At 27.4% G+C, this 52,014-nt stretch carries 50 protein-coding genes, 3 tRNA genes and 1 pseudogene; 14 read left to right on the forward strand and 40 right to left on the reverse strand.

Translation table 11 applies throughout. The annotated features are described in order from the left end of the window. From CP960_RS03460 to CP960_RS03470, 3 genes and pseudogenes are all read right to left on the reverse strand, one after another. Positions 1-481 (reverse strand): annotated as a pseudogene (locus tag CP960_RS03460) (sensor histidine kinase); the annotation flags it as partial. A gap of 28 nt (positions 482-509) precedes the next feature. After that, on the reverse strand, positions 510-1,289 hold the full coding sequence (locus CP960_RS03465) for an NAD(P)-binding domain-containing protein (RefSeq protein WP_162919091.1): 780 nt from the start codon (positions 1,287-1,289) through the stop codon (positions 510-512). Between the two features lie 2 nt (positions 1,290-1,291). Then, positions 1,292-2,533, reverse strand: coding sequence for a uracil-xanthine permease family protein (locus CP960_RS03470; RefSeq protein ID WP_101183840.1), 1,242 nt, complete (start codon positions 2,531-2,533; stop codon positions 1,292-1,294). A 120-nt stretch (positions 2,534-2,653) separates the two neighbouring features. On the opposite strand from CP960_RS03470, the gene upp reads away from it, so the two are divergent. Then, positions 2,654-3,277, forward strand: a complete 624-nt coding sequence (upp, locus tag CP960_RS03475) for a uracil phosphoribosyltransferase (RefSeq protein WP_101183841.1) — start codon at positions 2,654-2,656, stop codon at positions 3,275-3,277. A 5-nt stretch (positions 3,278-3,282) separates the two neighbouring features. On the opposite strand, the gene CP960_RS03480 is transcribed toward upp, so the two are convergent. The 5 genes from CP960_RS03480 to CP960_RS03500 all read right to left on the reverse strand — a co-directional run bounded on the left by CP960_RS03480 (position 3,283) and on the right by CP960_RS03500 (position 6,730). Further along, positions 3,283-4,077, reverse strand: coding sequence for an ion transporter (locus tag CP960_RS03480; protein ID WP_101183842.1), 795 nt, complete (start codon positions 4,075-4,077; stop codon positions 3,283-3,285). Between the two features lie 10 nt (positions 4,078-4,087). Next, positions 4,088-4,474 carry a DUF423 domain-containing protein gene (locus CP960_RS03485; protein ID WP_101183843.1) on the reverse strand — a complete coding sequence of 129 codons (387 nt, stop codon included), beginning with the start codon at positions 4,472-4,474 and terminating at the stop codon, positions 4,088-4,090. A gap of 77 nt (positions 4,475-4,551) precedes the next feature. Further along, positions 4,552-4,830, reverse strand: a complete 279-nt coding sequence (locus CP960_RS03490) for a hypothetical protein (RefSeq protein ID WP_101183844.1) — start codon at positions 4,828-4,830, stop codon at positions 4,552-4,554. 151 nt (positions 4,831-4,981) lie between these two features. Further along, entirely contained in the window at positions 4,982-5,428 is a 447-nt protein-coding gene (locus CP960_RS03495) for a phosphoribosyltransferase (protein WP_101183845.1), read from the reverse strand. 3 nt (positions 5,429-5,431) lie between these two features. After that, on the reverse strand, positions 5,432-6,730 hold the full coding sequence (locus CP960_RS03500) for an NCS2 family permease (protein WP_101183846.1): 1,299 nt from the start codon (positions 6,728-6,730) through the stop codon (positions 5,432-5,434). Positions 6,731-6,877: 147 nt separating this feature from the next. On the opposite strand from CP960_RS03500, the gene CP960_RS03505 reads away from it, so the two are divergent. Beyond that, positions 6,878-7,735, forward strand: coding sequence for a damage-control phosphatase ARMT1 family protein (locus CP960_RS03505; RefSeq protein ID WP_101183847.1), 858 nt, complete (start codon positions 6,878-6,880; stop codon positions 7,733-7,735). 3 nt (positions 7,736-7,738) lie between these two features. Here CP960_RS03505 and CP960_RS03510 read toward each other — a convergent pair whose 3' ends face one another. After that, entirely contained in the window at positions 7,739-8,833 is a 1,095-nt protein-coding gene (locus CP960_RS03510) for an aminotransferase-like domain-containing protein (RefSeq protein WP_101183848.1), read from the reverse strand. A gap of 113 nt (positions 8,834-8,946) precedes the next feature. Between CP960_RS03510 and CP960_RS03515 the strand changes: the two genes are divergently transcribed. Next, positions 8,947-9,798 carry an AraC family transcriptional regulator gene (locus tag CP960_RS03515; protein WP_101183849.1) on the forward strand — a complete coding sequence of 284 codons (852 nt, stop codon included), beginning with the start codon at positions 8,947-8,949 and terminating at the stop codon, positions 9,796-9,798. Here CP960_RS03515 and CP960_RS03520 read toward each other — a convergent pair. Together CP960_RS03520 and CP960_RS03525 are read right to left on the reverse strand one after the other, a co-directional pair. Beyond that, a complete protein-coding gene (locus tag CP960_RS03520) occupies positions 9,795-11,603 on the reverse strand; it encodes an HD domain-containing phosphohydrolase (protein ID WP_101183850.1) in 1,809 nt (602 codons plus the stop codon). The genes CP960_RS03515 and CP960_RS03520 overlap by 4 nt on opposite strands. A gap of 87 nt (positions 11,604-11,690) precedes the next feature. Then, entirely contained in the window at positions 11,691-12,023 is a 333-nt protein-coding gene (locus tag CP960_RS03525; RefSeq protein ID WP_191321636.1) for a c-type cytochrome, read from the reverse strand. A 122-nt stretch (positions 12,024-12,145) separates the two neighbouring features. Here CP960_RS03525 and CP960_RS03530 point away from each other — a divergent pair, with 122 nt between their 5' ends. The 3 genes from CP960_RS03530 to CP960_RS03540 all read left to right on the forward strand — a co-directional run bounded on the left by CP960_RS03530 (position 12,146) and on the right by CP960_RS03540 (position 16,993). Next, the gene (locus CP960_RS03530; protein WP_101183851.1) at positions 12,146-12,487 is read left to right on the forward strand and encodes an ArsR/SmtB family transcription factor; all 342 of its coding nucleotides are present in this window, start codon (positions 12,146-12,148) and stop codon (positions 12,485-12,487) included. 4 nt (positions 12,488-12,491) lie between these two features. Continuing rightward, the gene (locus tag CP960_RS03535; protein ID WP_101183852.1) at positions 12,492-14,699 is read left to right on the forward strand and encodes a heavy metal translocating P-type ATPase; all 2,208 of its coding nucleotides are present in this window, start codon (positions 12,492-12,494) and stop codon (positions 14,697-14,699) included. Positions 14,700-14,854: 155 nt separating this feature from the next. Further along, complete coding sequence (locus CP960_RS03540; RefSeq protein WP_191321637.1) at positions 14,855-16,993, forward strand: TonB-dependent receptor; 2,139 nt, start codon at positions 14,855-14,857, stop codon at positions 16,991-16,993. Positions 16,994-17,029: 36 nt separating this feature from the next. Here CP960_RS03540 and CP960_RS03545 read toward each other — a convergent pair whose 3' ends face one another. The 6 genes from CP960_RS03545 to CP960_RS03570 form a co-directional block, all read right to left on the reverse strand. Beyond that, positions 17,030-18,709, reverse strand: coding sequence for a HAMP domain-containing sensor histidine kinase (locus CP960_RS03545; RefSeq protein ID WP_165777360.1), 1,680 nt, complete (start codon positions 18,707-18,709; stop codon positions 17,030-17,032). Beyond that, positions 18,693-20,357 carry an ABC transporter substrate-binding protein gene (locus CP960_RS03550; protein ID WP_101183854.1) on the reverse strand — a complete coding sequence of 555 codons (1,665 nt, stop codon included), beginning with the start codon at positions 20,355-20,357 and terminating at the stop codon, positions 18,693-18,695. The genes CP960_RS03545 and CP960_RS03550 overlap by 17 nt, the downstream gene beginning before the upstream one ends. Beyond that, positions 20,350-21,036 carry a response regulator transcription factor gene (locus tag CP960_RS03555; protein WP_101183855.1) on the reverse strand — a complete coding sequence of 229 codons (687 nt, stop codon included), beginning with the start codon at positions 21,034-21,036 and terminating at the stop codon, positions 20,350-20,352. The genes CP960_RS03550 and CP960_RS03555 overlap by 8 nt, the downstream gene beginning before the upstream one ends. Positions 21,037-21,069: 33 nt before the next feature. Continuing rightward, positions 21,070-21,627, reverse strand: a complete 558-nt coding sequence (locus tag CP960_RS03560; protein WP_101183856.1) for a hypothetical protein — start codon at positions 21,625-21,627, stop codon at positions 21,070-21,072. Between the two features lies 1 nt (position 21,628). After that, positions 21,629-24,067 (reverse strand): molybdopterin-dependent oxidoreductase, encoded by a 2,439-nt coding sequence (locus CP960_RS03565; RefSeq protein WP_101183857.1) that lies wholly within the window; start codon positions 24,065-24,067, stop codon positions 21,629-21,631. Positions 24,068-24,301: 234 nt separating this feature from the next. Continuing rightward, on the reverse strand, positions 24,302-25,435 hold the full coding sequence (locus tag CP960_RS03570) for an iron-containing alcohol dehydrogenase (RefSeq protein WP_101183858.1): 1,134 nt from the start codon (positions 25,433-25,435) through the stop codon (positions 24,302-24,304). Positions 25,436-25,637: 202 nt separating this feature from the next. Between CP960_RS03570 and CP960_RS03575 the strand changes: the two genes are divergently transcribed. The 7 genes from CP960_RS03575 (at position 25,638) to CP960_RS03605 (ending at position 32,724) form a co-directional block, all read left to right on the forward strand. Beyond that, on the forward strand, positions 25,638-26,795 hold the full coding sequence (locus CP960_RS03575) for an Opr family porin (protein WP_101183859.1): 1,158 nt from the start codon (positions 25,638-25,640) through the stop codon (positions 26,793-26,795). 271 nt (positions 26,796-27,066) lie between these two features. After that, entirely contained in the window at positions 27,067-28,254 is a 1,188-nt protein-coding gene (locus CP960_RS03580) for an Opr family porin (protein ID WP_101183860.1), read from the forward strand. Between the two features lie 351 nt (positions 28,255-28,605). Further along, a complete protein-coding gene (locus CP960_RS03585) occupies positions 28,606-28,842 on the forward strand; it encodes a FeoA family protein (RefSeq protein ID WP_322866560.1) in 237 nt (78 codons plus the stop codon). After that, complete coding sequence (gene feoB / locus CP960_RS03590) at positions 28,839-31,325, forward strand: ferrous iron transport protein B (protein ID WP_101183861.1); 2,487 nt, start codon at positions 28,839-28,841, stop codon at positions 31,323-31,325. The genes CP960_RS03585 and feoB overlap by 4 nt, the downstream gene beginning before the upstream one ends. 39 nt (positions 31,326-31,364) lie before the next feature. After that, positions 31,365-31,664, forward strand: a complete 300-nt coding sequence (locus tag CP960_RS03595; protein ID WP_101183862.1) for a hypothetical protein — start codon at positions 31,365-31,367, stop codon at positions 31,662-31,664. 84 nt (positions 31,665-31,748) lie between these two features. Continuing rightward, positions 31,749-32,540, forward strand: coding sequence for a DUF4198 domain-containing protein (locus CP960_RS03600; RefSeq protein WP_101183863.1), 792 nt, complete (start codon positions 31,749-31,751; stop codon positions 32,538-32,540). A 40-nt stretch (positions 32,541-32,580) separates the two neighbouring features. Beyond that, positions 32,581-32,724 carry a FeoB-associated Cys-rich membrane protein gene (locus tag CP960_RS03605; protein ID WP_101183864.1) on the forward strand — a complete coding sequence of 48 codons (144 nt, stop codon included), beginning with the start codon at positions 32,581-32,583 and terminating at the stop codon, positions 32,722-32,724. A gap of 48 nt (positions 32,725-32,772) precedes the next feature. Here the strand turns inward: CP960_RS03605 and CP960_RS03610 are convergent, their stop codons facing one another. The 14 genes from CP960_RS03610 to CP960_RS03675 form a co-directional block, all read right to left on the reverse strand. Further along, complete coding sequence (locus tag CP960_RS03610; protein WP_228152005.1) at positions 32,773-33,513, reverse strand: sulfite exporter TauE/SafE family protein; 741 nt, start codon at positions 33,511-33,513, stop codon at positions 32,773-32,775. Positions 33,514-33,609: 96 nt separating this feature from the next. Beyond that, positions 33,610-33,684, reverse strand: a tRNA-Asn gene (locus CP960_RS03615). 26 nt (positions 33,685-33,710) lie between these two features. Beyond that, positions 33,711-33,785: transfer RNA gene (locus tag CP960_RS03620), tRNA-Asn, on the reverse strand. A gap of 31 nt (positions 33,786-33,816) precedes the next feature. Next, positions 33,817-33,891 (reverse strand) — tRNA-Asn (locus tag CP960_RS03625). Positions 33,892-33,961: 70 nt separating this feature from the next. After that, the gene (locus CP960_RS03630; protein WP_101183866.1) at positions 33,962-34,879 is read right to left on the reverse strand and encodes a radical SAM protein; all 918 of its coding nucleotides are present in this window, start codon (positions 34,877-34,879) and stop codon (positions 33,962-33,964) included. Positions 34,880-34,960: 81 nt separating this feature from the next. Beyond that, a complete protein-coding gene (hemE, locus tag CP960_RS03635; RefSeq protein WP_101183867.1) occupies positions 34,961-35,995 on the reverse strand; it encodes a uroporphyrinogen decarboxylase in 1,035 nt (344 codons plus the stop codon). Positions 35,996-36,007: 12 nt separating this feature from the next. Then, positions 36,008-36,523, reverse strand: coding sequence for a YqhA family protein (locus CP960_RS03640; protein ID WP_191321638.1), 516 nt, complete (start codon positions 36,521-36,523; stop codon positions 36,008-36,010). Then, a complete protein-coding gene (locus CP960_RS03645; protein ID WP_101183868.1) occupies positions 36,523-37,560 on the reverse strand; it encodes an aspartate-semialdehyde dehydrogenase in 1,038 nt (345 codons plus the stop codon). Before CP960_RS03645 ends, CP960_RS03640 begins: the two co-directional genes overlap by 1 nt. Beyond that, a complete protein-coding gene (gyrA, locus tag CP960_RS03650; RefSeq protein WP_101183869.1) occupies positions 37,560-40,133 on the reverse strand; it encodes a DNA gyrase subunit A in 2,574 nt (857 codons plus the stop codon). Before gyrA ends, CP960_RS03645 begins: the two co-directional genes overlap by 1 nt. 136 nt (positions 40,134-40,269) lie before the next feature. Continuing rightward, the gene (locus CP960_RS03655) at positions 40,270-40,485 is read right to left on the reverse strand and encodes a YdcH family protein (RefSeq protein WP_101183870.1); all 216 of its coding nucleotides are present in this window, start codon (positions 40,483-40,485) and stop codon (positions 40,270-40,272) included. A 129-nt stretch (positions 40,486-40,614) separates the two neighbouring features. Beyond that, a complete protein-coding gene (gene argJ / locus CP960_RS03660; protein ID WP_101183871.1) occupies positions 40,615-41,796 on the reverse strand; it encodes a bifunctional glutamate N-acetyltransferase/amino-acid acetyltransferase ArgJ in 1,182 nt (393 codons plus the stop codon). Further along, the gene (locus CP960_RS03665) at positions 41,796-42,923 is read right to left on the reverse strand and encodes a potassium channel family protein (protein ID WP_101183872.1); all 1,128 of its coding nucleotides are present in this window, start codon (positions 42,921-42,923) and stop codon (positions 41,796-41,798) included. The genes argJ and CP960_RS03665 overlap by 1 nt, the downstream gene beginning before the upstream one ends. Positions 42,924-42,947: 24 nt before the next feature. After that, on the reverse strand, positions 42,948-43,136 hold the full coding sequence (rpmB, locus tag CP960_RS03670; RefSeq protein ID WP_099341783.1) for a 50S ribosomal protein L28: 189 nt from the start codon (positions 43,134-43,136) through the stop codon (positions 42,948-42,950). An 83-nt stretch (positions 43,137-43,219) separates the two neighbouring features. Then, on the reverse strand, positions 43,220-44,089 hold the full coding sequence (locus CP960_RS03675; RefSeq protein ID WP_101183873.1) for a glycosyltransferase family 4 protein: 870 nt from the start codon (positions 44,087-44,089) through the stop codon (positions 43,220-43,222). 124 nt (positions 44,090-44,213) lie between these two features. Here CP960_RS03675 and gmhA point away from each other — a divergent pair, with 124 nt between their 5' ends. Further along, entirely contained in the window at positions 44,214-44,780 is a 567-nt protein-coding gene (gmhA, locus tag CP960_RS03680) for a D-sedoheptulose 7-phosphate isomerase (protein WP_101183874.1), read from the forward strand. A gap of 4 nt (positions 44,781-44,784) precedes the next feature. On the opposite strand, the gene CP960_RS03685 is transcribed toward gmhA, so the two are convergent. The 9 genes from CP960_RS03685 to CP960_RS03725 form a co-directional block, all read right to left on the reverse strand. Continuing rightward, the gene (locus CP960_RS03685) at positions 44,785-45,723 is read right to left on the reverse strand and encodes a glycosyltransferase family 9 protein (protein ID WP_101183875.1); all 939 of its coding nucleotides are present in this window, start codon (positions 45,721-45,723) and stop codon (positions 44,785-44,787) included. Further along, positions 45,713-46,780, reverse strand: a complete 1,068-nt coding sequence (locus CP960_RS03690) for a hypothetical protein (protein ID WP_101183886.1) — start codon at positions 46,778-46,780, stop codon at positions 45,713-45,715. Before CP960_RS03690 ends, CP960_RS03685 begins: the two co-directional genes overlap by 11 nt. Then, on the reverse strand, positions 46,773-47,366 hold the full coding sequence (locus CP960_RS03695; protein WP_101183876.1) for a YrbL family protein: 594 nt from the start codon (positions 47,364-47,366) through the stop codon (positions 46,773-46,775). The genes CP960_RS03690 and CP960_RS03695 overlap by 8 nt, the downstream gene beginning before the upstream one ends. Further along, positions 47,359-48,279, reverse strand: a complete 921-nt coding sequence (locus CP960_RS03700) for a glycosyltransferase family 9 protein (protein ID WP_101183877.1) — start codon at positions 48,277-48,279, stop codon at positions 47,359-47,361. Before CP960_RS03700 ends, CP960_RS03695 begins: the two co-directional genes overlap by 8 nt. Beyond that, positions 48,279-49,025: a lipopolysaccharide kinase InaA family protein gene (locus tag CP960_RS03705; RefSeq protein ID WP_101183878.1), complete on the reverse strand. Its 747-nt coding sequence runs from the start codon at positions 49,023-49,025 to the stop codon at positions 48,279-48,281. The genes CP960_RS03700 and CP960_RS03705 overlap by 1 nt, the downstream gene beginning before the upstream one ends. Before the next feature lie 6 nt (positions 49,026-49,031). Next, complete coding sequence (locus CP960_RS03710) at positions 49,032-49,628, reverse strand: YrbL family protein (RefSeq protein WP_101183879.1); 597 nt, start codon at positions 49,626-49,628, stop codon at positions 49,032-49,034. Between the two features lie 63 nt (positions 49,629-49,691). Continuing rightward, positions 49,692-50,792 carry a glycosyltransferase family 4 protein gene (locus CP960_RS03715; RefSeq protein WP_101183880.1) on the reverse strand — a complete coding sequence of 367 codons (1,101 nt, stop codon included), beginning with the start codon at positions 50,790-50,792 and terminating at the stop codon, positions 49,692-49,694. Continuing rightward, positions 50,782-51,525: a glycosyltransferase family 2 protein gene (locus CP960_RS03720; protein ID WP_191321639.1), complete on the reverse strand. Its 744-nt coding sequence runs from the start codon at positions 51,523-51,525 to the stop codon at positions 50,782-50,784. Before CP960_RS03720 ends, CP960_RS03715 begins: the two co-directional genes overlap by 11 nt. Further along, on the reverse strand, positions 51,522-52,014 hold a 493-nt coding region (locus CP960_RS03725; protein WP_133121132.1), incomplete at its 5' end, for an O-antigen ligase family protein. The genes CP960_RS03720 and CP960_RS03725, both read right to left, overlap by 4 nt.

Raw genomic sequence — 52,014 nt, forward strand, 5'->3', positions numbered from 1 at the left:
CATTATCTTTTAGTTGGGCTTTTTCTTCTCTTATTTTTTTATTTATTCTCTTTTTATCTCTTTTCCAACTATTTGTTCTTTCATCATAATAGTACTTCTCATGTACTATTATCTCTCTTTGTTTGCTTTTATAAAACTCTTTTAATATTTTTTCATTTAAAGAAATATTAGATAAGAAAAGAAGGTCTTTATCTCTTTCATATAAAAAATCAGCAACTTTATTTGCTATTTCAAAAGTTAATCTTTCAATGGATAACTGAGATTTTTTATCAAGATTTTTTACACTATCACCAATAGATTCATTTGCAGTATTTAAAATAATCTCTTTACTTTGATTAAATAAATATTTAGTACTATTTCTTAAATACTCATCAAGCTTAACAACACCTTCATATGCAATATATGCAATTAATAAAAGGGGTATAACTTTTATTAAGATAAAAATTAGAATTAGTTTTGCTTTGATAGTAATATTTTTCATAGTAAAATTCCAATTGTAAATTGGTTAATTATACTAAAAAGTAAGTAAATGGGTTATCAAATTTATATGAAAAATTTAGCTTATTTGTTATTTTGTTACCAATAATTATACGATTATTATAATTTTCAGTATTCTCAAAGTTTAAGATTTTAATATTTTTATTTTTTGCTTGAAATGAGTATAATTGTTTTTTAGTTGGGTGTTGCTTAGAACAAAGATTAAAAGTATCAAATGTAGAAGTTTTTATTACTTGTTCAATTGCGCAAACTACATCATCTTTGTGTACAAAATTTACTTTTTTATTTGAATCTTTTACTACTTTATTATGAAAATATTTAGCAGCAAATCTATCATATCCCATCAAACCTGCACATCTTAATATAGTAAGTTTTGAAAAATTTTCTTTGCAAAACTCTTCTATTTCATAAACATTTTTTTTACCACAATTTGTTTTATTTATATGATAATCTTCATCAAAATCTTTATTTTCATTTGGATATATAGAAGTTGAACTTATAAGAATTATATGAGTTTTTTTTAAATCTTGATAAATTTTATCTAAAAATTCTAAAAAATTATCTACTCTTGAAGGAATACAAATAAGTAAAATATCACAATTTAAAAAATCTCTTAAATCATTATTTTCTTTTTTTGTATCTATTAAAAAAGAGGTAAAGCCCTCTTTTTTTAATTTTTGTATCTTTTTATTTGTAGTTGTTGAAGCTTGAACATTAAAACCTTTTTTATAAAGAGTTTTTCCAACTTCTAAACCTAACCAACCACAACCTAAAATAGATACTGTTTTCAAAATTAACTCTGTCTTGGTTGAGGCAAGATTAGATTTAAAAAGATTCCAACAATAGCACCAAGACCAATTCCAGAAAAAGCTACTCCTCCAAAATTAAATGTCATACCACCAATAGAAAAAACTAAAATCATAGCAACAATTGCCATATTTCTTGGACAAGATAAATCTGTATTTGCTTTAATTAATGTAGAAATACCAATAGAAGCTATAATACCAAATAATAAAAGCATTATTCCTCCCATAACTGGAACAGGAATAGTAGCTAATAACCCTCCTAATTTACCAACAAATGCTAAAATAATAGCAGCAATTGCAGTCCATGTCATAATAGCTGGATTATAAGCTTTTGTAACTGTAACAGCTCCAGTTACTTCTGAATATGTTGTATTTGGAGGTCCACCAAACAATGATGCAACTGATGTTGCCAAACCATCACCTAAAAGTGTATTTTTAAGTCCTGGCTTTTTTAAATAATCCTCTTTTGTTACTTTTGAAATTGCTAACATATCTCCAATATGTTCAATTGCAGGGGCGATTGCAATAGGTAAAATAAATAAAATTGCTTGCCAATTAAATTCAGGAGCTGTAAATTTTGGAATAGTAAACCAAGCTGCTTCTTGAACTGATTTAAAATCAACTACTCCATAATATAAAGAAACAATATATCCAATAACTATACCTGCTAAAATTGGTATTAATTTAAACATTCCTTTTCCAAGTAAAGATACAAATACTGTTACTAATAAAGCAATCATAGATATAACTAAAGCTTGCTCTTCTGGGATTAGTTGTATAGCACCATCACCAGTTTTCCCCATAGCCATATTAACAGCAGCAGGAGATAAAATTAGACCAATAGACATAACAACAGGCCCAACAACTATTGGAGGTAAAAGTTTATGTAAAAAATTATCACCTTTTAATCTAACTAAAAAACTCAAAATAATATATAAAAGTCCAGCTGCAAAAAGTCCAGACATTGTTGCAGCAATTCCCCAAGTTTTAACTCCATGAGAGATAGGAGCAATAAAAGCAAATGAAGATGCAAGAAAGATTGGAGGAACATTACCTCTTGTAATAAATTGGAAAACTAAAGTTCCAACACCAGCAGTAAAAAATGCAACATTAGGATCAAGTCCTGTTAAAATAGGAACTAAAACTAATGCACCAAATGCAACAAATAAAAATTGCAAACCTAAAAGTGAATCCTTGACTCTAAAATTATAATCAGTAGGTTTATTCATGTAGCCTCTTAATGTGTAAAATTTGAAAATAGTAGCAAAATTTCAATTAATAATTAGTAAATTGTATAAGTTTTTTTTAGATACAATTAAGCTTTTAAATAAAATATTAGGACACAAATTATGTATAAAGAGAGTACTAATGTAGTTGTAAAGCATCTTATAAATAGACTAAGAGATGTAAGAACAGCTTCTAATGAATTTAGACTTACTATTGAAGAGATTTCAAGAATGATAGTTGCAGAAGCTTTAGCAGATTTTCCAACTATTACTACAAATATAAATACTTGGCAAGGCCCACTTGATGTGGAAATGTTAGAGGTTCAAAAAATTGTTTTAGTTCCAATTTTAAGAGCGGGTGAGCCTATGCTTACAGGAATTTTACAAACTTTACCATATGCAAGAAGTGGTTTTTTAGCTATGAAAAGAGATGAGCAGACTTCTTTGAGTAAACTTTTTTATGAAAATATTCCAGATAATTTAGAAGATAAAACTGTTTTATTACTTGACCCAATGGTTGCAACAGGTGGTTCATTAATTGATGGAATTGATTACTTAAAAGGTATAGGTGCAAAAAGAATTATTAGTTTAAATATTTTAGGTTCACCATTTGGTGTACAAAAAGTTCAAGAAGCACATCCAGATGTGGATATTTATATTGCACAAATTGATGAAAGATTAGATGAAAATAACTATATTAGACCTGGTCTTGGAGATGCAGGAGATAGAGCATTTAATACAAAGTAAGGGTTTTACTCCTTACTTCTTATATAAGATAACTCTTCTTTTAAAGACTTAACTTCTTCTAATAAAATATCTAGTTTTTTACTATCTTCATGTATCTCTTCTTTCATATCAGCTTCATGAAGTTTTTGCATCTCTCCAATAATAACTGCAACAAATAGATTGAAAAATACAAATGCAGCAATAATAACAAAAGAGACAAAATATATCCAAGCCCAAGGATATACCTCCATTGCTTCATACATAACATCTGTCCAATCTTCAAAAGTTAAAACTCTAAAAAGAGTTAGCATAGAAACTAAAAAATCACTCCATAAACCAGAAGGAAGTTTTGCAAAGAAAAAGTTTCCTATAATTGCATAAATATAAAAAATTATAAACATTAAAATTACAATATCAATAATTGAAGGTATTGCTTTAATTAGCATATCAATTATTGCTTTTAATTCTGGTCTAGCAGTAAAAAGTCTTAAAACTCTAAAAATTCTAAGAAGTCTTGCAACTGCTGCAAAACCTGAAGACTCTAAAGGTAATAAAGTAATAACTACAATTGTAAAATCAAAAAGATTCCATTTATTTTTAAAGAAGTTAATAAACTTCTTTTCTGCAACCATTTTAATAGCTATTTCAAAAATAAAATAGATAGTTACAAAAGTATCAGCAAATTGCAAAAACAAAGAATACTTTGCTTCAACATCACCAATAGTTTTAAAGCCTAAAACAGAAGCATAGGCAATAATAATAAAAGTTGTTAGATTTGAAAACCATCTAGCATCTCTTACATTTTCAATCTTTTCAATCAATTAAACTCTCCTAATCTTTATATATAGCATAAGCAATCATTAGCCATGCAATTATCATAAGTGTTCCACCAATAGGTGTAATTGCACCTAATACAGGGATATTAAGTATCACTAATAAATATAGTGAAAAACTAAAAATTATAGTTCCTATTAGTATTAGCCAAGATGCTAATACAAGTTTTTTATTGTCTGGTTTTAGATATATCATAAAAGATGTAGCAAATAACCCAAGAGTGTTATAAAAGTGATATTCTACACCTGTGTGGTAGGTAGTAAGCATAGTAGGTTCTACTATGGCTTTTAATCCATGTGCTCCAAAAGCACCTATTGCAATAGCCAATGCCATCATAAAAGAAGCAATAGCTAAAAAAAGTTTTGCATTACCATTTAATTTCATTGTAACTTCCTTGTTTTTTTGGGAAGTTTAGCAAAAAAATGTTAATAATTGTTTAATAAAAAGCCTTAATAGCTTTTTTATTTTTCTTCTTTTTTCTTTTCCTCTTTCTTCTTAGAAAAACCTGCGCCTTTTTTCTCTTTTTTCTTTAAATCTAAATCATTAATTAAAGTTCTATAATCAATTCCTTCTTGATTCATCTTTGCAAAACAAGCTGCAATACTTGCAATTGCGTTTGGCACCTCTTTTTTCTTTTTGTAAGCTTGAATATTTTTTTCGCTTACTTTAATAAGTGCAGTGAACTTTGGAATTGTCAATTCTGCATCAAGTAATAATTTTTTGAATTCTATAAATGTCATTCCTAATTCCTGTTTTAATTTGGAAGTATTATACTAAGAAACAATTAAAAACAAAGTAAAAAAATTAAATTTAATATATATAAAAGTTATAAAATATAGATTTAAGATAGTTTTTTTATATTTTAGAGTAGAGAAACTACTCTAAAATATGCTAAATAACATCAACTTCCCAGAAAAAGTCAATCCACTCTTTAGCTTCTCTTACTGTATAATCAGGTTGTAATACAGCAGATTTTTTATAAAAAATTGTTGCTAATTTAAACTCAACACTAGGAAACTTCTCTTTTAAAACTTTTAAAATTTCTTGCATTGTCTCTCCAGAGTCAACAATATCATCAACAACTAAAACTCTTTTTGCATGAGATACATCAGGAATATTAAAAATATTAAATGTATCTAGTTTTAATTCACCTTCATAATGAATTGAGTTTAATGTATATAAATTTCTCATATCCATTGCTTGTGCCATTAAATGAGATAAAGTTAATCCACCTCTTGCAACTGCTAATAAAATATCTGGTTGATACTCTCTACAACTATTAACTAGCTTTTGAGTATCATTTTTAAATTCTTCGTAACTGTAATAAAATTTTTCCAAAATTTAACCTTGTAATATAAATACTAATAGACTTATTAATGTAATTGTTAAGATTCCTATATTTAAATCACTAAACTCTCTTTTTGTAAGTTTAATAATTGTATATGCTAAAAATCCTGCTGCGATACCATTTGTAATAGAAAAAGTTAAAGGCATTAAAATTACAATAAAAAATGCCCCTGCACTTGTTGCTAAATCAACTTGTTCAAAATTAATCTTACCAAGCTCTGTAAACATTAATACACCAACTACTACTAATACTGGATAAATAGCATTTGATGGAATAGATTTAAAAAGTGGTAACATAAATAGTGTAGTAACAAAAAACATCGCAGTAAATATTGCTGTAAGACCAGTTCTACCACCCTCTTCAACACCACTTGCACTCTCAATGAAAGCAGTTGTAGTAGAAACACCTATCATACTTCCAGCAGTTGTAGAAATAGCATCTGCTTCTAAAGTTTTCTGTAAAGATTTATCCTCTTTATCTCCATTTTGGAACATATTCGCTCTAGCACCAATTCCTGTTAATGTACCTAAAGTATCAAACATATCTGTAATTAAAAATGTAACAATTACAGGTAATAACGATAGCGATAAAGCGCTAACAATATCAAGTTGCATAAATATTGGAGAAATAGAAGCAGGAGCAGATAAAAAACTAGTTGGCATAGGATTAATATTGAAAAACCAAGCAACAGCTGAAGTAATTGCAATAGAGAATACAAAAGCACCTTTTAATCTATATGCATAGAAAATAAATGCTAATACTAAACCAACAACGCCAATTAAAACATTTGGGTCAGAGAAATCACCAAGTTTTACATAAGTAGCTTTATCAGGAACAATCATAGCCATTTGTTTAAGACCAATAAATGCAATAAAAGTACCAATACCAGCAGATATTGCACGTCTTAAATTCATAGGAATTGAAGTCATAATCCAAACTCTAAAGTTTGTAAAAGATAATAATACAAAAAGTACACCTGATAAAAATACAATACCTAATGCAGTTTGCCAAGGTATCTTCATACCTAAAACAAGGCCATAAGAAAAATATGCATTTAATCCCATACCAACACTCATTGCAATTGGAGTATTAGCCCAAAGACCAGAAAAAATAGTAGCTAAAATAGTTATAAGAGCAGTAGCAGTAACAACTGCGTCCATAGGCAATCCTGCATCAGCAAGAATAAAACCATTTACAGGAACAATATACATCATAGTCAAAAAAGTAGTAAATCCAGCAGTAAACTCTGTTTTGACATTTGTGTTATGCTCTTTAAGTTTGAAGAGGTTCATAACCAAATCCTTAAAATTTAAAATGAAGGCGCAATTATACTAAATTTTTCGTAAATAATATATAAACTAAAGTATAAATTAAGCTAATAATAACAAAAAAAATAGTAAAAATCCCTAACATACAACTTTTCAAAGGTTAAAAAAATTATGAATATAACAAATACATGTATTGAATGTATTACAGGCCAAATACAAAAAGCAACTAAACTATTGAAACTTAATAATAATCTAAGTGATGAAATTATGCAAGAGGTTAATAAAAAAGCTACAAATTTTGACTTTTCAAGAACACCTCCTTATGTAGCAAAAGAGGTTTATGAACTTCTTGCTAATAAAACTGGATTAAAAGATCCGTTAGAACAATTAAAGCAAGAATCAATAAAAAATGCAACTTCATACCTTCCAATAATAAAAAAGCAATTACAACAAAGCGATGACAAGTTATATACAGCAATTAAAAGTTCTGTTGCAGGAAATGTTATTGATTTTGCAGTAACAAAAGAGTTTAGTTTAGAAGATGAAATAAAAACAGTTTTTCATACACCTTTTTCAATTAACCACTACAAAATATTTAAAGAAGAATTAAAAAAGCACAACGAACTTCTTATTTTGTCTGATAATGCTGGTGAAAATGTATTTGATAAAGAGTTAATAAAAATATTAAACTTACTATATCCAAAATTACAAATTACATATGCAACAAGAGGTAAACCTATTATAAATGATATTACTACAAAAGAAGCTATTCAAGTAGGTATTCATAAACATTGTAAAGTAATAAGCACAGGTGTTGACACTCCAGGAATGGAGAAATCACAAGCATCAAAAGAGTTTTTACAAATATTTGAAAATGCACCATTGATTTTAGCAAAAGGAATGGGTAATTTTGAGTGTTTAGAAAGTTATAATGATAATAGAATATTCTTTTTATTTAAAGTTAAATGTGAAGTTGTAGCAAACAAAGTTTCAAGAAATTTATCAGAATTAATACTAAAAAGAGGCTAAGACTTACTTTGTAAGCTTAGCTAATATTTTTATACCCTCTTTAGTCTGTTTAAAGTTGCAGTTTGTAAAATTGAATCTTGCTTCATTACTAATTTGTTCATCAAAATAAAAAACTTGTGCTGGAACAAAAGCAACTTTTTTTTCCAAGGCTTTAGTTGCTAATTGCATACTATCTTTAATATTATTGAACTTTCCATAAATAAACATTCCACCTTTTGGCCTTTCAAACTCAAAATTAGGAAGATATTTTTCCATACACTCAGCCATATAATTCATTCTTTTCTTATAATTTTTTGCATTTTTCTTAATATGCTTAAAAAGATCATTATCATCTAAATAACTATCTATAAGCATTTGATTAAATGTTGATGTATGTAAATCTAAAGACTCTTTTACTACAAGTATTTTTTCAATTAATTCTTTATTTGCTCTAATCCAACCAACTCTAAGACCTGGTGCAACTATTTTTGAAAAAGTGCCTAAATGATATGATTTATCTTTATAAAATGAACAGATTGGCTTTTTAATTTTTCCTTTAAAGTTAAGCAGACTATACGCTGCATCTTCAATCAAATAGGCATCTTTTTCTTTTAGTATATTTGCTACTTTTTCTCTTTGTTTTTTTGTATAAGTATATGTTGATGGGTTTTGATAATCACTAATACAATAAAGTATTTCATCTTTTTTTAATATATTATTTAATTGTTCAAAAGTTTTAAACTCTTTTATATCTTTTTTTAAGATTCTAAAAGATGACAATGCTCCAATATAAGAAGGGCTTTCAACTATTAGATTATTTGCATTTAAACTTTTTAGTATTATATCAAAAGCTTGTTGGCTTCCTGTTGTTATCAAAATCTCATCTTTTGTTGTTTCAAGATTATAAACTCTTGTATAAAAGTTGGCTATTTTCTCTCTTAAAGAGTCTATACCTTGAGATTTACTATACTGCAAAGAGCTTCTGTCTTTAAGGACTTTTTTCGATGCTTTACTAATCTGTTTTAGTGGAAATAAATCTTCATTTGGTAATCCCCCCGCAAATGAGATTGTATCCTTGTCTATTGCATCTAAAATTTTCCTAATATAAGACCTTTTCATTTTCTTCCCTCGATTTTTATTACGATGAAATTATATAGAAATTCAAACTTTTTTTCTTTATCTCAAATTGCAAATTTCTTGTCTTGTATTGCTTTTTTTGATATACTTTAATTATGAAAAAAGCAACAAAACAACAAAGAGCTAATATTGTAAATAAAACTCTTTTTTATATTTATAAAAATATAGATACTAATATAACTTTAGATGAACTTGCAGAGTTTAATAATATATCAAAATACCATTTTCATAGAATTTTTAAAGAAGAGACAAATCAAAATCTTTTTGATTTTATCACTTCAACACGCTTACAAAAAGCTGCAAATTTACTTATTACAAACTCTCATTCAACTATTAGTGAAGTTGCAAATACTTGTGGATACTCTTCTCACTCGTCATTTATTAAAGCCTTTAAGCAAAAATTTTGCTACACTCCAACTGCTTGGAGAAAATCAGGACATATTGAATACTCAAAATTTCTTATTAAAGAGGATAAAACTTTTGAAAATATTAATATGAAAATAGAAGTTATTCCCAAAAGATATTGTGCTTATATAAGACATAAAGGTTATAATAGAAAAATTATCAATATTTGGCAAAAATTAAAAGCTCTTGCATATGAGTATAATTTAAAAGAGTACAAACAACTTGCATTACTTCATGATAACCCTACTATAACTCCATTAAGTGAGTGTAATTATGTTGCAGCTATTGAGGTTCCTAAAGAGTTTCGTTCAGAAATATCTACAATGGAAATTCCAAAAACTTTATGTGCTTCATTTCATTTAGAAGGTGTTTATGGAGATGTATTAGCATTTTTACGATATGTTTATCATTTTTGGCTTCCAAAATCTGGGTATGAAGCTACAACACTACCTTCATTTGTACATTATCATAAAAATCATTTTCTAAATGAGGATGAAAAGTTTGATTTAACTTTTTATTTGCCAATTAAAGTTGCTTATTAAAACTCATCTTGATACTCTTCTTGAATTTTCAAAAACTCATCAAGATTGTTTAAAAATATATCTACTAAATTAGGGTCAAACTGTTTTGCTCTCTCTTCTTTAAACAGTTTTACTATTTTTTCTAAAGGCCATGCTTGTTTATAGCATCTTTTACTAGCTAAAGCATCAAAAACATCACAAACTGCAGTAATTCTTCCATAAATATGAATTTGCTCTTTTTCAAGACCTCTTGGATAACCTTTCCCATCCCATCTTTCATGATGCTCATGTGCAATTGTAGCAGCTGCTTTTAGTATCTCTCTTTTTGAATTTCTTAGCATTTCATAACCAATTGTAGCATGCTCTTTCATCTTTAAATACTCTTCATCACTTAATTTTGCAGGTTTTTTTAAAATACTATCTTCAATAGCTATTTTCCCAATATCATGCACAGGAGAAGCAAGTTTTAGTAACTCACACTCTTTTCTTGATAAACCGCATTTCTTTGCCATTAAAAAAGAGTATTCTGCTACTCTTTTTACATGATTTCCTGTCTCATTTGACCTTCCTTCACAAATAGTTCCCATAGTATAAAGAACCTCTTTTTGTGTATCAATAATCTCTTTATTTAAATATATAATTTCGCTAACATTGTGTTTTATACTTATATACTCAATTATTTCATCATTAATATTTACTATTGGAATAATAGTAGTATCCATATAATAAGCTTTATTATGTTTTGTTCTATTTTTAAGTATTCCTCTCCAAATATTTTTTGATTTTAGTTGTTCCCACATTTTTTTATAAGTTAAAGAAGGAACTTCTTTATCTCTTACACAGCTAAAACTATTTCCTAATAACTGTTTTTTACTAAATCCAGATACTTCACAAAACTTATCATTAACATAAGTTATCACACCTTTTGTATCAGTTCTTGTAAAAGAAGTACTAACATCAATAGCTTTTTCAAACTCTTTTATTAAATGTACTTTTTCGCTTAAACCCTTTGAAGTAGTATCAAGCTTATCTTTTAATAACTCTTTATAACTCTCTATTTCCGTAATATCATGTCTAATTCCAAGATACTCAACAACTTCATTATCTTGATTTAAAACAGGAATAATAGTAGCATCAACTATATATACACTTCCATCTTTTGCTCTATTTTTTACTATTCCTTTCCATGTTTTCTTTTTTTCTTTAATAGTTTCCCACATTTGTCTAAAAGTCTCTTTTGGCATATCTTCATGTCTTAAAATATTATGCTGTTTTCCAAGTAGTTCATTTAAGTTGTATTTTGAGATTCTGCAAAACTCTTCATTTGCATAAGTAATTCTTCCTTTTTTATCAGCTTTTGAAAGAATTGTTGAGTTATCAACTGCAAGTTTATAGTGCTGTAAAATTGAATTAACATACTTTATTTCATATCTATTTGAAACTCTTTTTATACATGAGTCAAAAACCTCTTTTAACTCTTTTTTCTTGATTGGATATTGAATATAGTACCTAATACGAAGTTTTATAGCTTTAATTAAATCTTTTTTCTTATTAAATTTTGAAATAAGTATAAAAATTTGGTCTTCATTTATCTCTCTGATTTTTTTAACCATTTTTTTTCCATCTTCATCTGACATCAAAAAATTTGTTAAAACAATATCAAAGTTACTTTGCAAATATAAAGTATATGCCTCTTCTTTTGATTTACAAATAGTAATATCATCAAGATTGTACTCTTGTTTTAATAATTTTAAAGCTTTGGAAATACACTCATCATCAGTACAAACAAAAAGTATTGATAATTTACTATTTTTATTATTTTCCATAAGAGGACTTCTTTTCTAATTTAAATTATAAGTTATTTTTTGTATTCTTAAAAATAATAATTATATTAACTTTAACTTAATCTTTTTTTAAAATTCTGTATCATAAATATAGCTTGCAATATCTTCTAAAGTTTTTTTATCATAATGTAAATGGGGCATTAATTCATACTTTTTAACTTGTTCTAACATGATAGAACCTTCAATATTTGGTTTATAAACCCACTCACTCATATATTTAATAAACTCTTTTTTATTTAAGAATGCTTCTTTATATCTTTTTTTTATTAGATTAATAGAAGGTGCAGATATAGATTTGCCAACTCTATGACAAGTTTCACAATTCCCACTAAAAAGTAATGAAGCATTATCTTGTGCAAAAACAGGTACAAAAATAAGTAGTGTTAATATTAATTTTTTCATATAAAAATTATAGCAAAAAATTAACTCTACAAATTTGATTTAACTCAAGTAAAACTAATCTATTTTTAAGAATCATTATCATATGATTACATATTCATATGTACATATAATAAAGGATGAGAATGTCTCAAGAATGTTGTGACCACTCAAAAGAGGTTGAAAAAGTAAAAAAAGTTTTGATATGTGATGAAACTTTATATGATGTTGCAGAGCTATTTAAAGCTTTTGCTGATACTACTAGAATAAAAATAATTGCTGTTTTAAAAGAAGAAGAGCTGTGTGTTGGAGCAATAAGTGAACTTATAAATGTAAGCCAATCTGCTGTTTCGCACCAATTAAGAGTATTAAAAAACTCAAAAATAGTAAAACCAAGAAGAGTTGGTAAGCAAATGTTCTATTCCCTAGATGACGAACATATTAAAAAAATATACGATATGGGATTAGAACATATTATAAAAGGATAATTTTATGCAAAAAGTAAAATTGCAAAATCTTGATTGTGCAAATTGCGCAGGAAAAATTGAAAAACGTCTAAATGAATTAGATGAACTAAATAATGTTAAACTTAATTTTTCAACTTCTACATTAAGTTTTGAACAAACTGTTGAAGAAAATATACTAGATAAAATAGAAAAAGAGATTCAAAAGATTGAAAGAGAAGTAGTTATTGTAAAAGATAATATCAAACAACAAAGAGGGTTTTGGCAACTTCTTGATAAAAAACTCTTAGTTATTACAATAATATCTTTAGTATTAACTTATATTTCATATAACTACATAAAAAATGAAACACTACAACTTGTTGTATATCTTTTAGCATACTTTTTAGTTGGGTGGGATGTTTTATATAAAGCTATTAGAAACTTAACAAATGGGAAAGTTTTTGATGAACACTTTTTAATGGGTATAGCAACAATAGGTGCTTTTGCATTGGGCGAATATGTTGAAGGTATTGCTGTTATGATATTTTATCAAGTAGGTGAAATGTTCCAAGCAGTTGCAGTTAATAATTCAAGAGATAGTATTAATTCATTACTTGATATAAAACCTGAATTTGCAAATGTAAAAGTAGAAGATTCTATTATTCAAAAAGCTCCTGAAGATGTTAAGATTGGCGATACTATTTTAGTAAAAGCAGGAGAAAAAGTACCAGTAGATGGAGTACTGCTTTCTACTAATAGCTCTTTTGATACAAGTGCTATAACAGGAGAGTTCAAACCTAAAAGTATTAAAAAAGAACAAGAAGTTTTAAGTGGATTTATAAATACTTCAAAAGCTTGTTATATAAAAGTTACTTCATTATATAAAGATTCAACTGTTGCTAAAATTATTGAGTTAATAGAAAATGCTTCTTCAAGAAAAGCAAAAGCAGAAAAATTTATAACAAAATTTGCAACAGTATATACTCCAATTGTTGTAGTATTAGCAGCACTTTTAGCAGTAATTCCTCCACTATTAATTGAAAATGCACAATTTGCAGATTGGGTAGAAAGAGCATTGATTTTCTTAGTTATTTCTTGTCCTTGTGCTTTAGTAGTATCTATACCATTATCTTTTTTTAGTGCCATTGGTGCAGTATCAAAAAGAGGTGTACTTGTAAAAGGTGCTAATTATATAGAAAAATTAACAGAGATTCAAAATATAATTTTTGATAAAACAGGTACGTTAACACATGGAGTGTTTGAAGTTACAAAGATAAATAGTAAAGATATTTCAAAAGAGGAACTTTTAAAATTTGCTGCATATGCAGAGAGTTTTTCTACTCATCCAATAGCAAAATCAATTGTAAAGGCTTTTGATAAAACAATTGATTCAAAACTTATTAGTGAACACGAAGAATTAAGTGGTTTAGGAGTAAAAGCAACAATAGAAAATAAAGAGATTTTAGTAGGAAATAAAAAACTTCTAAATAATTTTAATATTACTTATGATGAAATAAATGAGGATTTAAATGTAGTATTTATTGCAATAGATTCTAAGTTTGCTGGATATATTGTAGTAAGTGATATTATTAAAGTTGAAGCAAAAGAAGTAATTAGTGAGCTTAAAACTTTAAATATTCATAAGACATATATGTTAACAGGTGACAAAAAAGAGGTTGCTTTAAATGTTGCAAATCAATTAGGTATTGATGAAGTAAAGTATGAACTTTTACCTCAAGAAAAATTAACAAATTTTGAAGCAATAAAAAAACAGACAAATAAAGTTACAGCATTTGTTGGAGATGGTATTAATGACGCACCAACACTAGCAAATTCAGATGTAGGATTTGCAATGGGTGGAGTTGGAAGTGATTTAGCAGTTAAATCTGCTGATGTTGTTATTTTAAATGATAATATCAAATCAATTAGTGATGCTATTAAAATTGCTAAAAAAACAAAGGTTATTGTATATCAAAATATTATTTTTATTATGGCCATAAAAATTGCTTTTCTTGCTTTAGGTGCTGGGGCTATGATTAGTATGAAAGAGGCAATCTTTGCTGATGTTGGAGTAGCATTACTTGCAATTTTTAACTCTATGAGAATCTTAAAAACAATAAAAGATAAACCTAAACAATCAATTTGTGAAGATAATAGTTGTAACCTACAAGAAAATCAAGAAATAAAAAATTTTACAACAAAACAACAAAACAACTGCTGCAATGACACTAATTGTTGCTCTACAAAAAACTAAAGAGTTTTACTCTTTAGTTTTTTCTTTAATTTCTCTCAAAAGATAAATAACTTTAAAGTGTATTATATTTTATTAAGCTTTCCTATGTAATAATCCGCGCCCAATAAAATTATTGATAATTAATATCAATATTATTATATACACAAAGGAAATTTATGAAAAAATTAGTTACTTCATCTTTTGTAGTAATGCTAAGTTTAAGTACAGCACAAAGTTTACTTAGTGCAAATTCTGTTGAAAATTCAAAAAATAATAAAGAAGAAAAGCAGAAATTTAATGCAGTCTTACCAACTGTTTATATTGAAGCTATGAAAGAAGATGACATAACAAAAGGTTATGTAAACTATGAAAATGCTTCAGTTACAAGAAATAAGATGAGTATTAAACAAACTCCTATGACTATTGATACTTTAAACATTCAAAAAAATAAAAACTATGGAACAAATGATTTAAGTTCCATATTAGAAGGAAATGCAGGTATTGATACTACATATGATATGAGAAGTGATAACATTTTTATTAGAGGGTTTAGAGCTGATACAAATGATATTTACAGAGATGGGATTAGAGAAAGTGGTCAAGTAAGAAGAAGTACTGCTAATATTGAAAGAGTTGAAATACTAAAAGGACCTGCTTCATTACTTTATGGAAGAAGTAATGGAGGAGGAGTTATTAATATGGTAAGTAAGTATGCAAACTTTGATAGCTCAAATAGTCTTGGTATATTACTAGGTTCATGGGAAAACAAAGGGATAAATTTAGATGTTAATCAAGTAGTAAATGAAAATATTGCTTTTAGATTTGTAAGTGATATAACAAAAGGTGAAACATTTAGAGATAGTATTCAAAAAGATATTGAGAATAAAACTAAAATGTTTTCTCCTAGTATTACAATTACAAATAATGACAACTTAAATTGGACAGCTCAATATACTTATGATTATGCAAAAAGAACACCTGATAGAGGTCCAGACAAAACTCAATATGATTTAATGGGTATCTCTTATGATAAAGCATTTGCTCATGATGGAGATTATGTAGAAGATAGATTACAAATATTAAGATCTAGTTTAGATTATCAAATCAATGATAAATGGAGTCTAAATTGGGCAGCTGCATATAGAGAAGCTGAACAAAATTTTGACCATTACTATTTAGGAAGTTATGACACTACTACTAAACTTTTAAATCAAAGTTATGCATGGCAAGAAACAGAAAATAAGACAATTTCAAATACATTAACACTTAATGGTGAAGTAAAAACAGGTAATATTTTGCATAATTTAACTTTAGGAGTTGATTACAGTAAAGAGAAAAGAACTCCAGAGTTATACTATACAAGAAATCAATTATTTGACCCTTTTGATTCTTCTTCATGGACAAGAACTGAAAAGAAAGATGCACTAATAAAAAATGAGCATGAAGGGGTTTCAAAAGGTATTTTTTTAGAAGATATTATCTCTTTAACTCCTTCTTTAAAACTAGTTTTAGGTGGAAGGTTTGATAAATACTCATTTAGTTCTTCAGATATTTCAAATAATCACAGCTCTTATGATGGTGACTCTTTTAGCCCAAGAGTAGGAGTTGTTTATGATATAAATGAAGATCATACTATTTATACTTCATATAATAAAAGTTTTTCACCTTATGGAGGAAATAGTTATTTAGGTGTAAGTGCTAGTGCTGATTCTAACACTTTTAATGATGAACCTGAATACAATGAACAGTATGAAATAGGAATAAAAAGTAATTGGCTTGATAATAGATTAAGCAGTACTTTCTCTTTATACCAAATTGAACATTACAATATTAGATATAGACCTGATTGGGAAACAGATTTAACAAAATGGTACCAAAGAGGGAAAGAGAGATCAAGAGGAGCAGAATTAAGTATTATAGGACAAGTATATGAAAATATTTACTTAAGAACATCATTAGGTGTAATGCAAGCAAAAGTTATAAAAGACAAATCAAACCCAGATAATGAAGGCAATTACTTAAGTAATACTGCAAATATCAATGGAAATATTTTCGTAAGATATGCACCTTCATCAAAGAGTTTCTACACAGAACTTGGAGTTACACATGTAGGGAAAAGATACTTTTATGATAGAAGTGGAAATGAAAGTACTTTAGATAGTTTTAATAGAGTAGATACTTTATTAGGATGGAAATATAAAGATGTAAATATTACACTTGGTATTTTAAATCTATTTGATAAAGATTATTGGAGATCAAGTACGATGCCAGGAGCATCAAGATCAGCAACATTAAGACTTAATTATAAGTTTTAATAACTTTTAACTTAGTATATTTTCTAATATACTAAGTTATACTAAAGTAGATTTTTCAACTTTTATAGTAAATAATGCACCACTATTTATATTTCTTACATTTATAAATCCATTCATATTTCTTTCAATAATATTTTTTGACATATAAAGACCTATTCCTGTACCTTGGGTTTTATGTCTTGTTGTAAAATATGGATCAAAAATTTTATCTTTTATACTATCTTTAATTCCTCCTGCATTATCTTCTATTTTTACAATTGCATAATTATCTCCACTTTTTATTTCTACATTAATAGCTGGATTTTTAACTCCTCTTTCAAGTAAAATATCTTTTGCATTACTTAAAACATTTAAAATAACTTGAGAATATTCATTTTTATATCCATATACTTTACTATCCTCTTTTACATCAAAACTAAGCTCAATTCCATGATATTTTAAAGAGGATTCAATAATAAAATAGGCTTCTTTACAAGCTTTTTCTACACTAAACTCCTCTTTTTCACCTTGAGGTTTAAAGAAGTTTTGAAAATCACTAATTGTTTGAGACATATATGAAGTTAATTTATTTGCTTCTTTTATCTTACTATTTAAATACTCTTTTGTAAATTTATTAAAATCATATGTAACTTTCATATTCATATGTATTGCAGAGATTTGTGCTAAGGGTTGTCTCCATTGATGGGCTATATTTCCTATCATTTCACCCATTGCAGCTAATTTACTTTGCTGAATTAATATCTGTTCTTGTTCAACTCGCTTATCAATTTCATCTTGAATTTTTATTTCAAGATTATCAATCATATCATTAATCATCTTTTTTAGCTCATTTAAAGCATTACTATTTGTTTCTTGACTAAGTCGAGTTCCTAAATTCCCTAATTTAATATTTTCTAAAACTTTTGTTGCATTTTTAATTAGTGCTTCATTTTGTTCAATATTATTTTGAATATTTGATACATTTTGATTAATAATTGTTGCCATTTGATAAAATTCATCTTTCGTATCAATTTCAATTTTCTTAACACCTCTTTTTTTATGATTTAAATAGTTAAAAAACTCTTTTAATCCATTTTGTACTTTATATATTGATTGTATAATATTATTTGAAACAAGCCAACCAACAACTGTTGCAAAAAGTAAAATAACAATAATTGATGTTAAAATTTCTACTTTAATCTCTTTTGATTTTAGTACTGCTTGGCTATAAGCAACTGTTGCATTATTTAAGTATCTACTTTGTGTATTTAAAAGTTCATTTGTAAGTAAATGAAACTGTTTTCTACTAGAAGTAGTAACATTTACATAAGCACCTTCTTCAAACTCTTCATGCAAATAGCCTTTAATTGTTTCTATTAAATACTTATAATTTATCCACATCTGTTTTATTTTTATTTGAGAATCACTTAATCTTTTAAACTGTATATCTAAGCTCTTTACTAATTCATTAAGATTTTTTTCAATTCCTGCTCTTATTTCTTTATTTGGTGCCATAACTAAAGATTGAGTCACTTCTCTTAATCTATATAAAGGAGTAATTATTCTATTTTGTAAACTAAGTACAGTTTGAGATTTACTATGTACTACTTTTAATGTTTGTTTATTTTGTTCACTAATGTTTATGGATTTATATCCTAAAACAGCTATTGAGGTGCATAAAATAAAAAACAGTATCCCAAGTTTAAATTTAATATTCAAGCTATTTATTAATCTCATCATTTACTCTTTTTGGTTTAATGGCTTTTTTTAGATGACTTTTATACTCTTTATCACCTCTTATAGACCAATGCTCATTTGTAATTTCTATCTCCCACAAAGGAATAATCCCACCCTCATAAGGTTTAAAAATCACCTCTTTATTTACTGCAAAAACTTTATTTAATGACGGTACTCTTAAAGTATATGCCATATCTCTTGCTCTAAAAAGTATCTTTCTTACTATTTGCTCATATTCTAAAGTATCTTTTTTTGTAATAAAAAACTCTTTTATATACTCTTGCATTTTTTCATCTTTATTTATTGTTGACCAAGCACCGTTTGTCTCATAAATAAAAAATACTGTCCAAGGATTTTGATAATACCAATCATCATCACCCCAAATTAACAAATCCCACTGCTTTGTATTTTTATTTTTATTTGTATTTAATAGTTGTTTATATATATCTTTTTCACTTGTAGTAATATCATAAATTAGTTTTACTCCATACCTTTTTAATTGAAACTCTATTCCTTTAAATAAAAACATAAATCTATCTTGTGTAAATACTTTTAACTCTAACCCTTCTAAAAGTCTATGTAGTTTTTCTTCTTTTAATTTAGTATCATTAAGTTTGTACTTTTTTGAGATTTTATTTACAATATCATAATTGATTGAAGCTGTAAAATCAGATACTTTCCCCTCTTTTTTATAAACAAAATTTAATAGATTTTCTTGATTAAGTGCTTGATTTAAAGCTTGTCTTACTTTTTGATTTTTTAGTTTTTTATTTCCATTTATTAAATTAAAAAAAATCACAAAGTTATCAGTAGATTTTGAAACAATTAATTTAGAGTATTTTGAAAGTAATACTTCAAGTTTTTTATTAAAAGGAATAGGCATTAAATCAAGCTTACCCTCTTGTTTTGTAATCATTTTAATTGCATCATCAACATCTAGTTGAGTATAAACAGTAACTCTTTTTACTTTAGGAAAATCTTTATTCCAGTAGTATGGATTTGCTACTAACTCTAATTTTTCAGTTTGTTCATCTCCTATTGCAAACCCTTCTTTTAAAATATATGGTCCCATACCAAAAGCACCAGCTATTTTATTTGCAGTTCCTGTCTCTTTTCCTACTGGATTATATTTTTGTATATACTCTTTTGTATAAAAATAAACTCTTGCTAAATCAGTTAAAAACATCTCATACTTTTGTTTTAAAACAATTTTAAATCTCTTTTCATCAAGTTTTATAATATCAAAATCAATTTTATCAATATTTGTATATAAAAATGGATTTTTCTTAAAAAATTCCAAATTATATAAAATATCATTCATCGTAAAATTTTCTCCATTTTGAAATTTTAGATTATCTCTTAAAGTGAAAATATATGTATAATCATCCACTCTTTTATGTGATTTTGCAAGGTCATAAACCCAACCTCTTTTATTATCATATGAGCGTATAAGACCTGAATTTGTTGATTTTGCAATATAAGAATAAGGAATTGAAGGAAGAAAAATATTTATATGAGACTTAGGATGAAGTTTCATTGCAACTCTATTTTTTGAGTCATCTTCACGAAACTCAAAAGCAGGTACAATATTTGAAGACGCGATTAAACTGTTTAAAAATATTAATATAATTACTATTAATCTAAACAAAACGATACCCTACCCCAGATAGGTTAAAAATAATATCTGTTGGAAGTTTTTTTCTTAGATTTCTAACTAAGGACCTTAATGCACTATCAGTCATTACATCATCGCCCCAAACTTTTTCTTGTAACTCTTCATATGTTACAACACGATTTTGATAAGAGATAAGAACTTCAAAAAAATTCATCTCTTTTTTGTTTAAAATTATAAGTTCATCTTTATATTTTAACTCTTTTCTATCATAATCATAACTATAATTTTCATCAACTTTTAAAAATATCTTTTTATTTACACTAAGAAGTTCAACACACTTTTCTAAAACTTCAAATAAAGCCTCAAGTTCTATTGGCTTTACAATATATTTTTCCATATGAAGTTCAACAGCTTCAAGCAAATACTTTTTATCAGTATGGGCTGTAATCATAACAATAGGAATAGTTCTATTAACTTCTCTTACTTTTTTAACAAAATCTATTCCATTTAAAATAGGCATATGAATATCACTTAGTATAATATCAGGCTTTTTAGTTTCAAAAATTTCAAAAGCTTCTTGACCATTACAAGCCTGATATACTTCTTTTACATAATAACTTAAACTATCTGCAATATTCTCTCTAATTCCTACTTCATCTTCTGCATAAAGAATAGTTAATCCTTGTAATTTTTCTAAAAAATCTTTTTGCATGAAGACCCCTTTTTATATAATTATAACAAAACTTTAGTGTTTTGTTTTAACAAATCCATCTGAAGCATTAGCTTTTAAATATCTAAGAAGATACGATGCTTCTTCCTCATCAAGCTTTGCAAAACCTCTCATTGTTCCAAATATTGCTTCCCATTCCATCATTGTATGATGATTTACTTCTGGACCTGCATGACATTGTGTACACATTTCAAAATAGAACTCTTCATGCTCACCCCATACATCTAGTAAATCAGAAGCAGTTAACTCTTTAGCTAATGTTCCAATTAACTCAACTTCATTTCCATCTTTTTGATTTACATTAAAACCTTTTTCCACTTTTGCAACTAAAAGGTCTTTTGATTTTGTTGAATAAACCTCATCTTTAAACATAAAACCTTTAATTGAAACTTTTACATTTTTCCCTATCTCTTCTTTGATTGTTACTGGAACTCCTACAAAAACTTTCGCAGTTTTTCCATTATCATCTTTTAAAACTGCATCTTGATAGATAAAGTTCTGTGCTGCATTTACTTGGAAGAAGGCTCCAAGTAAAGCTAATAGTATTATTGTATTTTTTATAATTGTTTTCATATTATGCTCCTATAATTTTTGGTGGATTGTAAGCTACATTTGGACTTACAGTTCCTGCTTTTTTAATACTTACAAGTACAGTATTTGCTGTAGTTGCTTGCGCCATTTGTGATGTTGGTCTTGATGATGTTAAAACATTTACTTGTCCAGAGTTACATCTTACTTTTCTTTGGTCACTACCACCAAATATAGAATCACCAGCCTTTGCATCTTCAGGAGAGTACCAAGCACCCTCTTCAATTGCTACAACACCATCTCTAATTGTATTTGTCACAACAACACCAGCAAGTAAACTTCCTCTATCATTGTAAACTTCTACAATCTCACCATCTTTTACTCCAAATTTTTTCGCATCATTTGGAGAGATTCTAATAGGCTCTCTACCTTGTACTTTATGTACATTTTGCACCCAAGTATTATCTAATTGTGAGTGAATTCTATATGTTGGGTGAGGCGACACTAGGTGTAGTGGATATTTTTTCACTAACTCTTCATTACCTAACCACTCTGCTGGTTCAAACCACATAACATGACCTTTAAAGTCTTCATATCCATAAGATGCAAACTTATCAGAAAAAATTTGAATTTTTCCAGTTTCTGTTTTAAGTGCATTGTTTACAGGGTCTTTTCTAAAGGCTTCATGTCTAACAAATTTTGTTGCACTTTTTGGAATATCGTATTTAATAACACCCATTTTCCAGAACTCTTCAAATGAAATTCCCATTTCTCTTTTAGCTGAAGATCTTTTATAAAGTCTTTCTAACCACTGTTTTACTGTTCTTCCTCTTGAATATCTTCTTGCTTTACCAAACTTATCTGCAAGCATTGTAAAAATTTCATAATCATCTTTTGACTCATATCGTGGCTCAACAATTTTTTTCATTGCATAGATTCTATCTGCTGAGTAAGACATAGCTCCTGCTACATCATCTCTTTCCATAGTTGTTGTTGCAGGTAAAACAATATCTGCCATTTTTGCAGTTGGTGTCCACCATGGCTCAACAACTACTACAGTATCAAGTTTTCTCATTGCTTCAATAAGTTCATTTACATCTGGTTGGTGACCAATTGGTGAACCACCTGCACTTAACATAAACTCTACTTTTGGATATTTAATAACTTTACCTTTGTAAGTTACAGTCTCACCTGGTTTATTGATTAAGTCACTCATTCTTGATGCAGGAATAGCAATTTTTACTTTATCTCCTCCACCTTGACTCATACCACCAATAGTATTTTTACCAGAGTTTGCATCTCCTCCACCTTCATAGTGCATAGAGAATCCAAAACCACCACCTGGTAATCCAACTTGTCCTAGCATCGAAGCTAAAGTAATAATTGACCAGTCAACTTGCTCACCATGATGAGCTCTTTGCATAGCCCAGTTACCAGCAATAAATGTTCTTTTTGAAATCATAATATCAGCTAATTGTCTAATCGTTTTAGCTGGAATTTCTGTTAATTTTTCTGCCCACTCAGGAGTTTTTTCTACACCATCTTCTTTTCCTAAAAGGTATGGTAAGAATTTATCAAAACCATAAGTATATTTTTCAATAAAATCTTTATCATATTTACCACTTTTGTATAAGTAGTTCATCATTCCTAGCATTAAAGCAACATCAGAACCTGGTCTAATTTTAATCCAATCAGCTTTGAACTCTTGTGCTGACATTGTATAAATTGGGTCGATTGAGATTACTTTAATACCTGCTTTTTTATACTCTTCATAAGCATCAAAACATCTGTGATTGTGAACAGAATACCCTGCTCTATTTGTTTTATATAAATCTGCACCCCATAAAACCATCACTTCAGTATTTTCAATAATTTGCTCATGGGCAGTTTGAATAGAATAAACTTCCATATCTCCAACAATTGATGGATTTACTTGTCCTGCTGCACCATTTGAATACTCACCTGATGTTCTAACAGCTCCACCAATTTGGTTAAAAAATCTTCCAGCTAATGCATTTGGTTTAAATGCTCCTGGATGAGCCCAACCACCATATGATGCATTATAAAGTGCTTCGTTTCCACCTTTTTCTTGTGCTTTTTTAATTGCTTTTGCAACTAAATCAATAGCTGTATCCCAAGAAACTCTAACAAACTCTTCTTTTCCTCTTAAATCACCTCTTCCTTTTCCTTCAAGGTAACTTTTTCTAACTACTGGATATTTAACTCTTGAGTCTGAACTGTTTCTATCTGCAAGTGCTTTTACCATAACTGTTGGATTAGCATCTGAATCTAACTGTGAAGTAATATCAACAATTTTGTTATCTCTTACATGAGCATAAAAAGCACCAAAGTGAGATGCACTTGGAATCTTTGTAGTTCTATTTGCAAACTCTTTTGCAAATGCTCCTGTTACAGTACCACTTCCTACAACAGCTGCAGATGCAGCAGCACCAACTTTAAGAAAATCTCTTCTTGAATTGTTCATGGTTTATCCTTTTTTCTTTTATATTGAAATCTTATCAACAAAAAATCGAAAAAAAATCGAATAATTATATTTTTTTCAATTTATGAAAAAAAGAACTCACTTAAAGAGTTTTACATATAAAAAGTACATTATTATATATATACAAAGAATTAAAAATTTAAATAAGAATTTATAGAGGTGTTAAAAAGCGATAACTATTATCTTTTTACTTAAAGAGGCTAGACCTCTTTAAGTTTACTTTATTGCTAAGTTAAGAATTTTTTCTACTTTATCAAGTGTGATATTTTGATTTTCACCAATTGCAGTCATTCCATGTTTTTCTAAAGCACTTGTAACATTTGTTACAACTTTATCATCAATTCCATAATCACTTAAATTTGTTGAAACTCCAAGTGAATGATATAACTCTTCAATTTTTTCAATACTCTTTTGTGCATCATTTATATTAAATACATTTTGTCCCATTTGAAGTAGTTTCTCTTTTTTATCTTCAAACATTACTCTTAAAAGTTGTGGTTGAACTACAGCTAAACTTCTTCCATGGTCAAGTCCATAAAAAGCAGTTAACTCATGTCCTATCATATGTGTCGCCCAATCTTGTGGTACACCTGAACCAATAAATCCATTTAAAGCTTGATTTGCTAAAAGCATTAGATTTTCTTGCCAATTATAAGTATCTCTTTTATCCCAATTATTTGCAAGAGATACTAAACCTTTTAAGATAGTTTCGCTATATCCATCATGTAATAATGACTCATTTGGATAAGTAATATATTGTTCACATGTATGAACAAAAGCATCAACTAATCCATTTGCAAGTTGTCTATCATTTAATGAGCTCATAACACTTGGGTCTAAAACTGCAAACATAGGAAAAACTTTAGGTGAAAAGAAAAATCTTTTTTCATTTGTTGTTTTTCTTGAAACTACTGAACCACAGTTAGATTCACTTCCAGTTGCTGGCAAAGTTAAAATCACACCTAAAGGTAAAGCTTCTGTAGGTTGTGCGCTACCATCTAAAAAGTCCCAAGCATCACCTTCATATAATGAAGCTGCTGCTAAATATTTACACCCATCAATTACAGAGCCTCCTCCAACAGCTAATATAAAATTGATATTTTTTTCTTTTACTATTTTTACTGCTTTATTCATAGTCTCAACTGTAGGATTTGGTTCAACTCCACTAAACTCTAAAACTTCATAATTTTCTAATGCTTTAACAACTTGTTCATAAACACCATTTTTCTTAATAGAACCACCACCATAAACAAATAGTACCTTTGCATTTTTAGGAATATAAGTAGAAATAGATTCTATTTTCTGTTTTCCAAACTCAATTAATGTTGGATTATGATATGTATATGTCATAAATTATCCTTTCTAAAATTTCTAATATTATATAGATAAAAAATGGATTTTCAAATAGTAAATCCTACAAATTGTATCTATTTTTCTACAAATATACTTATTCGATTTTTTTTCTACAATTTTTTTTTATACTTTCAAAACATAAAAAATAAAACTACTTATAAATATTTAGTTTTATTTAAAATTACATAAAGGAAATGATATGAAATCTATAAAGTTAAGTCTAATTGCTGCTTTAGCAACAACTGTATGTACTAATATTAGTGCAAATAGTTTACAAGAAGCACTAACAAATGGAAAAGTAAGTGCAGAGTTTGCTGTAACTTATGAAACAAGAAAACAAGATAAAGAGATTTCTAAATATTATCAAGATACTGCTTATAGTGTTGGTTCTTTTGCTTTAAAATATGAAACAGAAAAGTGGAATAACCTTAGTTTAACAGCAAAATTTAGAGCTTATAAAACTCTATTTGAAGATGATGATAAATCTATAACAAGCACAGGTAAAGGTGATGCTAGTGAAAGATTTTACAAAACTGGAAGTGAAAAAGATATTGATGCAGAAGAGTTATTTTTAGCATATGATTTGAATAACTTACATATTAAAGCAGGTAGACAATTTATCTCTACTGAATGGATTAATAAAACTCAAGATGCAATAAGTTTATATTATGATATAAACAATACAAGTATTGAAGCAATTTGGTCAAGTAGACATGGTAGAGTTTATGCAAGAGATTATAGACCTATGACTCATATCAATAAAGAAAATGGTGGTGTATATAAATTAGGAGTTACACAAAAAATTAGTGATAAACTCTTTGTAAAAGCTTATGGATTAACAGCACCATCATTAAAAGATATTTATGGTGGAAAAATTAACTATAAAAATAGTATTAATAATATTAAATTTGGAGCAATGGCACACTATGCAGATTTAAATGAAGATGATACTAATTTACAAGATAGTAATATTTTAGAATTAAAAACATTTGCTACAATTAATGGATATACAGCAACTCTTGGATATGTACAAATTGATGAAGATGCTGCTTTTAATCACATTGCAGGAGAGACTATCATTCCTTTTGAAGAAGGTGATCAGATGTTCTTAAAAGATGCAAAAACTACTTATGCAATGCTAAGTAAATCTTTTGGTAAATTAAATTTAACAGCTTTATATGGAATCACTGATTATGAAAAAGATTTTGATAAAGACGAATTTAACTTATGGGCAGGATATAAATTTAATAAAAACCTTACATTAAATGTAGGATATGCCTTAACAAATGAAGATAATAAAGATGCAAATACTACTGATTTAAATCAACTAAATGCAACTTTAGTTTACTCATTTTAATATATACTCCTTCAAAGGAGTATATAAAGTATAAAACTGCCTCTAAAAAAATTATATAGTCTTTCTTTGTTTCCCTTACTATAAAGAAGTTTTTAGCGAATTTAACTTCAAAGTCTTTTTTGGAGGTAGTTCTATACTCTATCAAAATTTTCTATATATTCCACAAAAAATTTACTTTTTAGACCCACTGATTAATTATAATTTGAAAATAAACTTAATTTTACCAACTACTGTAAAAATAAAGTTTAAATACTTTGGGAAAAGGAAAACAATGAAAAGTATAAAATTAAGCTTAATCGCTTCATTAGCTTTAGGAACATGTACATTCGCGAGTGCAGATAGTTTACAAGAAGCTTTATCAAATGGAAAAGTAAGTGGAGAAGTTGCAATTACTTATGAAACAAGAAATGTTGATGAGAAAGTAGGAGACTATTATCAAGACACTGCTTATAGTGTTGGTTCATTTGCATTAAAGTATGAAACAGGTGTTTGGAATAATCTTAGTTTAACTACTAAATTTAGAGCATATAAAAATCTATTTGAAGATAATGATAGCCTTGATACTTGGAAAGGTACTGGTGATGCTAGTGAAAGATTTTATGAAAATGGTGATGAAAAAGACATTGATGCAGAAGAGTTCTTTGTAAAATACCAATATGAAAATTTCACACTTAAAGCTGGTAGACAATTTATTGTTTCTGATTGGTTTGCAAAAACACATGATGCAGTTAAACTTGATGCAGTATTTGGTGATACAGCAGTTGAAGCAATTTGGTCTAAAAAAATTGGTAGAGTTTATGCAAGAGATTATAGACCTATGGAAAATATCAATGAAAGCAAAGGTGCTTATAAATTAGGTATTACTCATAAATTCAATGATAATATTAAAGCAACTGTTTATGATGTATATTTACCAGATAATCACTACAAATTAGGTGGAAGATTAAATCTTGATTATGATAAATTCTCTATTAGAGCAGACTATGTTCAACAAAAAATGGATGATGATTTAAACAAAGATGATACTGACTTTTTTCATTTAAAAGCTAGTACAAAAATCCTTGGAGTTAATGCAGCTATTGGTTATGCAAAAGTTGGAGATGACAAAGACCCATTTATTGGATATGGAGCAGCTGGAGAGTCTTTAAGTCCATTTGAAGAAGGTGATGCTTTTTATTATAGAAATGCAGAGACTTACTATGCAAGTTTAAGCAAATCATTTGGTGATTTAAATGCTACTTTAATTTATGGAATCTTTAACGACTATAAAGTTGATATAAAAGGAAGAGATTCAAATAATGAATATGATGCAAATGAAACAACTTTATGGTTAGGATACAAAGTATCTGATAATATCAAAGCAAATGTTGGATACACATACTTTAATACAGATGATGTAAATGGTTGGATTGGTTCTGATATGAATCAATTAAACGCTACATTAGTATATAGTTTCTAATTTTATACACTCCTTTTTGGGGTGTATATAGGCCATAAAACTGCCTCTGGAACATTTTTATTGTCCCTTTTTGTTTCTTAAGTTTTTTATCTTCAGATGTTTATTGCGAATTTTGCATCTTAAGAGTTTCAGAGGTAGTTTTATGGCCTATTCTCTCAATTTATAATAAGTTTTTCTTATAACTTTTATTTCTAAAACTTTCACAACTTAGTGACATTTTAATAACAAAACACCTTTTTATGGTATTTCTTTCAAAAAGAATTTTATTTTTTTAAGTATTTATTATAATATTTTAAGTTTTAATATCTTAATATTTCAATAACGATTATCATAATTACTAAAGGTTATATTTTGAATAATAAAATGATTATGCTTGATACTTTATCAAAAGGTCAAAAAGCAAAAATAAAAAAAATAAGAACTGATGGAAAACTTTTAAGAAGACTATTAGACATGGGTTTTGTTATGAATAGCGAAATTGAGGTTATTAGAGAAGCACCATTATTTGATCCAATGGAATTAAAAATACATAACTACTATATTAGTATTAGAAAAAGTGAAGCTTCTTTAATTGAGGTAAAAATATGAAACAAATAAAAGTAGGTCTTGCAGGACAACCAAATTGTGGTAAATCTACAATTTTTAATCTTGTAAGTGGAATTGAACAACATATTGCAAACTATCCAGGAGTAACAGTAGATAAAAAAACTGGATTTTTCAAATATGAAGATTATAAAGTTGAAATGGTAGATTTACCAGGTACATACTCTTTTAGCTCATTTTCACAAGAAGAAAAAGTTGCCAAGAAATTTATTATTGAAGAGAGTAATCCTAATTATAAGGGTAAAAATATAGATATTATTGTAAATGTTATTGACTCTTCGAATTTAAAAAGAAATCTTTATTTAACTTTTCAACTTTTAGAGATTGGTATTCCTGTTGTAGTTGTATTAAATATGATTGATATAGCTAAAAACAGAGGTTTAGAAATAGATTCAAAAAAAATCTCTAAAATGCTTTCTTGCCCAGTTGTTGAAACAAGTGGTTCAAAAGGAATTGGTGGAAAAGAGCTTATGCAAGCAATTGCTGATACTTTTGAGAAAAAAACAAAATATGAAGAGTTTAAAATAAACTATGAAGAACTAGAAGTTCATATTCAAAAGATTGAAAAACTTTTAGATAATAGTAAAAGTCATTTGAGCAAAAGATGGCTTGCAATTAAACTTCTTGAAGAAGACCCTACTATTTTAGAACATGTTAGTTCAAATATAAATAAAGAAGAAATAGATAAAGAAATAGAGAGTTTTCATACACTTCATGATAAAGATACCATCTCTTTTCTAGCAACATTTAGATACGACTCTGCAGATGTAGTTTATCATGAGTGCGTAAAAAATCATAATAAAAATAAAGAAACCTTAACTGATAAAATTGATAAAATTGTTTTAAATAGAGTATTTGCAATACCAATTTTATTATTTATTATATTTTTAGTTTATGAAATATCTATTGTTTATGGATATAAACTAACAGATTATACTTGGCCTATATTAGCCTCTATGAAAAACTTTATTATTGATATATTACCAAAAGCTGATTTTACACAAGTGCCTATGATTACGGACTTTTTTATATGGATGACTAATAGTTCAATTGCACTATTAAATTATATACCCATATTTTTTATTTTATTTGCATTAATTGCAATTATGGAAGATGCAGGATATATGCCAAGAATGGCTTTTATTCTTGATAAAATCTTTAAAAAATTTGGTTTACATGGACAATCTACACTTCCATTGGTATTAGGTGGAGCAATGGTAGGAGGTTGTGCAGTTCCTGGAGTTATGTCAACAAAAGGAATTAGTGATGAAAGAGCAAGAATGGCTACAATATTGACAGTTCCTTATATGAATTGTCTTGCAAAAGTACCTTTTTATACTCTTTTATTAGGAGCCTTTTTCAAACCAGAAATGGCATTGATGATGTTTTTTATCTCAACAATAACTATTTTTATTGCTTTATTAATTGCAAAATTTTTAACAACAACAGTTTTAAAAACAAGACAAACAGCTCCTTTTGTAATGGAGTTACCTCCTTATCATGTTCCTACTTTAAAAGGTGTATTTATAAGATCATTTCAAAAAGTATGGATATATATTAAAAAAGTTGTGACAATTGTATTAGCAGTAGCAGTTATACTATTTGCAATGTTGGAGTTTCCAGGATTAAATGAGGAAGCAACTTTAAAATATGAAAAGCAATCTCTTTCTTATTTAAATAAATTTGATAAACAAATTAAAAACAATAAATATTATGCATTAGTAGATACAAAAAAAGAGGTTTCAGATTTACTAAACTATTATGATAGTTATAGAGCAAAAAGAATGGCAGCTACTTCAAAAGAGGATTCAAAACAACTTGATAGAAAGTTTAAACTAATAAATGCAGACTATTATACTTTTTTAAAACCTAAAAGGGATAAAGAAGCAAAAAAAATAAATAGAGCTATTAGAAAACTTTCAAGGGATAGAAAAAAAGTTTTAAGAGAAATGAAAAACGAAAAAATTGAAAACTCAATTTTAGGTATGACAGGAAGAGCATTAGAACCAATTACTCAATATGCAGGGTTTGATTGGAAGATAAATGTAGCATTTTTAAGCTCTTTTGCAGCAAGAGAGAGTGCAGTTGCAACACTTGGAAGTATCTATGAAAACAATAAAGCAGATTCAAAAAGAGCAGAAGAAGCAATGGCTGAGAATAGTGGTTATACTCCACTACATGCAGCGGCAATTATAATTTTTATGATTTTAACTCCACCTTGTATTGCAACTATGATTGTAGTAAAAATGCAAACAAATAGTTATAAGTGGATGGTATTTGCAATATTCTTCCCTGTATTTTTAGGAATTGCAATGTCATCATTAACTTTTACAGTTGGAAATATTTTCTCTTTAAGTGGAGTAGAAGCCATGGCAACATTTTATTTTACAATAGTTTTTATTACTCTTATTTTGGCTTTTTATCCAAGTAAGAGTATAAACTGGAAAGGAGGACTAAATAGAGTCTAATTTAAAAAAATACAATTTAATACAAAGAAAGGAAATAAAATGAAAAAAATAGTATTAGCATTAAGCTTTATGATAAGTTCGATGTTTGCCCATAGTGCAATAATGAGTTGTTTTGATAATGCAGATGGAACAATCACTTGCGAAGGTGGTTTTAGTGATGGAAGCAGTGCAACAGGAGTAAAATTTAAAGTTGAAAAAGATGGAAAAATTATATTCAATACTAAAATGAACGAATATAGTGAAGTAACATTTGATAAACCAAGTGGAAATTATACTGCAATATTTGATGCAGGAGAAGGACATCAAGTTAAAATAAATGGTTCTGATATAACAGAGTAGTATAAGACTTTATCTTCTTTTTTGAGGATAAAGCTAAATTATAATTGATAATGACTATAAATATTAATATAAAAGGAAAATAAAATGAAGAAAATTTTAATTAGTAGTATTGCTGCAACAGTTTTAGCAACAAGTGCATTTGCACATTTCCAAATGCTTTATACTGATAACATGGCTCTTCCTAAAGGGAAAACTGTTGAATTCAAGCATGTATTTACACATCCATTTGCAGATGAACATACAATGGATATGGCAGGAGTAGAAGAGTTTTATGTTATAAATAAAGGTAAGAAAAAAGATTTAAAGAAAAGTTTAAATTCTATTACTTTTCAAGGTAATCACAATAAAGCAAAAGCATATGAATCAAAATATAAAGCTAGAAGAATGGGTGACCATATTTTAGTATTAAAGCCAAAACCATATTATGAAAAAAATGAAGATGCATATATTCAACAAATTACAAAAACTATAATAAATGTTGCAGGAACACCTACTGATTGGGATAGTGAACTTGGATTAAAAGCTGAAATTGTTCCATTAACAAAGCCTTATGCAATTTGGGAAGGTGGAAGTTTTACAGGAATTGTAAAATCAAAAGGAAAAGTTGTACCTTATGCTGAAATTGAAGTTGAGTATTTAAATAGAGATGTAGATATAAAAAATAATAAAATGGGTAAAGATAGAGTTACTGCTCCTCAAGATGCATTTGTAACAATGACAATAAAAGCAAATAAAGATGGGGAGTTTACATTTGCTATTCCTAAAGCTGGTCAATGGGGATTTTGCGCACTTGGTGTAGGTCCAGATAAAGAGTATAAAGGCAAAGAATTAAGCCAAGATGCAGTTATTTGGGTAGAAGCTAAACCTATGAAATAATGAGTATGAGCCCAAGGCTCATACTTAAAAAGGAGAACATATGGATAAAATATTTTTAATTATAATTACGCTTATTGCAATTTTTTATATATACTATACAATATCTAAAAACAAAGGTTGTAATTGTGGCAAAAAAAACTGCGGAATAAAAAAAGATAAAAATAACAAAGATATTATACATTAAAACCTAAAAATAGATAAAAGTATTAAATTGAAAAATTGGTTTAATACTTTATACTATAACTTGTGCAATTAAAACTAGTGAAATAATAAATAAAACAACTCTAATTACTTTTAAATAAACTTTTGTATCTATTCTTTTTTTTAATTTTATTCCAAAGTATAAAGCAAATGAAATTATAAAAATAGCTAAAAAAGAGAAAGACAAATGCTCACTTGTAAAACTTCCATTTATAAAAAAAACTACAATCTGAATAATTTTACCAAATAAAAAAGATATATTCATAGCTTGAATAAGTTCTGCTTTTGTATATTTAAGTTCAATTCCATACATCATAAGCAAAGGACCCATAACATTTGTAAGTCCACCTATTACTCCTGTTAATACAGAATAAACAATAAAAGAGCTTTTAGGATAAATTCTAAAAATAGAGATTGAAATATTAACTTTATTAATAAATAGGTATATTAGTATCGTAAAGGCCAAAAGAAGCTTAAAAACTTCAGAATTACTCATTATTAATAGTTGAGTACCTATTGCACTTCCAAGCATTGTAAGCAATGCTAAAGGCATATGTTTTTTAAAACCTTCAAGTATATTACCTTCACTTAAAAAGCTAACTAAATTAACTATCAAAGTAGGAATAAGTGTAAGTAAGATTGCAGTTTGAATATCAGTGAAAATTGCTATTATAGGAGTAGGAATTAATGCAAAACCAAAACCAATACTACCATGTACAAAAGCAGCTATAATAAGTATAATTGAGGCAACTATAAAGAAATCTAAATCCAAAATAAACCTTAATAAAAATATAAATTAAAATATCATATCTTTACTTTGATTTTTATAGTTAAAATAAAATAGTAATAAGATTAAAGTTAGAAGTTATGGCTCCGGATACTGGATTCGAACCAGTGGCCAAGTGATTAACAGTCACCTACTCTACCGCTGAGCTAATCCGGAACAAATATTAAGTTTAATTAGATAAGTGGCTCCGGATACTGGATTCGAACCAGTGGCCAAGTGATTAACAGTCACCTACTCTACCGCTGAGCTAATCCGGAATATATCTAATAAAAGTTTTCATTAAAGTTATGGCTCCGGATACTGGATTCGAACCAGTGGCCAAGTGATTAACAGTCACCTACTCTACCGCTGAGCTAATCCGGAATACATCTTCCTTTAATGGGCTGGAATTATAGTCAAAATTTAATCTTTTGTCAAGTAATTTTTAAAAAAATTATAAAATTTTATAAAAATTTAATCCACTGCTATCAATTATTGTAATTACTTGCTTTTTTAACAATTTCTCTAATATTATTTTTGAAGATGTATCAAACATATTTTCAATATCTTCTTGTGTTAAAGGTCTTCTTTTTAACATTGTAATTATCTCTTCTTCAGTAAATGTTTGAACTTGTTTAGGTCGATTTTTATATGCAATATTTACATTTATTCCTTTGAAAACATTTGCTACTTTTTCTAAAGTTTCAAAACTTACAGGTTTAACTTTATAAGCAGGTGGTCTATCTATTGTTCCAATATCAACTCTTTTAGGATTAATTTTTTTTACCGCATCGTAAAGTAAATTTATCTCTTCTTCTTTATCATTTAAATCTTTAACAAAAAGTATTTCTAAAACAAAATCATTTTTATACTCTTTTGAAAACTCTATCATAGAAGGGATAATCTTATCAATTTCAATACTATTATGAGTTCTATCTAGTTTTTTAAAACATTTTTCACTTACACAATCTAAAGATAACTTAACCATATCAAGTTTTAAAAGGGCATCATAAATCTCTTTTTTATAAATGGTACTACCATTTGATAAAATTAAAGTTTTCGCATTTTGTTTGATTTTATTTAATTTATCAATCAATTTTGCAAGATGTGGATAAAGTGTTGGTTCTCCATTTGCTGTAATTGTAATAACATCAATTTTAGGATGTTTTTCAAAGCTTTTTTCAACTTCTTTTATAACTTCATCAACACTTGGATATTCACTCATCTCTTTCATAGTTTTTGCAGGTTTTAATTCGCAATATAAACAATCAAAATTACACTGTTTTATATTTGCAGATAAATCAATCCCTAAAGATATACCAAATCTTCTTGATGGAATTGGTCCAAAAATAATAGAGTTTAAATTTGACATTTTTTATTTACCTTTTAAATAAAAAAAGAGAGACTTACTTAAGCCTCTCTTTTTTAAAATATATTTTATATATAAAGTTTATTATTTAGCTTTACTTACTCTGTGGCATTCATCAACAAAGTGTTTTGCATTTTCAACAGGAACATCAGGTAAAATTCCATGTCCTAAGTTGAAAATATGTCTTTTCCCACCCATTACTTCTTGAATTTTTTCTACGCATGCAGTTGTTTTCTCTTTTGAGTATAATCTACAAGGCTCCATATTACCTTGAAGAACATATTTATCACCAAGCTTCTCTTTTGCTAATGCCATTGGAGTTGACCAATCAACACCAAATACATCAAAGTTACCATAAATATCATCTAAATATTGCCCAATACCTTTAGGGAACATAATAACTGGAATGTGTGGATATTTTTCCTTTAAATACTCTGCAATTTCAACCATATATTTCCATGAAAATTCAAAATATGCTTGTTTTTCTAATGCTGCTGCCCAAGAATCAAAGATTTGAACAACATCTGCACCTGCAAGTATCTGTTTTTCCATATAATGCTTAACTACTTGAGTAACTTTAGCAAGAAGCTTATGCATAAGTTCTGGATTTGAGTATATTAATTTTTTACATAAATTATATGTTTTCGTACCTTTTCCTTCAATCATATAAGTAGCAAGAGTCCAAGGTGCTCCTGTAAATCCAATAAGTGCTTTATCTTCTGGAAGCTCTTGTTTTAATAACTTTATAGTATCATAAACATATGTTAATTTATCAGCTGCTTCTTCACCACCTAATAAAGCATCAATATCTGCTTCATCTTTAATTGGCTTATGAAAAACTGGTCCTTCACCTTTAATAAACTCTAAATCCATTCCCATTTCATGTGGAATAACTAAAATATCACTAAATAAGATTGCTGCATCAACTCCTACTATATCAAGAGGTTGAATAGTAACTTCACATGCCTTTTTAGGGTCGTGACAAAGATTTAAAAAACTTCCAGCTTCAGCTCTTACTTTCATATACTCAGGTAAGTATCTTCCTGCTTGTCTCATCATCCATACAGGAGTATAAGGAGTTTCCTTACCAAAACAAGCATCTACAAAAATTTTTGACATTTATATAACCTTTTATTTATTTTTTCCTATCTTCCCTAAAAAAAACAACCCTACGGCTAAGGCTGTCACTGCTAATGCAAAATACAACATTTCTAAAGCAGAGGTATAATTTGTATGTAAAACTCTTTGAAAAAAGTTTACAACTAAAACCATAACTATAACTTTAGCAATTTTATCTTTTAATTGGTCTAAAGAAGTAATTGATAAAATCTTTAAATCCTCTTTTGTAGTATTTATATGATTAAATTGTGAGATAAATAGTTCATAAACTCCAAAAGAGAAAATAAGCATAACTACTGCAATTAAGTATAAATCAACAGCACCTATAATACCACTTACTATATCTTCGTGAAAGTTTTCAGGATGTGCACCTGTTACAACAGTTGTAAAAGTATATTTTGCAACACCCCAAATATCTAAACTTGCTACTACAAATAAAACTACTGCACCAACAAGTCCAAATATAACAGCCAAGATTACTAAAAATCTTGTCTGCCACATAGCTTTTTCAAAAAGCTTCTCTATCATTAGATATCATTCTCCATTTCAATCCATTTTAATGCAATTCTAACAGAATTAGTTGCAGCACCAACTCTTACTTGATCTGCAACATTAAAAAAGTGTACTACATTATTTGAATAAGCATCTTTTCTAATTCTACCAACATAAGTTGTATCTGTATCAGTTGAAATAATTGGCATTGGATATTGATTATTTTCTAAATCATCAATAACCTCAACATTTTCAAAATTTGCCAATGATTCTCTTACTTTATCAACATCAACTTCAACATTTTCATCAAATGTAACTGTAATAGATTCACTATGACTTCTTAATACAGGAACTCTAACACAAGTTGCAGCAACAGCCATTTGCTTATGCATAATTTTTTGTGTTTCATTAATCATTTTCATCTCTTCTTTTGTAAACCCATTTGGTTGAGCTACATCAATTTGAGGAATAACATTTAATGCAATTTGATGAGCAAATGCTTCTTTTTCAGACTCATCTAGCTTGAAAGCAAAGAAAGCTTGCATCTGTTTTACAAGCTCTTCCATACCAGCTTTTCCTGCACCACTTACTGCTTGGTAAGTAGATACATCAACTCTTTTAATTCCATATAATTCATCAAGTGGCTTTAAAGATAATACCATTTGAATAGTTGAACAATTTGGATTTGCAATAATACCTGTCTCTTTCCATTTTGAAATATCTTCAGGATTAACTTCAGGTACAACCAATGGAATATTTGGCTCCATTCTAAAATGACTTGTATTATCTATTACAACAGCACCTGCTTCAACTGCATATTTTGCAAATTTTGCTGAGATACTACCACCTGCACTAAAAAATGCAATTTCAACTTCATTTTCTTCAAATGCAGTTTCAGTTAACTCTAAAACAGTATACTCTTTATTTTTATATTCAACTGTTGTTCCAGCACTTTTAGCACTTGCTAAAGGAACTATATTATTTACTGGAAAATCATATGCATCCATAACTCTTAAAAGCTCTTCTCCAACAGCACCAGTTGCTCCAACAACAGCAACGTTAAATTTTCTCATTATTTTTCTTCCTCTCCCTTATCAATTAAGTTTTCATTAGCTTGACTGTTTTGCTCTTCTTGTTTATTATCAACTAAATTAGTATCTTCAATAACTCCAGCTAAATCAGTTGCAGACTCAATATCTAATTCATCGTCTTCTTCTTTAGGACACTTAGCAATTGAAACTACTTTATCCCCTTTATCTACGTTAACAATAATTACACCAGAAGTATTTCTTCCAGCTTTTCTAATAGTATTCATATCAACTCTAATCATCTTACCAATTGATGTTAAAGCCATTAAGTCTTGAGTTTCATCAACTAAAACTGAACCAATTACACTTCCAGTTTTTTGATGAAGTTTCATTGAGATAACACCAGAACCTGCTCTATTTGTAAGTCTGTACTCATCTACAGTTGTTCTTTTTCCAATACCTTTTTCAGATACTGTTAACAACTCTTGTTCTTCACTTATAATCACATCTGCATCTACAACAAAGTCAGAGTCATGTTTAAATTTAATTCCTCTTACACCTCTTGTACTTCTTCCTTGTTCTCTTGTCTTTTCAATTTCGAATCTAATACATTGACCTAAACTTGTAAAAATCATAAAGTATTGTGAACCTGGAATTGTAATTTTTGCAGTTACAACTTCATCTGCATCATCAAGAACAATTGCTCTTACACCATTACTTCTTATATTACTAAATTCAGCTAATGATGTTCTTTTTACAATACCATTTCTTGTAAAGAATGCTAAAGATTTGCTCTCATCAAAATCAGTAGTTGGAATAATAGCCATTATCTTCTCATCAGCTCTTAAATTAATTAAGTTAACAACAGCTTTACCTTTTGCTGTTCTACTTCCTTCTGGGATTTTATATACTTTTAACCAATATAACTGACCCATATTTGTAATAAACATCAATGTATCATGAGTATTAGTTACAAAGAATCTTTCAATAAAGTCATCATCATGTGTAGTAACTGCTACTTTACCTTTTCCACCTCTTCTTTGTTTTTCATATGATTTAATTGGAACTCTTTTTACATAACCATTATGAGTAATTGTAACTACCATTGGCTCATTTGGAATTAAATCTTCAATATCAATTTCATCATATGAATCTTCAATTTCAGTTCTTCTTTCATCAGAGTATTTTTCTTTAATTTCTGCAACTTCTTCTTTAATAATCTCATTTAATTTATCTTCTGATTTTAAGATTGACTCTAATTCAGCAATTAAAGCTAATAACTCTTGATACTCAGCTTCTAATTTATCTCTTTGAAGACCAGTTAATCTTCCAAGTCTCATATCTAAAATTGCTTGAGATTGAATAATTGATAAACCAAATCTATCTTGAAGTTTCTCTTTAGCCTCTGCATCATTTGCAGAAGATCTAATAATTTGTACAACTTCATCGATATTATCAAGTGCAATTTTTAGACCTTCTAAAATATGAGCTCTTGCTTTTGCTTTCTCTAAATCAAAAATAGTTCTTCTAATAATAACTGTTTTTCTATGAGATAAGAAAAGATTTAATAATTCAGGAAGATTAAATACTTTTGGTTCTTTATTATGCACAGCTAATAAAATAATCCCAAAAGTTGTTTCAAGAGGAGTTGATTTATAAAGATTATTTAATACAATTTCACTCATTGCATCTTTTTTAAGCTCTATTACGACTCTAATTCCTTCTCTATCAGATTCATCTCTAACTTCAGAAATACCTTCAACTTGTTTATCTTTTGCTAATGTAGCAATTTGCTCAATTAGTCTTGATTTGTTAACTTGGTACGGAAGTTCATCAAGAACAATTACTTCTTTTTTACCTTTTGTTTCAATATGGTGTTTAGCTCTAATTTTTACTCTACCACGTCCAGTTTTATAAGCATCAATTATTCCTCTTCTTCCAAAGATTGTACCACCAGTTGGAAAATCAGGACCTTGAATAAACTGCATTAAATCTTCTGCTGTTGCACCTTTATTATCTACCATATAAAGAACAGCATCTAATAGCTCTTTTAAGTTATGAGGAGGTATTTTAGTAGCCATACCAACAGCAATACCCTCACTACCATTTAATAATAGCGTTGGAACTCTTGTTGGTAATACAGCAGGCTCTTTTAAAGTATCATCATAGTTTTGAACAAAATTAACAGTATCTTTATCAATATCTCTTAAAATCTCTTCAGATACCTTAGTCATTCTAGCTTCTGTATATCTCATTGCAGCTGCATTGTCTCCATCAACTGAACCAAAGTTTCCCTGTCCGTCAACTAAAGGAGCTCTCATTGAGAAATTTTGAGCCATTCTAACTAATGCATCATAAACTGAACTATCACCATGAGGGTGATACTTACCAATAACATCCCCTACAATCCTTGCAGATTTTTTATAAGGAGACCTTGAACTAATATTCAAGTCATGCATTGCATACAAAATTCTTCTATGAACTGGCTTTAATCCATCTTTTGCATCAGGAAGTGCCCGTCCAATAATAACACTCATTGAGTAGTCTAAATAAGAAGCTTTTACACTATCTTCTATATTAATATCTATAATATCTTGATCTTCGAAAAGGTTTTCCATAAAAAAACGCCTTTATTTTATATATTTGGTTTTATTTTAGCTAAAAAGGGCTTAGTATAAGTTAATGTAGGATTTTAAGCTACTAATAAAAAAGAGATTAAAAAAGAATTTTTAATCTCTTTAGCTTAAATATTAATTATTGACTATTTTTATATTCCATTATTAATGAATATACTTCATCTTTAAGTTTTAATTTCTCTTTTTTCTTTTTTTCTATTTCTGCTTGCTCTGCAAAATTTTTCTCTAACTCAATTATCTCTTCGTCTAATTCGTTATGTCTGTCAAATATCTTATGAAAACGAGCATTTTCTTGCTTTAACTTTGTAATAATATCTCTGTGTTCGTGAAACATATTTAATCCTTTTAGTTGAGTTATTACAATTATAACAGTTAATTTCTTAGAATAGATTATGTAGGTTATATATTTTTTATAAATTAGTTTTTAAAAAAAAGTGTGTAGTTAAGAAGCTATTTTAGCTTCTTAAGTTCTATAATCAGCATTTATTTCAACATATTTGTAACCCAAATCACATCCATATGCTGTAAAATCATACTCTCCAACTCCAATATCACAAGTGATTTTAAATTTATCATTTTGAAGTACTTTAGCTGCTGCTTGTTCTACTTCTTCATTAAATACTAACTCACCTTTATTGTAAACAATTACATCATTATATGAAATAACTAGTCTATTTTCATCACTTTTTATTCCACTTGCACCAATAGTTGAAGCGATTCTTCCAAAGTTTGGGTCTTCTCCAAAAAGAGCTGTTTTTACTAGTAAAGAGTTAGATAAAGCTTTTGCAGCTTTTTCAGCCTCTTCATATGTTGCTGCATTTTTAACTTCAAAAGCTGCTGCTTTTTTTGCACCTTCTCCATCAGCAACCATTAACATTGCCATATCATGCATAACTAATCTTAGGGCTTCAAAAAATGCCTCTTTATTATATGTATTTGATTTTTTATTTGTTAAAAGTAAAACTGTATCATTTGTTGAAGTATCTCCATCAACAGAAATAGCATTAAAAGTTGTTTTACTATTAAGTTTAAGAGCTTCTTTCATATCTTTTTTAGGAACATTTGCATCAGTACAAATAAAACAAAGCATTGTTGCTAAATTTGGATTTATCATCCCTGCTCCTTTAGCAACAGCACCTATTTTAAAACTACTTCCATCTTCTAATTTCACTTCATACATACAATTTTTTTCATATGCATCAGTAGTCATAATTGCTTTTGAAAGATTATAAGCATTTTTAGCTTTTAAGTTAAAACTATTTGCACCTTTTACTATTTTTTCTATAGGTAAAGGATTCCCAATAACTCCCGTACTACTCATAATTGGATTAACAACATCATAGTTTAATGAAGAGAAAATTGTATTTATATCTTCTATACCTTTTTTACCTGTCATAGCATTGGCATTTTTAGAATTTATTAATAAAAAATTTGTTTTAAAATCTTTTTCATACATTTGATAATGTTTTAAAGGTGCTGCTTGAAATCTATTTTCTGTAAATAGCGCTTCTACATCACATAAAGTATCACTATATATAAACCCTAAATCCAAAGCATTATTTGGCTTTAATCCTGCACTAATTCCATCACAATAAAAGCCTTCAATTTGTTCAAATAAACCTTTAATTGGTAAAATTGTAAACATTATATATCCTTTGGTTTTTGTGAATATGAAAGTATTCTTTTTGATTTTGAAATACCTTTTTGGCTTCCTACTAGTAATAATTTACAATTTGCTCTAATTACCGTAGTACCTTTTGGCATTTGAATAAATTTCCCATTTGACTCAGTAATACCAATAATTGATACTTTCATTCTATCTCTTAAGTGTAAATCTTGAATTTGTTTATCAACAGCCCAAGACTCTTCTCCTACAAAAGCTTCTTCCATATCTATTGGAGTATCTTTTTTATATAAAAATTCTTCTAATACATTTTCCATATCAGGTCTTATTGCCATTGCACTTACTCTTTTTGCCATAAGTGAAGGAGGAGCTACAACTTTATCTGCACCAAGTTTTTTTAATCTTACTTTATCATTTTGTGTCTCAGCATTAGATATAATCAAATAAGGACTTCGCCCAAGCTCTTTTTCATATAGCCTAACGGAAGCAATAAGTGTAATATTATCAGATATATTTTTTGATAATGAAATAGCACCTTTTGCTGAACTCAAATGAGATTTTAAAAAAGCAATCTCTTTATAAGGTTCCTCTTTTACATAGTATGGATAATTATACTCTTTTGCTATTTGCTCAATATCATCTCTTGAATCAACTACAACAAAAGGAACATGGTTTTGCCTAAATTGTCTTGCTAATTGGGCTGTATATTCATTGTGATGAAATATGACAAAATGTCTTCTAAGTCTTGCGATTTTATATAACATTTTTCTTTCCTTAAGAAGTTTAAAAAGTGTACCATTTGATATAGTATTGATTAAAATACCCACAGAAAATGTAAGTACTGCAAACCCAGATAACATCAAAGTAACAGTAAAAATAATACCTTGATTACTAAAATTTGCTTCATTTAAAGCACCAAAACCTGTTGTTGTAAAAGTATATGCTGATTGAAAGATTGCTTTCATTATTGGATAATCTTCAATATACACATATCCTAATGTTCCAACCATTAAGATGACTTGAATTAAAATTAGTGGTAGTCTAAAGGGTTTAAGTTGGGAGTATATGAGCGGGTTTAGGTCATAATCAGGTTTAGTAGACCTTATCTCCCACCCGAGAGCTTTTTTTATTCTTTTAAAGAAGCTCATGAAAGCACTTTTCTAAGCGCCTTCTTATGAATGTTTTTTAAGAGTTCTTAACTCTTTAGCAGAAATTCTGATTTTTTTAGTTGTACCATCTTCTAATGTAACTCTAACAGTTCTTAAGTTTGGTAAAAATCTTTTTTTAGTTCTGTTTTTAGCGTGACTTACGTTGTTTCCAACCATAGGTCCTTTTCCTGAAATTGCACATCTTCTTGCCATATCGATTTCCTTATTATTTTAGTGAAAAATATTCGCGTATTATAGCTTAATATTCTTAACCTTTATTTAAAAAGTTTATTAATTTATACACTTTGTAATATTGTTTCAATTTTTTCAAGATTTTTTTCTATTGTAAACTCTTTTGCAACATCTCTATTTTGTTTTTTTATAAACTTTAAATCCTCTTTTCTTCCTAATAGTGCGTCAATTTTAAAAGCAGTACTTCCATCACTTGGCATCATCATTGTTGCAAATACATCAACTACCTCACTTGAACTACAATTAGAAGGAACAAAAACTGCACACTTACAATACATAGCTTTTAAAACATTTTTAGCAAAGGCTTTTGTATGAGTAGGAAGAACAAAAATATCTGCAGCTAAAAAGAGTTTATCCATATCTTTATAATCATTTAGAAAAATCATTTTTTCATCTAAGTTCAATTTTGACATTTGAAATTTTAATCCTTGAACTTCACTCTTTTCTCCAGCTACAACAGCTTTAAAATATTTATAATTTAAACTACTTATAATATCAACAAACTCTTTTGAACCAGAGTTTTTAAAGTTCTGTGCAGTAAAAAGAATTATTCTATTTTTTATATCTATATCAAACTCTTCACAAAACTCTTTTTTTACATCTTTTGGTTTCTTATATTCTACGTCAATACTTGGATAAACTACTTCGATTTTATTATTTTCAAGTTGAAATCTTTTAAGTAAGTTCTGCTTTTGTTTTTTTGAATTTACTATAATTTTTTTAGCATGTTTAATCTTTAAGGCATCCTCTTTTTTTATATTTCCTGTGTGAAAAAATACTTGAGCATACTCTTTTTTTGAAAAAGTTAATTTATCTAATAGAGTTCTTTTTTTTATTTTTGTAATATTTGGCTTTTCCAAAAGTCTATTTATTGTTTTTGTTTTTGTTTTAAAATCAATTGTAATATTTTGCATAAATCTCTTCTCTTTTTTAAAAGTTAGTAATTTTAACAAAATTAATTAAAATAGTTATAAAACCTATTCAATTACTTTAAAATATTCTTATGATAAAATAAAATATCAATAATAAAGGACTTTAATGAAGCAAGTGATAGCAGATGAATTTCAAGCACACCTTGAAACAATCAACAATACAATCAAAACTATGCAAGATAAATTAGAGGCTGCATCACAAATTGCAGTTGAAACTTTAAAAAATGGAAATAAAATTTTAATTTGCGGTAATGGTGGAAGTGCAGCAGATGCTCAACATATTGCAGCTGAATTAACAGGAAGATATAAAACAGAAAGAAAAGGATTACCAGGAATTGCCCTTACAACAGATACAAGTGCTTTAACTGCAATTGGTAATGATTATGGATTTGACAGAGTTTTTGATAGACAAGTTGAAGCATTAGCCTCAAAAGGGGACTTAATTATAGGTATTAGTACAAGTGGTAATAGTAAAAATGTAATAAATGCATTAAATTTAGCTAAAGAGCTTGGTTGTAAAACTATTGGACTTACAGGAAAAGATGGAGGAGTTATGAATGAAATTTGTGATGTAAATTTAGTAGTTCCTTCAAATGATACGCCAAGAATTCAAGAAATGCATATTCTTTTTGGTCATACAATATGTCAATGTATTGATAATGAGTTAAGTTAATAAATCAATTATCAATTACTTTTAAAACATCATTTGCTGTAATAAGTTTCATACAGTTATGATGTTTTAAAGGACACACTCTTTTCATACATGGAGCACACTCTAAATTTTTCGTTATAATATTTTCATTTGAATTATTCCATTGATTTGTCTCTTTAAATCTTGTTGGACCAAAAATAGCCACTGTTTTTACTTTATATGCAGCTGCAACATGCATAGGCCCAGAATCATTTGTAATAAAAATATCTAAACCTGCTATTTTTTCTATAAGTTCAGGAATTGTAGTTTTTCCAGCTAAATTTTGATAATTTGAAATTTTATTTGATATAAGTTCATCTTCTATATCTTTTGCAATATCAATTTCACTAGGACCTCCAAAGATTACAATATCATACTCTTTTGACATCTTAATTGCTACTTTTGCAAACTCATTTGGATACCATCTTTTTGCACTTCCATAAGTGGCTCCTGGATTTATTCCAAGTGTTGCTTTATCATAAGAAAATGGCTTAAAATATAGTTTTAAATCACCAGCTTTATTTTGTAAATTCAATTCATAATTTATAAAATCATTGTATCTTAATACTTGATGAATTTGCTCTTTTTGAAGTCTTTTATAGTTATATTTTTTTTGTGAATCAATAAAAAACATCATAAATTTTGAAGAAAAACTTCTTCTAAAAGAGATAGCTAAATCAACTTTTCCTATTTGTTTAGCTAAAGAATAAAGATTAATATATCGATTTCCCCTTTTTTTTGTATCATCAACAATTACTTTTTCTATATTTTTAAAATTTCCCAAAGCTTGAGTTGAAACATACGAGCCAAGAAGAGTTATCTTTGCTTTTGGATATGTTTTTATAATATTTTCAATAGCTGGCGTTGTCATAATTGCATCACCAAGCCAAGTTGGTATTTCTATAAATATTTTTTCAATCTTCATTTAAAACTTCTTTTAATGCATAAAATTGTGGTAGTTTTATTATTTTACCCTCTCTATTATCAACTAACCCATATCCAGGAGCTATTAGTTGATGCCAAAAAACTTTTTGTATCTTTTTACTTTTCTTTGCTATTTTTAAATACTCAATCATATACTTTACATACTGTTCATTACTAATACACTCTTTTTCACTTGTTGGAGCATAAGGTGCAGTATTTGATAAAGGCCAATTTACTTCTGTAATATAAATCTTATCATTTGATTTAGGTGAAAGTTTACATAAAGAGTAAAGTAAATCTATCTTATTTTTTGTATCAAAAAAAATATATTGGGTATTGCAAGGAGCTCCTCTTCTATCTACATATAAAAGAGAACTTATTTTGTCATATTTTATATTATACAAATTAAACATAGCCCTTATATTATAATAATACTCAAAATCTATTGTACTTGGACCTATTAATTTTAAATCTTTATATTTTTCATCTCTTAAATCTTGAGCTATTTTAAAAAATTCAAGATACTCTTTTACAGCAAAAAAACCCCACTTTGCTCTATTTATAGTAGTTCCCACTTGATACTCACTTACAAAAGAGTTAAATTTTGAAAAAACAGTATCTAAATCTTTTTTTAAAAGTTTATGATTTTCAATATGAACTCTATCTTGAATAATATTTATTAAAATATTTTTAAAAGATTTTTCATTAAAACTTTTTGCAAACTCTACATAAGAATCAATATTTTTTATATCCCATAAAGGTACTCTAATAATAAGATTTTTAATACCAAGCTCTTCAATAAGTTTTTGCTGTGTATTATTTCCATCATCTTTATCTAAGTTTACACCAAGACCAATAAACTCTTTATTTGAAAAATTATTCTTTCCTTTAAATAGTTTCATAAACAAAATTGCAAAAGGTAAGATTAAAAGTGAAAAAAAAAGCATTTTTACATAATCAAAAATATACTTTTTCCTCATAGCTTTTTTATAAGCTTTATCTTTTATAACACTTGGCTGGTCTGAGTATTTATCCCAAAAAAATGGAGCTTTATTCATATATTTTACTTTTTGCATTTTGGAAATTTTTGAAAAATTTTTTCCATTGCTTTTTTATTTTATATTTAGTAAAAGTTCTTGACTTTAAATACAAGTTAAATCTCCATCCAGTTCTTCTAGCTCCTAATCCATCAATTATCACTAATCGGTAATTATTCTTTTTATATTCACAACAAAAGACATTACTTAAATCTACATCAATAAATAATATATTATATGTAAAGATAAACTCTTTTAACTCTTCTACTAATCTATTCTCTTCTTCATTTGAAAGCAATTTATTTTGTAAAAAATCTTTAAATGAACTAGATTGCTTATTGTTATAGTCTAAAACTCTATCAAAAATCAAACCTTGACCTAAATTAGTATTAATAAAACCAATACATTTGGTAAGATGAGTAAAAGGGATAGCGTTATTTAATAAAAATTTATTATAAATATACTCTAGTTCATTTTGATTGTTATGTTTACCTTTTCTATGAACTATTTTAATTACTTTTGAATTATCATTGGGATGAATATAACAATCTCTTTCTCCACCTTTTGCTAAAAAGTATTTATTACTTAAAACTACTTTTTCATTCATTCAAAAGTTCCATTAAACAATTTTCTATTTTATTATATTCTTCTTTACTATAATTACTTGATAACATAAAATTATTTTGATTTTTTTCTTCACTTATTGTTGCCCATCTTTCAGAACTAGCAAATAATGAATCTCCAAAAAAAGAAATTGTTTTAGTATTTGTTGTCCCAGCTAAATGCATAGGTCCTGTTGAAGTACTAATAAAAACTTCAGCAGAAGCTATAAATTTAGTAAAATCAAATAATGAAATTTTTGAATCAAAAATTTCTGCTTCAAAATCAATTTTTGAAGAGATATAATCTTTTGAATAAGCATCATCTGGCCCGAAAGTAAAAACTACTTTTTTTGAAGTTTCACTTACTTTTTTAGCCAACTTTATATAATCATCTAAAGATAAATTACCATCACTACTTCCACCAAAACCTGGATGAAAAACTACTCTATTCTCTTTTTTTATATTAAGATTTAATAATGGCTTTGTATAATCTAATTTAATCTTAGGAAAAAGTTTTTTTGCTAAGTCTAAATTATATTGCCACTCTGTTTTCTCTACTTTACTTCTTCGCTGTTTTACCCTTTTATTAAAAAAAATTTGAGCAATTTTAGTAGCAGGAGCAACTCTATTTTTTATACCACTTTTGAAAAGAAGTTTTCCCAAAGTAGTATCAATAAAACAAGAAATACTTGCGTCAAATTTTTTCTCTTTTATCTGTTTTAAAGTAGTGTCTAAATTTTCTTTATCAAATAAAATTACATTATCAATAAAATCAATCTCTTTTGCAAAATCAAAATTAATTTTACTAACTAATGCTGTTAATTTTGTATTTGGGTATTGTTCTTTTATAGCTTTAAATAAAGGTAAAGTCACAACAAAATCACCAATTTTATCATGTCTAGTAATAAGTAAATTCACTATTTTTTACCTCTAATTTTTCTTTTAAACTCTACAAACTCTTTTAATTTTCTATCTGAATTTTTTAATAACTTTATAGCTTCATTTTTATCTGCATTTACTAAATTTGAATATGTTGTAGCTATTAAAATTATATCGTCTTCATCCAACCAAAGTTTTGCAAAATTATCAAGTCCAGTTTCTAAATCAACAGTTTTAAACTCCATTCTGTTAATATCTACAACTGAGAATTCATAGTTATTATCATTGATAGATACTAAAGTATTTCCAGCTGAAAAGTCTTTATGGTAAACACTATTTTTATGCAAATTATATGTAAACTCAACAAACTTTTTTATAATATCTTCTCTATTTTTAAGTTGTTTATTTCTTAAAGGCTCTCTAATAGTAAAATCATATTCATACTTTTTTGCTATAAAGAAACTCTCTTTAAACAAAAAATTCTTATAAAACTCTATATATCCAATTGGCTCAGGAGTATTTAAACCTAGATTTTTTAACTTTATTGCGTTTTTATATGATTTCTTAGCTTTTGAATCTCTAAAATATGCATATGCTATCTGATTGATTATATTGGGTACTTTAAAACCTTTTACAACTGTTTTTACACCTTTATATTCAATAACTTTTAATTCATTTCTAGCTTTATGTATAGTATTTGAGTTTTCTTCAAAAAACTCTTTTATATTTAGTAAAAACTCTTTTATATTTTTATAATTTTTATTTAATTCATATTTAAAACTCAAAATCACCTACTTATTTAAATCTTTCATAGAAGAAACTTTTTCATATCTTTTTAAAAATTTTTTCCATTGTTTTAAAACTTTATATTTAGTAAAAACTTTTGAATACTGATATAGTTTTGATTTTAAGCCATATCTTTTCCCACCAATTCCATCAGTAAGTATTAGTTTATAACTATTTTCATCAATTTTTTTGCATAAAATATTACTTAAAGCAATATCTACAAAAATTATATTATTTTTAAAAATATACTGTTTTAAATCTTCTATTAATTTTAGTTCTTCATCTTTACTGAAAAAAGAGTTTAAGACTAATTCCTTAAATGATTTTGATTGTGTATTATCAAAATCTAATACTCTATCAAAAACAAAACCTTTTCCAATATTTGTATTCACTAAACCATAACAATTTGTAATATGAGAAAATTCTTTTTTATTTTTCTTTAAATATTGAATATAACTATATTCCATTTCATTTTGATTTAGCCCTTGGTCTTTTCTATATACAATTTTAATCACTTTTTGAAAGTCATGAGGATGAATATAACATTTACGTTCTCTTCCCTTTCCTAAATACAAACTTTCATCTAATTTTATTAAATTCAATAAATTTTCCTAAACTCTATTTTTCTTATTTTATCAAAAATTTGATTTATAAAATATGATACTTTAAGATCTACCAAACAATTCAATTACTTTTTCAAACTGTTTATCATAATCAAATTGTATTTTTGCTTTTTTTTGTCCTGCGTAAGCTAATTTTTCTCTTAAAATATCATCTTTATATAACTTTTCTATTTTTAAAGCCAAATCTTCATAATTTTGATTTTCAAATAAAAGTCCAGTTTTTTCATCATCAATTACTTCTAAAACTCCCCCAGAATTTGAAGCAATTACAGCTGTGCCATTTCGCATTGCTTCTATTGTAACTAATCCAAAAGTTTCATTTTTAGAAGCCATTAAAACTACATCACAAGCTTGCATAAATTTTGAAGGTTCTTTTGTAAAACCCACAAATAAAACTTGCTCTTCTAACTCATATTTTATAACTTTTTGTTTTAGCTTTTCTAAATACTCTTCATTCATAGCATGTCCTATGATATAAGCTTTGATATTTAATTTTTTTTCTTTTAGCAAACTCATAGCTTCAATAAGTAAATGTTGTCCTTTAAATTCATTGATTCTACCAACAAGTCCTAGCATAAAAGAGTCATTTACTTTCAAACTATTTTTAAACTTTAGTATTTCATTCTCTTTTAACTTTTCAGATGTTTTAGCACCAAGATATATAACTTCTGTTTTAGGTCTAATATTTTTAGGAATAAATTTATTAACTTGCTCTTGTAAGGCTTTTGTTACACAAATAATTGTATCAATATTTTTATATAAAAACTTATGATAAAAATCATTTTTAAATCTTGTCATTGTCATATGTCTTGTTTGTACAATTTTTGGTTTTCTTTTTGATAATTTTTTTGAAAATACTACAATTGGAATATCTTTTGTCCAATGAAGATGAATAATATCAATACTTTGTTTATCGATAATCTTTGCAAGTTTTAAAGCCAAAAATAATGAAAAACTACTTTTTCTTTTTAAAAGAAAACTATTTTTGTCATTTTTAAAATAGTCTTCAAGCTTTGAATTTTTTGAAATTACATTATATACATTAAACTCTTTTGATAAATACTTTGAGCAATTACTCATATAAAGTTCCAATCCTCCTAAATCAGGAGATAAGCAAACTTCTAAGATACTCTTATTTTTCATTTTTTTGCATCTCTAACATAATTGCATATTTCATATAAGAGCTAAAAGCAGATACAACAGCTACATTCCAACCATTAATTCCATGAAATGCACCACCTTTTAAAATCAATGTTTTAAAAAGTGCTCCAACTCCATGAATAAAAGGATCAAAAACATTTGCACGCTTACCATCTTCATATGCTAAAACGGCACCTCTTTTAATAAACTTTTCTGTGGTTCTTATCATATGTATATAATCTTCATATGAATAATGCAACATATCAGCTTCTAAATCACAAATATTTTGCGTTTCTACTTTTGCATGACCTTTTGCAGTTGAGTAAGCACATTTTCGTCTATTATAAAGTCTTGTAACTCTATCTGGATACCAAAGTTTTATAAAGTTATTTCCAACATAAGTTTTTCTTGCGAAAGAAAAAGCATCAAAAGTTGTATTTTCTAAATCTAATTTTTTAATCTCTTCTATTGCATTTAAATCTAATCTTTCATCTGCATCTATACTTAAAATCCAGTCATTTTTTGCAAATGGAGCTCCAAAAGCTTTTTGTGGACCATCACCTAAATACTCTTGCTTTATAACTTTTGCACCTAAACTCTCTGCTATTTCACATGTTTTATCACTACTTAATGAATCAATAACTAAAACTTCATCACATACTGTTTGTACTGATTTTATAACTTCTTTTATATTTTTTTCTTCATTAAGTGTTATTATATTTGCTGTTATTTTCAACTCAATTCACTCTCTTTTTTATTTTTTTCGTTAAATGCAATAATAACAAAAAGTAAGAAAAATATTATATAAACATAATTTAAAGGTTTAACAGACAATGTTTTGTTTGCAAAGGAATTAAAAAACAATGATAAAAAAACAGTTAAACTCATATAATAATACAATGGGATTTTTCGTAAATTATAAATTAAAATCACTATACTTAAAAACAATAGACTATATCCTATTAAACCATATGCTGTTAAAGTATCCATATGTTCACTATGAAAATGATTAATTATTCTTGCATTATAATTAGTATCTAATTTTTGTTTTTCTTGAAGTAGGATTCTATTATCTTTAGGGCCTGTTCCAAAAAATAAATTATCTTTAAAAATCTCAAAACCTACTTTATTAAAATAAATTCTCAATCCCACACTACCACTATAAGTATTATTTTCTAATACTTTTTTTGTTTCATTATAAGCAATAACAAATCTATCAAATTTA

Source organism: Malaciobacter halophilus (assembly GCF_002837275.1).
Lineage (GTDB): Bacteria > Campylobacterota > Campylobacteria > Campylobacterales > Arcobacteraceae > Malaciobacter > Malaciobacter halophilus.

Excerpts from the sequence above, each read along its gene's own strand:
- hemE (WP_101183867.1), bottom strand. The coding sequence starts at position 35,995 with ATGTCAAAAATTTTTGTAGATGCTTGTTTTGGTAAGGAAACTCCTTAT.
- CP960_RS03685 (WP_101183875.1), bottom strand. The coding sequence starts at position 45,723 with ATGAAGATTGAAAAAATATTTATAGAAATACCAACTTGGCTTGGTGAT.
- argJ (WP_101183871.1), bottom strand. The coding sequence starts at position 41,796 with ATGTTTACAATTTTACCAATTAAAGGTTTATTTGAACAAATTGAAGGC.
- CP960_RS03665 (WP_101183872.1), bottom strand. The coding sequence starts at position 42,923 with ATGAGCTTCTTTAAAAGAATAAAAAAAGCTCTCGGGTGGGAGATAAGG.
- CP960_RS03580 (WP_101183860.1), top strand. The coding sequence starts at position 27,067 with ATGAAAAGTATAAAATTAAGCTTAATCGCTTCATTAGCTTTAGGAACA.
- CP960_RS03600 (WP_101183863.1), top strand. The coding sequence starts at position 31,749 with ATGAAGAAAATTTTAATTAGTAGTATTGCTGCAACAGTTTTAGCAACA.
- rpmB (WP_099341783.1), bottom strand. The coding sequence starts at position 43,136 with ATGGCAAGAAGATGTGCAATTTCAGGAAAAGGACCTATGGTTGGAAAC.
- feoB (WP_101183861.1), top strand. The coding sequence starts at position 28,839 with ATGAAACAAATAAAAGTAGGTCTTGCAGGACAACCAAATTGTGGTAAA.
- CP960_RS03645 (WP_101183868.1), bottom strand. The coding sequence starts at position 37,560 with ATGAGAAAATTTAACGTTGCTGTTGTTGGAGCAACTGGTGCTGTTGGA.
- CP960_RS03530 (WP_101183851.1), top strand. The coding sequence starts at position 12,146 with ATGTCTCAAGAATGTTGTGACCACTCAAAAGAGGTTGAAAAAGTAAAA.
- CP960_RS03525 (WP_191321636.1), bottom strand. The coding sequence starts at position 12,023 with ATGAAAAAATTAATATTAACACTACTTATTTTTGTACCTGTTTTTGCA.
- gyrA (WP_101183869.1), bottom strand. The coding sequence starts at position 40,133 with ATGGAAAACCTTTTCGAAGATCAAGATATTATAGATATTAATATAGAA.
- CP960_RS03520 (WP_101183850.1), bottom strand. The coding sequence starts at position 11,603 with ATGGAAAATAATAAAAATAGTAAATTATCAATACTTTTTGTTTGTACT.
- CP960_RS03640 (WP_191321638.1), bottom strand. The coding sequence starts at position 36,523 with ATGATAGAGAAGCTTTTTGAAAAAGCTATGTGGCAGACAAGATTTTTA.
- CP960_RS03575 (WP_101183859.1), top strand. The coding sequence starts at position 25,638 with ATGAAATCTATAAAGTTAAGTCTAATTGCTGCTTTAGCAACAACTGTA.
- CP960_RS03540 (WP_191321637.1), top strand. The coding sequence starts at position 14,855 with ATGAAAAAATTAGTTACTTCATCTTTTGTAGTAATGCTAAGTTTAAGT.
- CP960_RS03545 (WP_165777360.1), bottom strand. The coding sequence starts at position 18,709 with ATGAGATTAATAAATAGCTTGAATATTAAATTTAAACTTGGGATACTG.
- CP960_RS03505 (WP_101183847.1), top strand. The coding sequence starts at position 6,878 with ATGAATATAACAAATACATGTATTGAATGTATTACAGGCCAAATACAA.
- CP960_RS03470 (WP_101183840.1), bottom strand. The coding sequence starts at position 2,533 with ATGAATAAACCTACTGATTATAATTTTAGAGTCAAGGATTCACTTTTA.
- CP960_RS03500 (WP_101183846.1), bottom strand. The coding sequence starts at position 6,730 with ATGAACCTCTTCAAACTTAAAGAGCATAACACAAATGTCAAAACAGAG.
- CP960_RS03695 (WP_101183876.1), bottom strand. The coding sequence starts at position 47,366 with ATGAATGAAAAAGTAGTTTTAAGTAATAAATACTTTTTAGCAAAAGGT.
- CP960_RS03535 (WP_101183852.1), top strand. The coding sequence starts at position 12,492 with ATGCAAAAAGTAAAATTGCAAAATCTTGATTGTGCAAATTGCGCAGGA.
- CP960_RS03510 (WP_101183848.1), bottom strand. The coding sequence starts at position 8,833 with ATGAAAAGGTCTTATATTAGGAAAATTTTAGATGCAATAGACAAGGAT.
- gmhA (WP_101183874.1), top strand. The coding sequence starts at position 44,214 with ATGAAGCAAGTGATAGCAGATGAATTTCAAGCACACCTTGAAACAATC.
- upp (WP_101183841.1), top strand. The coding sequence starts at position 2,654 with ATGTATAAAGAGAGTACTAATGTAGTTGTAAAGCATCTTATAAATAGA.
- CP960_RS03570 (WP_101183858.1), bottom strand. The coding sequence starts at position 25,435 with ATGACATATACATATCATAATCCAACATTAATTGAGTTTGGAAAACAG.
- CP960_RS03715 (WP_101183880.1), bottom strand. The coding sequence starts at position 50,792 with ATGAAAAATAAGAGTATCTTAGAAGTTTGCTTATCTCCTGATTTAGGA.
- CP960_RS03605 (WP_101183864.1), top strand. The coding sequence starts at position 32,581 with ATGGATAAAATATTTTTAATTATAATTACGCTTATTGCAATTTTTTAT.
- CP960_RS03630 (WP_101183866.1), bottom strand. The coding sequence starts at position 34,879 with ATGTCAAATTTAAACTCTATTATTTTTGGACCAATTCCATCAAGAAGA.
- CP960_RS03555 (WP_101183855.1), bottom strand. The coding sequence starts at position 21,036 with ATGCAAAAAGATTTTTTAGAAAAATTACAAGGATTAACTATTCTTTAT.
- CP960_RS03485 (WP_101183843.1), bottom strand. The coding sequence starts at position 4,474 with ATGAAATTAAATGGTAATGCAAAACTTTTTTTAGCTATTGCTTCTTTT.
- CP960_RS03595 (WP_101183862.1), top strand. The coding sequence starts at position 31,365 with ATGAAAAAAATAGTATTAGCATTAAGCTTTATGATAAGTTCGATGTTT.
- CP960_RS03560 (WP_101183856.1), bottom strand. The coding sequence starts at position 21,627 with ATGAAAACAATTATAAAAAATACAATAATACTATTAGCTTTACTTGGA.
- CP960_RS03655 (WP_101183870.1), bottom strand. The coding sequence starts at position 40,485 with ATGTTTCACGAACACAGAGATATTATTACAAAGTTAAAGCAAGAAAAT.
- CP960_RS03490 (WP_101183844.1), bottom strand. The coding sequence starts at position 4,830 with ATGACATTTATAGAATTCAAAAAATTATTACTTGATGCAGAATTGACA.
- CP960_RS03565 (WP_101183857.1), bottom strand. The coding sequence starts at position 24,067 with ATGAACAATTCAAGAAGAGATTTTCTTAAAGTTGGTGCTGCTGCATCT.
- CP960_RS03515 (WP_101183849.1), top strand. The coding sequence starts at position 8,947 with ATGAAAAAAGCAACAAAACAACAAAGAGCTAATATTGTAAATAAAACT.
- CP960_RS03690 (WP_101183886.1), bottom strand. The coding sequence starts at position 46,780 with ATGAATAAAGCTCCATTTTTTTGGGATAAATACTCAGACCAGCCAAGT.
- CP960_RS03675 (WP_101183873.1), bottom strand. The coding sequence starts at position 44,089 with ATGCAAAATATTACAATTGATTTTAAAACAAAAACAAAAACAATAAAT.